The organism is Actinokineospora diospyrosa (genome assembly GCF_024171925.1).
Lineage (GTDB): Bacteria > Actinomycetota > Actinomycetes > Mycobacteriales > Pseudonocardiaceae > Actinokineospora > Actinokineospora diospyrosa.
In genome coordinates this window covers 173014-230684 of the sequence record NZ_JAMTCO010000006.1, presented here as the reverse complement: position 1 = coordinate 230684, position 57671 = coordinate 173014, and the positions used below count along the sequence as shown (strand labels likewise).

Annotated in this window: 35 protein-coding genes and 2 pseudogenes (2 of these 37 only partly in view); 8 read left to right on the top strand and 29 right to left on the bottom strand. The window is 70.9% G+C overall.

The window, feature by feature from the left end; translation table 11 throughout:
* On the bottom strand, window positions 1-4441 hold the 5' end (the start) of the coding sequence (locus LV75_RS34905; RefSeq protein WP_301319104.1) for a LamG-like jellyroll fold domain-containing protein. 6152 nt of this gene lie to the left of the window's left edge; the window shows 4441 of its 10593 coding nt (coding positions 1-4441); it begins with the start codon at window positions 4439-4441; the stop codon falls past the left edge of the window.
* Window positions 4442-4474: 33 nt separating this feature from the next.
* On the opposite strand from LV75_RS34905, the gene LV75_RS12765 reads away from it, so the two are divergent.
* Window positions 4475-4873, top strand: a complete 399-nt coding sequence (locus LV75_RS12765; RefSeq protein WP_253887082.1) for a hypothetical protein — start codon at window positions 4475-4477, stop codon at window positions 4871-4873.
* A 78-nt stretch (window positions 4874-4951) separates the two neighbouring features.
* Here LV75_RS12765 and LV75_RS12760 read toward each other — a convergent pair whose 3' ends face one another.
* From LV75_RS12760 to LV75_RS12700, 13 genes are all read right to left on the bottom strand, one after another.
* On the bottom strand, window positions 4952-5878 hold the full coding sequence (locus LV75_RS12760; protein ID WP_344800996.1) for a YVTN family beta-propeller repeat protein: 927 nt from the start codon (window positions 5876-5878) through the stop codon (window positions 4952-4954).
* Window positions 5879-6103: 225 nt separating this feature from the next.
* Window positions 6104-7450, bottom strand: coding sequence for a leucyl aminopeptidase (locus LV75_RS12755; protein WP_253887080.1), 1347 nt, complete (start codon window positions 7448-7450; stop codon window positions 6104-6106).
* 38 nt (window positions 7451-7488) lie between these two features.
* Complete coding sequence (locus LV75_RS12750; RefSeq protein ID WP_253887079.1) at window positions 7489-9963, bottom strand: tetratricopeptide repeat protein; 2475 nt, start codon at window positions 9961-9963, stop codon at window positions 7489-7491.
* A gap of 271 nt (window positions 9964-10234) precedes the next feature.
* Window positions 10235-11335 (bottom strand): aminotransferase class V-fold PLP-dependent enzyme, encoded by a 1101-nt coding sequence (locus tag LV75_RS12745; RefSeq protein ID WP_253887078.1) that lies wholly within the window; start codon window positions 11333-11335, stop codon window positions 10235-10237.
* Entirely contained in the window at window positions 11332-12507 is a 1176-nt protein-coding gene (locus tag LV75_RS12740; RefSeq protein WP_253887077.1) for an MFS transporter, read from the bottom strand. The genes LV75_RS12745 and LV75_RS12740 overlap by 4 nt, the downstream gene beginning before the upstream one ends.
* Before the next feature lie 63 nt (window positions 12508-12570).
* Entirely contained in the window at window positions 12571-13731 is a 1161-nt protein-coding gene (locus LV75_RS12735) for an MFS transporter (RefSeq protein ID WP_253887076.1), read from the bottom strand.
* Window positions 13728-14237: a GNAT family N-acetyltransferase gene (locus tag LV75_RS12730; RefSeq protein WP_253887289.1), complete on the bottom strand. Its 510-nt coding sequence runs from the start codon at window positions 14235-14237 to the stop codon at window positions 13728-13730. Before LV75_RS12730 ends, LV75_RS12735 begins: the two co-directional genes overlap by 4 nt.
* Window positions 14234-15427 (bottom strand): type III PLP-dependent enzyme, encoded by a 1194-nt coding sequence (locus LV75_RS12725; protein ID WP_253887075.1) that lies wholly within the window; start codon window positions 15425-15427, stop codon window positions 14234-14236. The genes LV75_RS12730 and LV75_RS12725 overlap by 4 nt, the downstream gene beginning before the upstream one ends.
* On the bottom strand, window positions 15424-16725 hold the full coding sequence (locus LV75_RS12720; RefSeq protein ID WP_253887074.1) for a DUF6271 family protein: 1302 nt from the start codon (window positions 16723-16725) through the stop codon (window positions 15424-15426). Before LV75_RS12720 ends, LV75_RS12725 begins: the two co-directional genes overlap by 4 nt.
* Window positions 16707-17747, bottom strand: a complete 1041-nt coding sequence (locus tag LV75_RS12715; protein WP_253887073.1) for a phytanoyl-CoA dioxygenase family protein — start codon at window positions 17745-17747, stop codon at window positions 16707-16709. Before LV75_RS12715 ends, LV75_RS12720 begins: the two co-directional genes overlap by 19 nt.
* 351 nt (window positions 17748-18098) lie before the next feature.
* On the bottom strand, window positions 18099-18410 hold the full coding sequence (locus LV75_RS12710; RefSeq protein ID WP_253887072.1) for a hypothetical protein: 312 nt from the start codon (window positions 18408-18410) through the stop codon (window positions 18099-18101).
* A gap of 243 nt (window positions 18411-18653) precedes the next feature.
* Window positions 18654-18911, bottom strand: coding sequence for a hypothetical protein (locus LV75_RS12705; RefSeq protein WP_253887071.1), 258 nt, complete (start codon window positions 18909-18911; stop codon window positions 18654-18656).
* Entirely contained in the window at window positions 18898-19122 is a 225-nt protein-coding gene (locus LV75_RS12700; RefSeq protein WP_253887070.1) for a hypothetical protein, read from the bottom strand. Before LV75_RS12700 ends, LV75_RS12705 begins: the two co-directional genes overlap by 14 nt.
* 197 nt (window positions 19123-19319) lie before the next feature.
* On the opposite strand from LV75_RS12700, the gene LV75_RS34900 reads away from it, so the two are divergent.
* Window positions 19320-19988: an arylamine N-acetyltransferase gene (locus LV75_RS34900; RefSeq protein ID WP_308210936.1), complete on the top strand. Its 669-nt coding sequence runs from the start codon at window positions 19320-19322 to the stop codon at window positions 19986-19988.
* 123 nt (window positions 19989-20111) lie between these two features.
* Here LV75_RS34900 and LV75_RS12690 read toward each other — a convergent pair whose 3' ends face one another.
* The 10 genes and pseudogenes from LV75_RS12690 to LV75_RS12640 all read right to left on the bottom strand — a co-directional run bounded on the left by LV75_RS12690 (window position 20112) and on the right by LV75_RS12640 (window position 33929).
* Entirely contained in the window at window positions 20112-21158 is a 1047-nt protein-coding gene (locus LV75_RS12690) for a ParB/RepB/Spo0J family partition protein (RefSeq protein ID WP_253887288.1), read from the bottom strand.
* A 99-nt stretch (window positions 21159-21257) separates the two neighbouring features.
* The gene (locus LV75_RS12685) at window positions 21258-21692 is read right to left on the bottom strand and encodes a P-loop NTPase family protein (RefSeq protein WP_253887068.1); all 435 of its coding nucleotides are present in this window, start codon (window positions 21690-21692) and stop codon (window positions 21258-21260) included.
* Window positions 21693-22441: 749 nt separating this feature from the next.
* A complete protein-coding gene (locus LV75_RS12680; RefSeq protein WP_253887067.1) occupies window positions 22442-22873 on the bottom strand; it encodes a hypothetical protein in 432 nt (143 codons plus the stop codon).
* 155 nt (window positions 22874-23028) lie between these two features.
* A complete protein-coding gene (locus LV75_RS12675) occupies window positions 23029-23247 on the bottom strand; it encodes a hypervirulence associated TUDOR domain-containing protein (RefSeq protein ID WP_253887066.1) in 219 nt (72 codons plus the stop codon).
* Between the two features lie 58 nt (window positions 23248-23305).
* Window positions 23306-23497, bottom strand: a complete 192-nt coding sequence (locus tag LV75_RS12670; RefSeq protein ID WP_253887065.1) for a DUF3072 domain-containing protein — start codon at window positions 23495-23497, stop codon at window positions 23306-23308.
* Window positions 23498-23558: 61 nt separating this feature from the next.
* Complete coding sequence (locus LV75_RS12665) at window positions 23559-26705, bottom strand: S8 family serine peptidase (protein WP_253887064.1); 3147 nt, start codon at window positions 26703-26705, stop codon at window positions 23559-23561.
* Between the two features lie 21 nt (window positions 26706-26726).
* A pseudogene (locus tag LV75_RS12660) lies at window positions 26727-30566 on the bottom strand (type I polyketide synthase); the annotation flags it as partial.
* Window positions 30567-30586: 20 nt separating this feature from the next.
* The gene (locus LV75_RS12655) at window positions 30587-31222 is read right to left on the bottom strand and encodes a sulfotransferase family protein (RefSeq protein WP_253887062.1); all 636 of its coding nucleotides are present in this window, start codon (window positions 31220-31222) and stop codon (window positions 30587-30589) included.
* Window positions 31219-32493: an adenylyl-sulfate kinase gene (gene cysC, locus LV75_RS35490; protein WP_308210935.1), complete on the bottom strand. Its 1275-nt coding sequence runs from the start codon at window positions 32491-32493 to the stop codon at window positions 31219-31221. Before cysC ends, LV75_RS12655 begins: the two co-directional genes overlap by 4 nt.
* Window positions 32490-33929: an arylsulfotransferase family protein gene (locus tag LV75_RS12640; protein WP_253887061.1), complete on the bottom strand. Its 1440-nt coding sequence runs from the start codon at window positions 33927-33929 to the stop codon at window positions 32490-32492. Before LV75_RS12640 ends, cysC begins: the two co-directional genes overlap by 4 nt.
* A gap of 281 nt (window positions 33930-34210) precedes the next feature.
* Here LV75_RS12640 and LV75_RS12635 point away from each other — a divergent pair.
* The 4 genes and pseudogenes from LV75_RS12635 to LV75_RS12620 all read left to right on the top strand — a co-directional run.
* Window positions 34211-38722 (top strand): annotated as a pseudogene (locus LV75_RS12635) (SDR family NAD(P)-dependent oxidoreductase); the annotation flags it as partial.
* Window positions 38719-39720, top strand: a complete 1002-nt coding sequence (locus LV75_RS12630) for an ATP-binding cassette domain-containing protein (RefSeq protein WP_253887059.1) — start codon at window positions 38719-38721, stop codon at window positions 39718-39720. The pseudogene LV75_RS12635 and the gene LV75_RS12630, both read left to right, overlap by 4 nt.
* Window positions 39717-40535, top strand: coding sequence for an ABC transporter permease (locus LV75_RS12625; protein WP_372504169.1), 819 nt, complete (start codon window positions 39717-39719; stop codon window positions 40533-40535). The genes LV75_RS12630 and LV75_RS12625 overlap by 4 nt, the downstream gene beginning before the upstream one ends.
* 12 nt (window positions 40536-40547) lie before the next feature.
* A complete protein-coding gene (locus LV75_RS12620; RefSeq protein WP_253887058.1) occupies window positions 40548-42350 on the top strand; it encodes an AfsR/SARP family transcriptional regulator in 1803 nt (600 codons plus the stop codon).
* A gap of 161 nt (window positions 42351-42511) precedes the next feature.
* Here the strand turns inward: LV75_RS12620 and LV75_RS12615 are convergent, their stop codons facing one another.
* From LV75_RS12615 to LV75_RS12595, 5 genes are all read right to left on the bottom strand, one after another.
* Window positions 42512-44143 carry a glycosyltransferase gene (locus LV75_RS12615; RefSeq protein WP_253887057.1) on the bottom strand — a complete coding sequence of 544 codons (1632 nt, stop codon included), beginning with the start codon at window positions 44141-44143 and terminating at the stop codon, window positions 42512-42514.
* Window positions 44144-44372: 229 nt separating this feature from the next.
* On the bottom strand, window positions 44373-45194 hold the full coding sequence (locus tag LV75_RS12610; protein WP_253887056.1) for an alpha/beta fold hydrolase: 822 nt from the start codon (window positions 45192-45194) through the stop codon (window positions 44373-44375).
* A 1-nt stretch (window position 45195) separates the two neighbouring features.
* Entirely contained in the window at window positions 45196-45507 is a 312-nt protein-coding gene (locus LV75_RS12605; protein WP_253887055.1) for a phosphopantetheine-binding protein, read from the bottom strand.
* On the bottom strand, window positions 45500-50047 hold the full coding sequence (locus tag LV75_RS12600; RefSeq protein WP_253887053.1) for a type I polyketide synthase: 4548 nt from the start codon (window positions 50045-50047) through the stop codon (window positions 45500-45502). The genes LV75_RS12605 and LV75_RS12600 overlap by 8 nt, the downstream gene beginning before the upstream one ends.
* A gap of 5 nt (window positions 50048-50052) precedes the next feature.
* A complete protein-coding gene (locus LV75_RS12595) occupies window positions 50053-56547 on the bottom strand; it encodes a type I polyketide synthase (RefSeq protein ID WP_253887052.1) in 6495 nt (2164 codons plus the stop codon).
* A 276-nt stretch (window positions 56548-56823) separates the two neighbouring features.
* On the opposite strand from LV75_RS12595, the gene LV75_RS12590 reads away from it, so the two are divergent.
* Window positions 56824-57648 carry an SDR family oxidoreductase gene (locus LV75_RS12590; RefSeq protein WP_253887051.1) on the top strand — a complete coding sequence of 275 codons (825 nt, stop codon included), beginning with the start codon at window positions 56824-56826 and terminating at the stop codon, window positions 57646-57648.
* A gap of 3 nt (window positions 57649-57651) precedes the next feature.
* Window positions 57652-57671 carry the start of an aldo/keto reductase gene (locus LV75_RS12585; RefSeq protein WP_253887050.1) on the top strand. The gene runs 985 nt beyond the window's last position, so 20 of the gene's 1005 nt are visible here — the first part of the coding sequence; the start codon lies at window positions 57652-57654; its stop codon lies off the right edge, out of view.

Below are 57671 nucleotides of genomic sequence, written 5' to 3'. Positions count from 1 at the left end.
CGTCGAGGTACATGGCCTGGCCCGCGCCGTCCGCGGTCAGCACCAGGTGGTGCCATTGGCCGTCGTTGACCGCGTTCGGCGTGACGATCCCCGCTACCTGGCCGTTGTTGAAGTGCCCGTAGAGCTTCCCGTCGGACCCGACGTAGATGAGCGGCGTGTCGTCATCGCGCAGGCCGCCCTCGGGGATCGAGGTGTACTCGCCGAGGAGTACGCCACCGGTGGTCGTGGACGTGCGGAACCACATCTCGACCGTCGCGGTGCTAGCACCTGCCACCTCGCTGGCGGTGCTGAACGCCGCGCCGTGGTTGAGCCCGTCGAACCGGAGCCCCAGGTCACCCATCGGCCCCGTGACCGTGGTCTGGACAGGCCCACCGATGTGCAACAGTCTGCCCGGCCACGCCTCGCCGCGCGCACCTTCCCCCGCCGACTGGAACCAGCCCGAGTCCACGGCCAACTGGCTGATCTCGTAACCGTTGGAATCCGGTTTGCCCCAAGGGTCCCACTCGTACATGCCATTGCCCAACGGCGAACTCAGCTGCCACGTACCACCGTTCCGGTCAACGACCCTGGCCGCCTTGCCGGTGCCATCCACGTAGTAGACCTGCGCGAGCCGGTGCCCCGTCCCGTCGAGGATCGAGCGGAGGCGGGTGGTCGACCCGTAGCCGAAGTTCGTCCCCACCTCCGACCAGCTCACGTCCCGGTTCGTGGACAGGTGGGCGAGCGAACCGGAGAAGTGCGCCCACGGGTCGACCGGCTTGGCGGGCCAAGAGCCGCTGATCGGTCCGGCCCCGACGAACACCGTTGCCGTGGCAGCGCCCGCCGGGAGCGCACCTGTGGTCGTCCCGATCTTCACCCCGTCCACGTACACCGCGTTGTTCGCGGACTTGTTGAGGCCCAGGGTGAGCAGGTGCCACTTCCCGTCGGTCACGACCGGACCGGTGATCAGCGATCCACTGCCCGCGGGCGTGACGTAGAGCTTCCCGTCCGTTCCGACATAGGTGGTCTGGAACGCCGATGTGGCGCCAGCGGCGCCGTGCGCGCTGGTCGACCCGCCGATCAGCACACCGCCTGCGGACCCCGTCGCCTTGAACCACAACTCGAACCGGTGGGTGGTGGTGGCCGGGTCGTCGAAGCGCACGGCCTGGCTCGGCACGGTGAGCACCGACGTGGTCCCGTTGAACGAGGCGGAGTTGACTCCCGCGAGTCCGAACGGGTTGTCGGAGGCGGCGGTCACGTTCGCCGCGGCGGCCGCCGATCCGCCGGGGATCTCGTTGACCGCCGAGCTACCCCCGGCGTCGGCCAACGTCCAGTACCCGCCCTTGTACACGGTCTTGATCACACGGTCGTAGTACTCCGGGCCCGGGTTGTTCTCGTAGGTCGTGCAGACCGCGGTGGGGTCGCACACCTTGGTGAGGGCGTCGCCGTCGTAGGTGTAGGTCCACACCAGACCGGTGCCGCCGGAGGTGACGGGGTCGGTGGTGATGGTGGCGATGTGGTTGCCGGTCCAGGTGAAGCGGAGTGCGCGGCCGCCCGCGGAGTTGGTGACCGTGGTGAGCTTGTTCGACCCGTCGTAGGTCAGGGTGATCGAGCGGGCGTGGCCGTCGGTGATGGTGGCGAGCTTGCCCGCGGCGGTGAAGGTGTAGACGAGGTTCGCCTTGTCGATCAGGCGCCAACCGCCGCCGGACACCGGGGTCATGGTGGCGAAGCGCCCGGGCGGTGGGGCGAACGTGCCGTCGCTGTTGCGGCCGAACCGCACCTGCTGCCCGTCCGGGTAGTAGACGACCAGATTCCCGCTGCCGTCGCTGTCGGGCAGCACGGCGGAGTCGAACCTGGACGCCCAGCCCTTGCCGAAGGCGAGGTTGCGCGAGTCCAGGCTGTTGTAGGTGCGCACCACCGAGAGGTCGGGTCCGACCGACTTGACGGCGGCGTCGGTGGCAACGGTCGTGTAGTTGCGCGTCAACGGGTCGAAACCCTTGTCGGACTCGAGAGTGGCCGCGCCGCCGCGGTACAGCACGGCGGGCTGCGGGACCGCCGTGGTGAAGGTGTAGCCGCCGACCATGGGGCCGTTGTTGCCCCAGCTGCCGATGCTGGCCGACCAGCGGTAGACCTGGCTCCACTTCAACACCCCTGCGGGCACCGTCCAGTTGACGGTCCCGCTGAAGCCCGAGTTGGTGCCGTCCCCCACCCAGCCGGAGTCGGCGACGGTGGTACCGGCGAGGTCGGAGATCACGAACCGGCCAGCCGTGCCCAGGCTCGGGTAGTTGTCCGGGTCGTAGCCCTTGAGGGTGAGCGTCGGGGTCAGCGTGCCGAGGGACGAGTAGTGCTCCGGGGACAGGCCGGTGATGATCGGGTACTGGTCGCCGATGGTGAGGGCGACGGTGCCGGAGGTCGGCACGCCCTGCCAGGCGAACATGGTGGTGCCGTAGAGGTCCATGTCGAACTGGATGGTCCAGTTGCCGGGGGCCAGCTTCTTGATCGGCATCTGGATGGTGGCCGACTGTCCATAGCCGACGTTGTGCGGCACGGCGACGTGGTAGGTCATGCTCTGCGGCTGCTCGACGCCGCTGGAGTTGTACAGGTGGTAGGTCAGCTGGTAGTTGTTGCCCGGCGTCCAGACGTCGCGACCCCAGTTGGTGACCGTGATCGGCATCACGCCGTCCTGAGTGGACGACACCGGCACCGACATCGACTGCGGCACCTGGTAAGTCGCCCAGTACGGGCTGTAGGTCACCGCGAGCTTCGGCGGGTTGGCGCTGTTGCGGCTGGCGAACTTCTTCCAGGCGTAGCTGTCGGTCTCCGAGGAGCGCACGGTCAGGCCGTAGTTGGCCGCGCCGTGGGTCCAGGAGTTCACCAGGTCGCGGCCCGTCTGGTTGAGCGGGATCGGCACCCAGGCGGTGTTCGGGCAGGCGCTGCCGGCGCCGCTGTAGGCGTAGGCGAAGTTCGCGCTGCCGACCTGCGCGCCGTAGCCGGGGCCGGGGAAGCCCGCGATCTGGTTGGCCGACCACGGCTGCGTCACCTGGTGCACCCGCACGTCGCGGGGGCTGCACGAGAACGAGTGGATGTTGGCCAGCCACAGCTCGGCGCCCACCACGTACTGGCCAGCGAGCTGGGAGGAGACGCTGCCGAAGTTCAGGTAGGTCGCGGCCTTGTTCGAACCGCCGTCCCACGTGCCCGTGCGCACCTCGGCCATGGTGTGGTGCGGGGTGGTGAAGCCGGTCTGCACGAACGTCGAGGCGTCCGCCTGGACGTCGACCACGCTGGGGTCGACGCGGATCGGGAACACCCGAGCCGGGTCGGTGACCCACGCCTTGTCGACGCTGACCCGCAGGACGGTCTTGCCGCCTTGGCTGTCCAGCGCGTAGGTGACCTTGTCGGAGTTCACACCGGTACCCGCTTGCGGGAACGCGGAGTCCTCCATGAAGCCGCGCGGGATGGTCGCGCGCACCGCACCGGCGCCGTCGACCAGGCTGACCGAACCGTTGTCCAGCCGGGCGGTCAAGCCGCGCAGGTCGAGGGGGAACACCCACTCGGTCGGCGCGTCGGCTCCCTTGAGGACGATCGTCTCTTTGATACCGGTCGCGGTCGACTGGAACTCCAGGTCGGCGGCCTGCCGCACGTCCGGGTAGGTGACCTGGTCGGCGTCCTTGGTGCCCGAGCTGGGTTTGGCGCCCGTGACACCGAAGCCGACCGACACGGTGTCGCTGATCCGGTACTCGGCGAGCGCGGCGGCGTCGGCCCGCTTGGCGAACCGGTGCCCGACCGCACCCGCCTTGTTGCGCAGGACAGCCCCGTCCTCGACCAGGTTGCCGTCGATCGGCTGCCAACTGCCGTTCGAGGCCTTGTAGAACTCCGGCAGGGTGCTGACCTGGGCCGTGCGGGTGCCGTCCGGGTTGGCGTACACCCGGGTCCGCGCGTCGCGCAGGTTCTCCAGCTCCCGGCTGAACCGGGGGTCGAACGACTTCGTCCCGGTCGTCGGCTTGGCGCCCGCCCTGACCTGGGTCTTCGGCTGCTCGACCGCGGGCTGCGGGGGGAGCTCGTCGGAGTCGACGGGTAATTGCCCCACGCCGGTGCCAATGGCCTTCTTCGTCCCCGTCACCGCCGCCTTGGTCGCCTCAGACGGCGCGCTGGTCGGCTTGCCGTCGGCGGACCCCTGGGCCTGCACCGGTAACCGCCCGGTGGGCTTTCCGGCGGGGGCGGCAGCGGCCGCGCTCGCCACCGGGACGGGCACCCAGGGTAGCGACTGGGCCGTCAGCGCGATGGCAGTGATCGAGACGACCGCGAGCCCGCGCGCGTTGACGCGCGCCGACAACCGACCGGACAATGCGGCCCCCCAGTAGCGACAATCCGACATGAGCACTGTTCGTGGCATATCGAACGTTATGGACGCCGCCCTGGTCAAGCGGCCGAACGGGCGCACGAACCAGCCCGGGTCGGCAGGCATGATGTGACCACTCGAACCGACCTGAGGACGGACATGCGTCGCACCTTGACAGCCGTGATCGCGGGGGCACTGCTGGTGACGGGCTGCTCCACGCCGGAGCAGCCCCCCGCACCGCCCGAGCTACCCTCACCGCAGGTAGCCGTCCCGCTCACCCCGACCGGACCCGCGACCCCGGACCCGCGCGTGGTCACGACGCTGAACCTGGTCCACCCCTCGGGTCAGCAGACCCCGACGCGGCACACGATCAAGCTCGGTACCGTCGTCGACCTCACCATCGCCTCGACCGCGGACGGCCAAGCAGCGATCAAGAGCTTGGACCTCGTCGCCGACGTCACCGGTGGGAGCGGGCGGATCCAGTTCACCGCGCTCGTTCCCGGTGACCACGTGGTCATCTTCGGAACGCGGGAACTCGCCGTGCTGACGGTGTCCTGACGTCCGATGTGGACATAGAGTGGTGGCCCCTCGTGGTACCTGGCATCGACCACGCTCGCGGAACCCGCGTGGGCGGGGTCAGTTCGGCGCGGTGGCTATCGAGCCGGGGCCGGTGCCGACGGGGATGGTGGTGGTGACGGTGTTAGTCGCGGTGTCGATGACTGAGAGGGAGCTTTCGTTGGAGTTGGAGACGTAGGCCTTGGTCCCGGTGGGGTCTACGAGGACGTCGGATGGGGTGTCGCCGACGCGGATGAGGGTGGCGATGGTGGTGATGACGGTGTTGGTGGCGGTGTCGATGACCACGGCGGTGGCGTGGGTTTGGTTCGCCACGTACAGGTGAGCGCCGTCGGGGGTAAGCGAGAGTGCCACGGGGCCGCCCACGACCGGGATGAGCGCGGTCAGGGTGTTGGTGGCCGTGTCGATGACGGAGACGTTGTCGCTGAAGAAGTTCGTGGTGTACGCCCGGGTGCCGTCGGGTGAGATTGTGATGCTGTGGGGCATGCTGATCGCGGGGTCTGAGATGGTGGCGATGACGGTGTTGGTGGCTGTGTCGATCACCGAGACGTCGTTGCCCGCGAAACTCGCCACGTAGATGCGGGAGCCGTCCGGGGTGACCGCGATGTCGTCGGGCCCTTTGGCGACCGGGACGGTCGCGATCACGGTGCCGGTGGCCGTGTCCACCACGTCCACGCCATCGGCGCTCCAGCCCACCCAACGGCCGACGTACGCCTTGGAGCCGTCCGGCGAGAGCGCGACCGTGCGCGGCATGTCCCCCACGGGAATCGTGCTGGTCACCGTGTTGCTGTTGGTGTCGATCACCGAAAGGGTGTCACCGCTGTTGTTCGCGACATACGCACGGTTGCCATCCGGTGAAACCGCCACCGAGAACGGGAATGACCCGACGGGAATCGTCGCCACCACCGCGCCGGTGGTGGGGTTGTAGGCCGAAACCGAGTTCCCCAACATGTTCGCGACATACACCAGCCGGACCGCTGGCGCCGCCACTGCCGGGCCAGCGGGCACCACTGCTACTGACGCGCAAAGGGAAACTGCCACCGCGACCGCACCCCTGATGAAGATTCGTCTCAAGACCTTGCTCCCCCTGGAGATCGACACCGTCTCGCACAGCGTATCCAGCCACGGGTGATCAACAATCGACAAGCCGGGTGACAGGACGACCGAGCCCCCCGACACGGAGATCACCCGCGCTAAGCCGGTAACACCGTGCTGTCACACCGAAGGAGCAACGGGGGCCGCGACGAGGTACTCCAGGAGTGCGCGCACGGCGACACCCGTTGGGCCAGCGGGGTGTTCGGCGTAGGGGTGGTCGGCCAAGGCGGTGCCCTGGATGTCGAGGTGGGCCCAGGGTGTGGTGGGCGGGACGAAGTGGTTGAGGAAGAGGGCCGCCAGCAGAGCCGTGCCGTGGCGGAGGCCGGTGGTGTAGTTGACCAGATCGGCGGTGGTGGAGGCCAGGAGGGCGCGGTAGCGGGCGGGCAACGGGAGAGGCCAGAACGGTTCGCCCGCCCGGGTTGCGGCGGCTAGGAGGACATCGGACAGGGGTGGGTCGTTGGTGATGACGGGGGTGATCTGGCGGCCGAGGGCGATGGCGGCGGCGTCGGTGAGGGTGGCGACGTCGATGATCGCGGTGGGGTGGGTCTCGGCGGCCAGGACCAGGGCGTCGGCGAGGATGAGGCGGCCCTCGGCGTCGGCGTTGCGGATCTCGACGGTGGTGCCGTTGCGGATGCGGAGGATGTCGCCGATGCGGATGGGGTCGGCGGTGGGCATGTTCTCGGTGAGGGGGAGCCAGGCGTCGACGGGGCGTGGGCACCCGAGGGCGGACAAGGCGGACATGACGCCGAGAACGGTGGCGGCGCCTGCCATGTCGGCTTTCATGTCGATCATCTGCGGTGTTGGTTTGAGGGAGAGTCCGCCCGCGTCGAACGTGACGCCCTTGCCGACCAAGGCGGTGGGGGCTCCGGAGCCCGGCAGGTACCTGAGGTGGACCAGACGGGGCGGGTTGCGCGAGCCGCGGGCCACGCCGAGCAGCCCGCCCAGGCGCTCGGTGGCGATGCGCTTCTCGTCCCAGACCTCGCACTCGAGTCCGGCGGCGCTGGCGACTTCCACCGCACGATCGGCAAAAGCGATGGGCGTCAGGACGTCACCGGGCTCGGCGACGAGATCGCGGGCCAGGACCACCGCCTCGGCCACCACCAGCGCGGCACGCAGGTGCGCGGGATCGTCGGACGTGATCAGGTCGACGCGGTCGACACCTGCGATGTCGGGGTCGCTCTGGTAGCGGGTGAACCGGTGGCCGCCCAACACGAAACCCTCGACGAACGGCCGCGAGTACCCATCGGGAACGGTGATCGCGAGGTGCCGGTGTCCGCGCACCGACCGCGCCAACTCCCCCGCCGCACGTCGAACCGCGTCCGCATCCAGGTCCCCTACCACACCAAGTCCATAGAGGACTGATCCCGGGATCTGCACCACCTGACCAACTCCGCCGACAAACCCAACAGCGGCGAGGAACTCAGCCGGAATCCCGTCAACAGGCCGGTCCGAGAACGCAGGAGCCACCGAAGTACCTGCGGTGGGCGGGCCAATCACCCACTCGGTCATCGAGCCCGGCGCGCAGCGCCCCACGCCTCCAGGTCGCGGGCGTACTCCCCGGCCACCGCAGCCAACGTCCCCGTCGCCACCCGTGCCCACCCCCTGGCGGCCGACACGGCATGCGGGTCCACCCGCAGCGCCTGGACGAAGCAATCCTCTGCTAGCAAAGGCACTCCCGCCCGGTCGAAGCATTCCCCCGCCAACGCGTACCCCCGGGCGGTCCCGATGGGCCCAAGCCGAGCCGTACGCAGGTACGACTCGCCTGCCTCCCGTTCGCGCCCTTCGGCAAGCAGCACCTCGGCCAACTCCATGTGCGTCTTCGGCTCGTACGGATCGATCGCCAGCACTTCCTCGACCAACCGCCTACCCCGCTCGTGCTCGCCGAACCCGAACGCTTCTTTCGACCGGCTCTCCAGGCAGGCCCGCAGGTTCTCCCGCGCCAGGAACTCCTCGTACGGGCTCTGGAACGGTACCGCTCGGGCCAGCTCCTCCGCCCGGTCCATCTCCCGCTCGAGCTGCGCCCGGTCCCGCCGCAGGAACGGCACGTACGTGACGCTCCGGTAGAACCGGCTCTCCATCATCGCCTTCTCGAACGGCGAGTAGGAATCCCCTGTCAACAACAAGTCCAGGCTCTCCTGCGCCTTCGACCGCCACAGCTCCGCGGCTTCCAACGACTTGGTCTCCCGGGCGTGGTACACCACCGCGAACACCGAGATCACGAACCGCAGGTGTGTCGGGCACGCCGGGTGGTCGGCGATCTCGAACGACGCCGTCGGCTCAGCCACCGAGGGTGAACCGATCGAACCGACGTAGCGCACCACGTCTCGCCAGTGCCACAACCGCAGTTCGGCGACCGTCATCGACTGGTCGATCGGGCGCGCGGGCAGCAGGTCCAGTACCAGGGCGCCGAAACCCAGCCGGAACAACACCACCGCGGTCAGGTACTGCCGCTCGGCGTCAGCGTGCGGGAACTCGTCGATCCACGCGCACAACCGGTCCCACGCGGGTGTCCGCAGCGATGCGGGGAGATCGGCCGGGTGGCGGACCGCGAACTCCACCAACCCGGACTCGCGCACCAGGTTCGCCCGGAACGCGGGCGGCATCAAGCGCTGCCAGTTGACTTCCGGCGGCGCACCAGCGTCAGCGAACTCGAACGCCCAGGTGGGCAACGAGGCATACAGGCACGGCGACTGGGACACGCCCAAGTTGAAGTACGCCCCGTACATCCGGTAGTGCCAATTGTGCTCGAACCCGCGTTCCACAGGCTGGCGCACCATGTCCGCGAGTGCCGGGTCGGACAGCTCCGCCAAGGCTTCCCGAGTGCGCGCTGACCGAGGCGCCGTGCGGTGCGCACGTTCGGCCAGCACGCGCGCGAACTCGTCATGACCGAGCGCCGACGCACAGCGAACGGCGGCGAGGAGCGCGAACGCCGTCCCGAATGGACCCAGGCGGGCCGTCTCCAGGTATCCCGCCAGCGCGGTCTCGGTGTCCCCACGCCGTTCAACCGCTTGCGCCGCTTGCATCCGGGCCTTCACGTCATACGGGTCGAGCGCCAATGCCTCAGCGATCCAGATGTCCTCCGCCGCCGTATCCCCACGGCGCACCGCGATGTCCACCCGCCGGTCCGCGATCCGGCGGCGCATCTCGATGGCCAGCGCCTCCTCGTCGGCGTTGGTCGGCGACTGCGCGAGATCGGCCGCTTCGTCGAGCAGGCGCCAGGCGTGGTCGAATGCCTCTTGCCGCTCCGCGTGCATCACCTGGCGCAGCAGGAGCCGGGCACGCAGCAGGCTGTGGTCGAAGTCGGGGAGTTCGAGTCCTTTGAGGATCTCCTCGGCGCGCGCGAAGTGCGCGGGCGCGACGGAATCGTCGGCAGCGTGGCGGGTGACGAGGTAGCCCCACGCGGCGCACGCCTGCGCGTGGGCCACCGTCGAGGCCGGATTCTCCACCAATGGCGAATACGCGGCGCGCGTTCGGTCCGACAGGCCTTCTACAGCGAATAGCGCACTGGCCCGGGTCCATTGTCCGACAGCGCGAACCGGGTCAGCGCACTCCTCTTCCGAGAGGTCCGCGGGCACCACATCCAGAACAGCCCGGGGCAGGCACGTCGCCAACAGCCATTGCGCCAAGCCCGCGCGGTCCACGTCGTCCAGGCCGGACCGCTCGGCGAACGCCGAGGACATCCGCAGCCAGGTGGGCGAGGCGAGCGCCGGGTCGAGGCCGGTCGGGTCGACCACCCGGTACGGGACCAGCCGGGACTCCTCGTCGAGCAGCGACCGGTAGCTGCCCGGCATGGTCATGCCGAAGCGCGGCGCGGTGGGGTCGCGCTGCTCGAACCGGCGGGCGGCGAGCAGGGATCCCCTGGCGTGCACCGTGGTCAACGGCGAATCGGCGCCGTCGAGGTAGGGCCGGTGGACCTCGAAGGTGAGCCAGCTCGGCGCGTTCGCCCCGGTGCGGCCGTGCGCCAACTCCCAGCGGTCCATCGACTCAGGGCTCCTGTCAGCGGTGGCGGGCGAACCCCGCGGCGGATGTGCCCGCGGGGCCGCCGGAACGGATCAGGCGTCGACCAGGCACACCCAGCAGTCCGCCGCGCCGGTGCTGATCTCGACCTCGTCCGCGAGTGATTCCCAGGTCTCGTAGGCCATTTCGCTGCTCCTTCGTTCGGGGGTCCGGTGGATCGGAACATAGCAAGCGGTTTCGGGCCGAACAAGAGCCGGGCAACCCCACCGTAATGAGCACGCAACACCTTTTCTGTCAACGAATACGAAGCGTGATCGCCCGCAGGAAGGCGTCCACCTCAGCCTCGTCGGTCCAGTGGTGCGGGGCCACCCGGACCAGCCCGTCCGGGTGCGACACGTGGTAGCCCGCGGCGACCAGTTCCTGCGCGAACGGGACGGATTCCCTTGTCGGGTGCGTGAAACCGACGATCCCGGACCAGTCGTCGCCACCGGTGCTCGCGGAAATGGCGCAGCCCGCGCTGCGCAGTCCGTCGCAGAGCCGCTGTGTCAAATGGCGCACCCGCTCGGCGATCGCCGGGATGCCCACTTCGGACAGTTCGGCCAGGGTCTCGGCCAAACCGACCATGCCGAGCACGTTGTACATGCCCCCCTCGGCGCGCGCGGCCGTCGGCAGCGGTGACAGGTCGTAGCGGAAGTGGCCCGCGCCCTTGGTGAGCATGTCGTTGGCGCCCTCGAACCCGAACCACCCGCCGGGTAAGCGCAGGTGGGGCAGGTGCTCGCGGCGGCTGAAGAAGATACCGGTGCCGACCGGACCGCAGAGCCACTTGTGCGCCCCGGCGGCGAGGAAGTCGACCGGGGTGTCGGCCACCGACAGCGGCAGCACCCCGAGGCTCTGCACGGCGTCGACGCTCACCAGGGCGCCGACCCGGTGCGCGAGCGCGCACACCGCGTCGAGGTCGACGCGGAACCCGGTCGCGAAGTTGACGTGGCTGACCGCGACCAACCGGGTGGCGGGGCTGATCGCCGCCTCGACGTCCTCCATCCGGTACCCGCCGTCGCGCATCGGTACCCACACCAACCGGACGTCGTGCATCCGCCACGGGTGGACGTTGGCCGGGAAGTCCCGGTCGAACACGACGACCTCGTCGCCCGCGCGCCAGTCGAGGCCGTCGGCGACCAGGTGCAGGCCGGTGGAGGTGTTGGTGACGAAGGCGATCTCGTCGGTCGAGCAGTCGAGCAACCCGGCGGCCAGCGCGCGGGCGCGGCGACGGGCGGGGAAGATCCGACCGACCTCGGCGCTACCGTGCGGCAAGACGTCCACCAGCGCCTCTTGCATCGCGGCCACGGCCCGGGGGCGCAGCTTGCCCATGCCCGCGTAGTCCAGGTACGCGGTCACCGGGCACGCACCCGGGCGATCGCCGCGACCGCGACCAGCATCGGCACGCCGTGCAGGATCAGCACCCACTCGGGCACGAAGTCGGGGGTGAGCAGGAAGCTGGTGGCGACGAGCCCGGCCATGAAACCGCTGTTCACCACGATCTGCGATAGGCCGAACGCCTGCCCCCGCTGCTGGTCGGGCAAGCGCTGCACGGCCTGTTTGAACGCGACCTCGCTGAACGCGTCCCCGATCCCGGCGAGCGCGGCGCCTGCCAGCCGCAACGGCCACTCGTCGAACCAGAAGATGCCGATGAAGCCGAGCGACATGAGGACCGTGGCCAGGCAGAACACCACGCCCGGGGCGCGGGCGATGACCTTGGTCGCCAGCGGGCGGAACACGAACCCGGCGGCGAGCAGACCGGCCGCCCAGACCCCCCAGATGACGCCCGCGGCCTCGGTGGGCGTGTCGGGGCTCAGCTCGCTGCCCAGAACCGGGATGCCGACGTGCTGCGACGAACTGCCGAACGCGTCCAGGCACCGGACCACGAACAGCGGCACCAACCCGGCGGCGACGACCAGCGGCCAGAGGAGCTTCTTGCTGTCAGCGGGTGTGGCGGGCTCGCTGTCGCGGAACGGGATCCGGATGGCCAACAGCACCAGAGCGGACAGCGCGTAGCTGGCGGCGTCGAGGGCGAACACCCCTTGGAAGCCGATCACCGGCACAGCGACCGCGGACAGGCTCATGCCCGCCATGAACCCGATGCCCTTGATGCCCGCCAGCACGCTGTTGACGAACTGCGCCCGCTCCCCCGCCAACACCGGCGTCGCCGCGCTGAGCGTCCCCTCGAACACCGACCGCCCGATCCCGACCAGGAACACCGCGACGTAGAGCTGCGGTTGCCCGGGGAGCACGGCCAGGGTCAGCAGGGCCGCCATCCGCACCAGGTCGGCGACGACCATCACCGACCGGCGGTCCCACCGGGCCCCGTACGCGTGCCCGAGCCTGCCGCCGAGGATCTGCCCCGCGTACAGCGCCACGCTCACCAACCCGGTCGCCAACGTCGACCGGGTGGACTCCCACACGAAGATCGACAGGCACACGAAGTCCAACGCGTACCCGATGTCCGACACGGCCTTGGCGCCCAGCAGCAGCCCCAGCTGCCCGCGCACCGCTCCCTTGGTCTCCGCCACCGCCCCATCCAACCGCCACCGTCAACCGGGCAACGCCCGAGACTGCGGCACCCCGGGAGCGGGCTACTCGACCGGTGCGACAGCCCGGGTGGGCCAGTGGATCCGCAGGGCGCACACCGCGACCACCAGCGCCGACACCGCGACCACGGCCATGCCCCAAGCCAGGTTGCCCGCACCCGCCACGAACCCGATGATCGGCGGCCCGCCCAGCAGGCCGGTCACGCCCATCGCCGCCACCAAAGTCAACGCGTCCGATCCCTGACGGGCGGCGGCCACGTAGACACAGGGGGTAACCGCGGCGATGCCGAGGCCCACGCAGGCGAAGCCGATGAGCGCCGGGACGACACCGCCGATCAGCAGGGCCGCGGCCAAGCCGATCCCCGCCAGGGTGGCGCCCACGCGGACCACGGCGCCGTCGCCGAAGCGGGTGCGCCAGCCGTCAGCGAAGAGGCGGGCCACCAGCATCATGGCGGACACGACCGCGATACCCAAAGGGGCCAGGGATGCTGGGGCCTGGGCGATGTCCTCAAGGTACAGTGCCGACCAGTCGTTCATCGCACCTTCGGTGATGGTGCCGAACACCATCGCCGCCCCGAGCCACAGCGTGGCCGCCGCGGGCAGGGCGAACCGGCCGCGGCGCGGCTTCTCCTCCGGCTCGATGTCCGAGGTCAGCAACGCGGGTCGGGCGAGGGCGAGCAACGCCAGCACGACGACCAGCGCGATCCCGAAGTGCACCCACAGGTCCTCGGTCACCGAGGTCACCGCGGACGCCACGAGCGCGGCGACCAGGGAGCCACCGCTGAAGGTCGCGTGCAACCGGGCCATCGCGTTGCGCCCGTGCCGGACCTCCAGCGCCGCGCCCTGGGCGTTCATCGCCACGTTGAGGCAGGCCACGACCACCCCGTCGAAGGCCATGACCACCAGTGCCACGGCGAAGCTCGGCGTCGCGCTGAGCGCGATCAGCACCCCGCCGAGCAACAAACCCGACAGGCACGCCAGGTCGCGCGAGCCCAGCCGCCGCATCAGGTACCGCACAAGGGGGAACGACCCCGCCGCGCCAACACCCGTTGCCAGCAAGAGCAAGCCGACCTCGCGCGGGTCGAGGTCCATCCGATCGGCCAGCGCGGGAATCCGCGAGGCCCAGGTGGAGTACTGGAAACCGAGCAGGCTGAACAGCGCCGCGATCGCGAGCAACTGTCGGGGGAACCCCACCGGACCCGTCACTGTGACCTCCGTGTTCCACCGGCGGACTCGACCCGCCGGGTGATCGGCCTGGACATGTACACCGCGCCGGGACCGTAGCCCGGCGTCGCCACCGCCGGGAGCGCCCGGAACCCGCGCGCGGTCCAGAACGCCCCAGTCCCCTCGAGCGCGACCAGGGACACCCGTTCAGCGCCCACCGCGGCCTCGATCACCCGGTCCACCAGCAGCGCGCCGAACCCGTGACCCCGCGACGCCGGTGCGATCACCAGGTCGTGCAGGTGCAGGTTCGCCCGCCCGTGGACGGTGAACTCCGGCTCGGACAGGTCCGGGAACCGGTGGTCCGGGTACGGCAACGACAGCACGTAACCCGCGATCCGCTCCCCGGCGTCGAGGACGAAACACGTCTCCGGGGAGGCGACCGCCCGCGACTGCAACACGGTGCGCCCCTCCGACAAGGCACCGTAAGTGGCGGCCTCCAGCGCCGCGATCGCCGCCCAGTCCTCGGCGACCAGGTGCCGGATCCTCATGCTGGGCACGGCGCCTGCTCGCGGTCGTGCGCTTGGACGATCTCGTAAGGCAGCGGCCCGAACCCGTTGAACCCGCGCGTCATGTAGCTGATCGAGTACGCACCGCACGCCATGATCCAGACCGGGTCGCCGGAGCGCAGGTCGCGAGGAACCCGAACCGGACCGCCGTCGCCGCCGAAGGCGTCGTCGCTGTCGCAGGTGGGTCCGGCGATCATCGCGGGCACGAAGTCGGCGGCCGGACTGGCGGGGAACACCAGCCTGTAGCGCAGTTGGTCGGTCTCGTACAGGCCGTTGAACTTGCCGCAGCTCAGGTAGAGCCACCGCTCTTGGCCGCCGTCGAGCAGCTGCCGGGAGGTCAGCCGGGCCACGTGCGCCCGGATGGCGCCGTGGTCGGCGACGAGGTGCCTGCCCGGTTCCACCAGGAACCGCAACGGTACCGGCGACACGCCCCGCAGGTGGCCGATGCCGGACCGGATCGCCTCGAAGATCCCCGACAGGGGCGGCCGCAGCGGCTCGCCGCGTCGGTCGAGGTAGGTCAGCGCGGGGAGACCGCCACCGAGGTTCACGTGGTCGAGGGCGATGCCCCGCCCGCGCAGCGCGACGATGGCGTCCGCGAGCCTGTCGAACGCGGCACGCCAAGCGGTGGTCGACATCTGCTGCGAACCAATGTGGACGGACAATCCGGACGGTTTCAGACCGAGCTGTCGCGCGCGGTCCAGCACGCGCACAGCGTCCGGTACCGAGCACCCGCACTTGCGGCTCAATGGCCACAGGGCCCCTGCGCCGTCCGTCGCGAGGCGGCAGAACACCCGGGAACCGGGGGCGTGCCGGGCGATCGCGGTGACGTCCTCAAGGCTGTCGGTGGCGAAGTCCCGAACGCCGAGGCGATAGGCGGCCACGATGTCCTGGTCCGATTTCACCGTGTTTCCGAAGTGGACATCGCTGACCGCCACGCCCGCCGAGAGCGCTTGCGCGATCTCCCCCGGGCTCGCCGCGTCGACACCGGCGCCGCGGGCGGCCAACCCGGCGATCACCTCGTCCACCGGGCACGCTTTCATCGCGAACTTGACCTCGACGCCCGGCAGTTCATCGGTCAGGTTCCGGTAAGTCGCGCGGATCCCGTCGAGGTCGAACAGGACGCGGTCCGTCGACGCCGCGGCGAGCGCCGCCATGAGGTCGGTCCCGCTCATCGGCGCCGCGCTCCCAAGCCGATGCGCGCGGCCGCGCCGACCAGCGGGGCCCAGGCGTCGATCAGCACCGCGAAGTCCGCCATGTCCGCGCGCGCCTCGTCCAGGAGCTGGTCGCGCCGGTCGATGAGCGTGTCGGCGAGACGGGCGTACTTGCCGCCCAGCCGCCGGTACGCCGCATCGAGGACTTCCAAGCGCCGCACGTTGTCCGCGACGTCCAGCCGGGTGCTCCGCCGCACCAGCTCGGCGACGGCGCCGGGCCGGACCCGGTTCCCCTCGTCGAGCAGGGTCTCCCCCGCCGCGGCCATCCCGTCGTATACGGCACGCAGGTACAGCATCGACAGGAAGAACTTGGCCAGGCGCAGGTGGTAGTCGGCGAACCCGGCGTCGGTCTTGCGCTCCGGGGTGTGGAAGTTGACTATGTGCCGGTTGTGCAGCACGCCGGGCAGCGCCGCGGTGCGGATCAGGTGCAGCAGGAAGTAGTCGCTGCCGATCGTGTCGGTCGCGGGCGGCAGCGGCACGAGTTCCTGCACGTCGTGGAACGCGATGTTGCACATGTCCACCCGCATCGGGTCGACAATCGTGAGGATCGAGCGGTCGCCGGTGAACGGTTCTGTTCCCGCGCCGGTGAACGACTCCGCGACCAGCTCCCGTTTCTCCCCCTCGGTCGCGTCGGCGGGTGCCCACAGGCCCACGATGTCCTCGTACGCCTCGGGATCGAGCTCACGGATCTCCGCGATGTCCACCGACAGGTCACCGATGAAGGAGGCGCCGACCAACACCACGGGTTTGTTCGCGTGCACGGGATCCAGCGCGACCTCGCTCACGCGCGTCGCTTCGCCCGCGCGCAGACCGATCGAGGTGAGCTCGTGGTGGATCGGGAACACCGGTGCGCCATCGAACTCCTGGTAGCGGCTGTCGGAATCGCGGCGGTGGAAGGACACGCAGCCGAGGGCGGAGGCGATGAGGAACGCGCGGTTGGTGCACGCGCCGTAGGACACGCCCGTGGGCAGCATCAGGTCGAGCACGTGCCCCGGTTGCCGCACACCGGATTCCGCAATGGCCTCGCGCAGGAACTCCCGTTGGCGTGCTTCGTCCAGGTGGTGGACCGTGACGCCAGGGATTGTGGTGGCGGCGGCGGCCGCGTGCGCGGCGAACTCGCGCTCACCACAGGAATCCAGGATCAGCAGGTCTACCTGGACGTCGAAGTTCTCGACGGCGTAGGCGGCTTCCGCCAGCATCGCGCCGATGGTGGCGACACAGTCGCGGTTGGTCGGCAGGGTCAGGCAGATCGGGTGCATTCGACCTCTCCAGCGTGCCACGGTGTCAGCCCGAGCAGCTTCTCCCCCAGCTCGGACAGCTCGGCAGTGCCGTAGCGGAGGGCCTCGGGGCGCCGGGCATCGCCGAGGAGGGTGGGGTTCCAGGTGGGTGTGTCCAAGGTGCGCCAGGACTCGACCCGCGAGCGGCGCAACTCCTCGTGCGCCTCGAGGGCGGGCATCATCGCCAGGTATTGCGCCGCTCGGACACCGTCGGTGGAGGTGTTGGGGGCGACGCCGTGCGCCACCAAGCCGTTCCAGATCAGGAGGTCACCGGCGCGCAACACCGGCCGCACGAGCGGGAACTCGGCGCGGTCGATCCGCGGCCGCAGCGGGTCGCGGTCCCCGGGTTGGGTGGCCTTCCACTCGTCGAAGCGGTGGAACAGCTCGGGGCAGCACTGGAACCCGCCCAGCTCCGGCCGGGTGTCCTCGAGCGCGATGATGCCCTGAACCCGCTGCGGCGGGCGGGCCGCGGTGGTGTCCACGTCCCAGTGCAGGTCCATGTCGAAGCCGCGGCCCGTCGGCGCGATCAGCGCGCGGTCGCGGTTGCCGACGTTCGGCGGGTTCAGGTTGAGCCGGTCGAGGGTCACCCAGAGTTCAGCGCAGTCCCACACGTCCACGAACGCGTCGTAGACCCGCTGCGTCTGCCTGCTGTCCCAGAGGAGCTGGTGGTGGTACGCCTCCACGAACCCGTAGACGTGCAGGTCGCGGTCGAGCTCGGAGCGGTACTCGCGCTCGGGGTACCAGGTCTCGGGCCGCGCCGGGTCCAGACCTTGGAACTCCCAGGCGAAGTCGAGCAATCGAAGTGCTGACTCGCGCGCGATGGCCTCGCGTACGACGACGTACCCGTAGGCCTGCCAGGACGCGAAGTCCTCTTGGGATAGCACTCGAAGTGGCAGCTCTTTCTCCAGATCTCGTAGCTGCACGGGAGCTTGGTAGGTGTCCGCGTCAGCACTGCGGTAGGCAATGCTCGACGCGGCGGGGAACAAGGACTGCTCAACAGACATGGGTTCACCTCGCGGTGCGATCTCGGGTCCTGAAAGGATCTACCGACGGACCGGCACTGGTCCTGGTACGCGCGATCGCGCGGTCGAAACGCCGACCCGAACGCGCCCGGGTGGTGTGAGCCCCACGGCGCGCCGGTACTTCCAGGTTCCCAGTTGATCGAATTCCGCGCACCGTGGCGCCTACCACACTGTCCTTTGTGGATCTCAACAAGCACGCCAGCCCCGACAACACGTCCTGGACGGCGCCCAGGTCCGTGACGAGGTACGCCTCGGTGCCCGTTATGAACGGATTGGGCCATCGCGGGCAGGAGCCAGCTGATGGCCGAGCCTGAGGCGAACGAACTCACGTGATCACGCCCGCCTCGGTCGCGCACGGCGGTCATGGGTTCGCCCCGCCACCACATGCGCGACGGGAGATCTCCCCTTGCAGCCGTGTTCGCGGTCGTAGGGGACGCACCTGGTACACAAGTCGATGGTGCGGTATGCGATCCCCATGCTCACCGCGGCCGCGGCGCCCGTCTGGTCGAGCTCGTCGTTGCACAGCAACGCGGACACGTCGTTGACCACGACCCACGACACCCCCGGCCGCGCCGCGCGCAGCTCCACCCCCGGCCACCAGTCGGTCCGCTCGGCGCCGAACAGCGGGGCCGCGCCGAGGGACACCACGCACCGCGGTGGCACCGCCGACGCGATCAGCCGCCTCGGTCAACCAGGCGACGATCCGCCTGCGCACCTCGGCGCCGGGCAGGCCGCGGTTGATGATCGCGGAACGGCGCTCGAGTCTGGTGATGTCGCCCCTGGTCAGCACGCCGGAGCGGAACCAGGTGCCATCGAGGTCGAAGACCAGGACCGGCGCGGCGCTCGGCCAGGCCAACCCGGCCGAGAAATCACCGGCCAGCGGCCCCGTCAACGCTCCGCGCCCGCCTCGTCGTCCAGCAGCACCCCGCCAGGGGTCAGGAACGCGCGGGCCGCCAGCGTGTCCGCCCCGGTCTCTTCGGCGGTCGGCAGGACAATGACATCACCCGGACTCACGATCGCACCCCCATCGACGCAACCCGTGTCTTTCGACCGAGGAAACGTACCACCGGCGTTCAGATAATCGACCGCTCGCCAGTTGAACGAAATCACGCCGAGAAACGGCGTGGCCGACTCACCACCAGTCACGAGGAGCACCCCCGCTCAGCCGACCGGACAGCAGCTCGGCCGCGGCCACCGAGTTGGCCAAACCCGCGCCACGGGTCTTCAACACCATCGTCCCCGGCGCGGCGGACGCGTCCAGGTAGCCCCTGTCGACCGCGCCGAGCGCGAAGGTGCCCGGGTAGTTGCTGCCGCGGTGAGCGCGTGAACCTGCTCGTCGAGTGGCCGAGATCGGCACCGAACGGCACGATGCCCGCCAGCCCTTGGTCCAACTCCCGCTTTCACCCGTCACCGGGGTCCGCGCCGCCGTAAGCGGGCAGCAAGCACGAGTTGACCAGAAAATCCAGTGAATCCTGCGACACGGTATCCCCCGCGTTCATCTCGCCGTTCAGCCGCCGGACTTCCGCGGTTGAACACACCCGGCGTTCCGCGGCGGTGGAAATTGGAATCATTCGGGGCCCGATTCGCCCGATTCCCCGATCGCATCGACTCGGAACGGTCGAATCCCCCGAACCGCGCACCCGTGAGCGCTGTGGACATCACGGGCTACCTCGTAGGACTGTCGCCGACCTCGGCCAACCTGCGGCGACTGCGCCGGGCCCATTCGAGACCCTGGCGATGCGGACCGGCAGCCTGCCCGGTATCGATCCCGCGGCGTCGGTCGAGCGGATCGCGCGGCTCGGCCGAGGCGGCTACTGCTTCCACCTCAACGGCGCGTTCGGCCTGCTGCTCGGCGAGTTGGGATACCGGGTCACCGCGCACCGGGCGTGGGTCTGGAAGCGCGGCCACCTCGCGCTGTCGGTGGCGGGCCTGCCCACCGAGCAGTGCCCAGACGAGCGGTGGCCGGTGGAGGTCGCCCCGCACGAGCCGATCCCCCTGGAGCCCGGGTCGACTCGGCAGGACCGTTCGGCTACGAGGTCGGCGCGTCACCGGTCGAGCCGAGCGGGTGGCGGATCAACCACGTCCCCGCTGCCGGTTTCGCGGACGCGGACATCTCCGCGCGACCGCGAGCACCGCCGACTTCGTTCGGGTGCGGCGGCGGGACGCGACGGGGGCCGACCTGCTGCTCAGCCGGATCACGAGCGCGGGGTGCCAGCGAATTAACGGCCCGACAGGGCTGGTTCGACACCCTCTTCGGCCTCGCCTTCGGCGGCCCCACCCCTCGAGAACGGGTGGGTCGAGCGGCCCGGTGGCGGCGGCAGGTCCGACCGCCACCACCGGGGCTCCTCAGGCCGAGGCGCGGTGACGCCGCTCCAACTGTTCGGCGAACTCCCGCCAGGACTCACTGCACTGGCGGGCGAGGTCGGCGACCGTGCCAGCGCAGTGCGCAGGCACCTCGTCCATGAGGCCCTGCCACTCGCGCGAGTCGATGGACCGGGTGCTCAGCCACCGCAGCAAGACCCGGCCCGCGTCGGTGAACCGCAGCGCGGGGTCGGCGGTCAGGATCCGCAGGGCCATCGCGGAATCCCGCCGGGCGATCAAGTTGGCCACCGAGGCGCCGTCGGGACCGGCACCCTCGGGTGCCACCGGTTCCCGGGCAGCCGCCACCTTCTCATCGCGTCCCGCCGTGTCGCCAGGGCGAGAAGTGCCGCCGCGCACCGGGTCCTCACCGCGCATCACCCGGTGCCGCACGTCAGCGGCGGTGCCCAGGGAGATGCCCGCCCGCTGTGCAACCTGGCGCAGCGGCATCGCGGGGTTCGCCTTCACCAGCTCCCCCGCGGAGCGGCGACCCGCGGCGGCGCTGAGCGGGCGGGTGCGACCGTCGCGACCGATCCGGGTCGGCGTCGAGGCGGGAGCACCGCCCTTCTCCCGGCGGATGCCGCGCACCGTCTTCGCGTCCAGCCCGGCCGTTCCCGCGATCGCGCGGTCGGACCAGTGCGGGTGCGACACCAGGATGCGGGCGGCGGCGGCGCGGCGGTCGGCCATCGCCAACGGCAGGCCGTGCTGGACGTTGAGCCGGACCGCGAGCAGGAACAGGTCCTCCTCGGGCAGGTCCACGAAGCGCACCTCAATCTGCTCGGCCCCGCGCAGCAGGGCGGCCCGGATGCGGTGCATCCCGTCGATCACGCGCCTGGTGGACCGGTGCACCAGGATCGGCGGCAACCCGCCCTCGGTCTGCGCCAGCACGCGCACGTGGTCCGGGTCCTCGGCCTGGGTGCGCGGCGAGTCGGCCGACCGCAGCGACGCGATCGGCACCACCTCGGTGTCGGCCGCGCCGAGGACGTGTTGGTCCACATCGGACAGGACAGCGACCACGTGCTCCCGATCTGTCATCTCCACTGCACTCTCCCCTTGTGCGGTAATGATTCCCACCAGCGGACCCACCCCAGGGCCGGTACCTTGTCCCACGACCGGGCGCTGACGGCACACCGATCAGCGGCACACACGGGCTTGGCGGCCGAATAACTCGGCGACCCGCCCCCGGTCCAGCACGACGATGATGTCGGCCGCGCCCACGGCGGAGTACCGGTGCGACACCAACAGCGCGTGCTCGACGGTGGCGTTCAACGCGGACGCGGGTTCGTCGGCCACCAGCAGCAACTGCTCGTCCCGCACAAGCGCGCGGGCGACCGACTGCCACTGGCCGCCGGACAGCTCCGCCCCGTAGCCCAGACCACCGGGCACCTCGAAGGCACTTCGGCTGTCCACCAGCAGATCAAGGACCTCTTGACGTTCAAGGGAGCGCGGCGGTGCCCAGGCGAGGGCGGTCTCCGTCGCGCCGCGGCGGGCGAGGTTCCCCGCGATCACGTGCCGGAACGGGTCGAGCGCCTGCTGCCCGGCACCCGCGGCCCGGGCCAGTCGCCCCATCCCGCCCCAGCGCCGTCCCCGGTCCCGAAATGGGGCCGAAAACCGCTGAACGCGTTCAACCACCACTCAGTCCCCCCAGATGAGTCATTGGTTGAACCAATACCAGCGCCACCGGGGGCGGTCAAGCCGAGCACACCGGAGTGCGGAATCGGCGCGCGTGCCGGGAGTCCGCACAATGCGGCATGCCCTCGCGATATAGCCGCCCCGGAGCAAGATGGTGATCTTGCGCACCAGAGCGGAACCGCCAGACGCGGTATCGAGAACGACGCACCGGCCGCGCACACCAACTCAGTCGACAACCACTCAGGGCGTTGATACTCTCGATAGAGGCCCGGTTTGCCAGTCGCATTCCGCACTTCCCGTGCAGGGCGTGCTCGTCAGCAGCGGGCAGCATCCAGGACGATTCCGGTGACGACGTCTAGGGCTTGCGCCGCGTCGGCCCCATCGAGGTCCATCCAGCCCCAATAGAGCAACGTACTTGCTTTGACCCATCCCGGTCACATTCCCCACAGGTCACGGAAGGAGAGCAAATCGCGCGCGACACCACAGTCCGCAAGAGCGGGATCCGGGAATCCACTCAAACGCGTGCATTGCGCGACAGGTCCCGGACCGTCGCGACGGTCCGGGACCTGTTCTCCGGTGTTGCATCGTTGGGAACGCACAGCACTGAATCGGACAGCATCCGCAACCGCGGGGAAACGCGGTCCCAGACGCTCAGTTCCGGCTTGGCGGGGCGATCACGGCAGGTGTCAGCAGGTTGGCCATTCGCCGACGGGGAAGGTGCGGCCGGTTGTGCCGCCGTAGCCGGATAGGCGGAGGGTGAGGCGGCTCTTGTTGGTCAGGGAGTAGCCGTGCGGTTCCAGGACCACGCGGGTGCCCGCGGGGATGGCGGCGGGGTTGGTGAGGGTGACCAGGTGGGGGTTGACCGGCGTGTCGTCGATGAGGCCTGGGTAAGAGGCGACGTGGTACTCGGCCGGGATTGTGCTAGCGGCGGCCCACGACGAGGTCCATTGGCTGCCCGCCGGGATGTCGCCTCCGGTGGCGGTCACGGTGAACGCGTACCAGCCCTGGTGGCACGTACTGCCGAGCACGGCGTTGTCGGCGGCTGCGGCGGGTGCGGTCACGCAGAGCAGCGCGGCACACGCGGCCAGGGTCATCGCGGTTCTTCTACCAGTGGTCACTTTCGTCCTCCCCGACGTGGTTTCCCCGAGCCTAAGCAGGGAACCGGAGGACGCGAATCTGCTGACGGGGTGAAGCCCGGCTTCCCTTGGCCACCAAGGAAAGCCGGGCGCCAGCCAGCGCCGACCGAACAGCGGAGCCTACTGGTTCCTCTGTCTCACTTCTTCGGGGTTCGCAGCGCGGAAGGCTTGTGCACCGCGTCCTTGCCCGTTTTGTCGCTGCGCACCCGGTATTGCGGGTCGTCCTCCGACGCGCGCACCTGACGCGTAGCGGCTCGGGTGTCCTCGGTGATCTTCTCCACCACCTCACCGTGGACGGTCTGGCCGTGGCTGGACCAGGTGACCTCTTCGCCCTTGCGCAGCTTCTTCTCAGCCATCCACCCAGTCTCGGCCGCGGCCGGGGACCCCGCCGGATGACCACGTGATACGACCACGTCACACGCCGCGGCCCGTCCGCTCCTGGAGCTCGTCGATGAGCCTCGACGCGTCGGCCTTGGTCAGGTCGGGTGGAACCTCGACATCGACTTCCTGGGCAAGGGTGTGCAGGTAGGACTCCTGGGGACCGGTCATCGGCTCGTCACCGGTGCTCCAGTCGGCGGGGTCCTTCTCGGGGGTACGGTCGGTCATCTGGTCTCCTTTCTCGAACACCTGTGCCCGTACCCGCTGTGGCGCGGTCGCAAACCCCTCACTAGCGCAGTTTGTAGGCGTCGATGATGGTCAGTTCGACGACCTGGCCGGAGCGGCTGGTCGACTTGGCGCGCAGTGACACCGTGCTGGCGGTGTTCGGGTGGCACAGGATCGCGGCGCCGCTGATGAGTGGGGCCTTCTGCCAGGTCTTCCCGCTGTCATAGGACACCTCGACCGGGCCCGACAGGGGGCGGCTCTCCACACTCCCTTGCGCCTGCAGCGAGACCGGTACCACGAACAACCGCCCCTTGGGGGTTGAGTTGTTCTCGTCGAGCCGAGGCGTGAAGCGGATGGTCGAGACCGGGATCGCCTGCGCGGCCTCCGTGTGCCCCGACTGGAACGTCCACGAGGCCACGACTCGTGTCGACAGGGAGACCCCGGGAACCCGGGTAGCGTCGGAGACGAGCTGATAGGTCCCCGTCTCCGCGGGCACCGGGAAGGCGGCAGGCCCGGTGAGATCGGTCGACTCGCCGACCTTGGCGCCATCGCGGTAAAGGGTGGTGGTGCGGCTTGCCAGAGTCACATCACCCGCGTTCCCGCCACCGTCGCCGTATAGGGACATGGCGGCCCGGATGGAGTCCTTGGCACGGCTCACGAATGACTGGTTCTTGGGCAGCGGTGGGAACACCGGCCCGAACACGCCGCGGTTATAGGTTTCGGTGTAGTCGCGGCCTGGGCGGTAGTGGCGGAGCGGGCTCAGCGATGTGGCCTCCAGCACGCCCGTCGGACTGAGTTGGGCCAGCAGCAAACTCCACAATGCACCGTCGGACTCGGTGGTGTAGTACTCGTCGCGGACCCGGGGTAGGGCGGCGACGTCGTAGCCGGGGCTGGAGTCCAGGACGTCGCCGACCGCTGGGTACGGTGACGCGGCCCGAGCTCCGATGCTGCCCTGGTTCGTCGTGTTGAGACCAGCCCGCACGTGGGCGAGGTCGCGTTTGGACGGACGTTTGACGAGGCCGTCCGGTAGGCCGCCGTGACCGAAGTAGGCCAAGCCGTAGAAGTCGCCGTTCTCGGCGAGCCATTGGGTGTGGACCTTGGTGGTCAGCGCGTCCCCCGGTACCCGGGGTCCTGCCGTGCCGGTCGTGGTGCGCGTGATGTCGGTGCCCGCGATACCGGTCGCGTAGTCGCCGTAGGTCAGCGCGACGTCGGCGAAGCGGCTGGTGGCCCGGACCGGTGGGGTGATGCTCAGCGGCTTGGTCAAGCGGTAGTCGACGACGACCTCAGAATCGCCAGCGACCGTGAACGACGGTTGGAACAGCCAGTTCAGGTTGTCCCCGACCAGCAGCGCGTCGACCGAGTACTCCCCCTTCGGCAACCGCAGCCTGCCGGTCGCGGGCACCTGGTATTGGCGCGCACCCGCCGCCTTGGACACGATCCGCGCATAGCCCGCGATGGCGGGGAACCCATCCAGGCCGAGCTGGCGCACCTTCACCTCATACGTCTGCTCCGAGCGGATGAACACGATCGGCGTGCGCATCGCTCCCGCGAGGACCACGCCCGCATAGATCCCTTGCGGTGCATCGGCGGGCGGTGTGATCGTGTAGGTCGCGGTGGCCGTGCCACCCGCCGGAACCGTGAGTCGCGCGGGCGTGACGGTGATCAGGTTGACCGGCTTGCCGTCCGGTCCGATCAGCACCGACCTCAGGTCCAGGACCGACTCGGCCGTTCCAGTGTTGCGGTAGGTGACGGTCCGCGAATAGATCTTCCCGCTGGTGTCGGGAACCCGTTGGACGCCCAGGTGCACCGACGCGGGTTCGGTCGAGAGCGTCTGCCCGATGGCGGCAGCGACGTCGACGCGGCCGGTGCCTTCCTGGAAGATCGTCTGCCCCGCGCCGGGCTTGGCGCTGGCCATGAGCACGTCCTTGATCCGCTCCCCCGACCAGTCCGGGTGCTGCTGGGCGAGCACCGCCGCGGCACCCGAGACGTGCGCGGTCGCCATTGACGTGCCGAAGTCCGCGACGTAGGGCCCGTCGCCGGGCGAGGCAGAGGAGCGGGCGGCGACGATCGCCATGCCGGGGGCGGTGATGTCCGGTTTCACGGCCCCGTCACCGACGCGGGGGCCGCGGCCGGAGAACGCCAGGATCTTGTCCGTGCGGTCCACGGCGCCGACGGTGAGCGCCGCGTCCGCGCTGCCCGGCGAGCCGACCGTGCCGCCGGTCGGGCCGTCGTTGCCCGCGGAGACGACGAACAGCGTGCCGTGCTGGGCCGACAAGGAGTTGACGGCCTCCTCGAGCGGATCCGAGTCGGGCACGTCGGGCTGGGCCAGGCTCAGGTTCACGATCTTCGCCCCGGATTCGGCGGCCCACTGCATGCCCGCGATGATCCACGAGTCGCGCGCGGATCCGTTGTCGTCGAAGACCTTCCCGTCCAGCAGCCGCGCCCCCGAGGCGATACCCCGGTACTTCGCGCCGGTTCCCGCGATGATCGACGCCACGTGGGTGCCGTGGCCGATCCGGTCGAGCCCGTCCGGCGCGTCGGAGAAGATCCGCGCTTCCGCCACGCGAGTGGCCAGGTCCGGGTGGGTCTTGTCGATGCCGCTGTCGAGGACGGCCACAGTGACGCCCGCGCCGGTGTACCCGGCCTGCCACGCGATGGGCGCGCCGATCTGGGCGGCGCTCTTGTCCAATTGCGGCTTGCGCACGCTGTCGAGCCAGATCTTGCGCACGCCGGGGCTGTCCAAGCTCCGCCACACGGCGCCGTCAAGTCGAGCCGGGGCCGCGAAACCGTTGACAGCGGGCAGACTCACCGAGCCTGCGATCTGGGCAGGGGCCAGTCCCGGCCGAGAGGTGACGATCACCGGCAGACCAGCGCCGTCGTACCCCGCCGCGAGAAGGGCATCGATGTCAAAGAGGCGTTCGTCGAGTCGATCGTCAGCCAATGGCCGCAGCGCGTCGACCGGGACGACGAAATGGTGCCCGTCTCTTTCGTAGTAAGAGAAGGCGGCCTTGTCCCGATTCGGTCCAGGATGGATTGTTCGGTGCCCCAAGGCATCAACCTCCACCCGGTCACCGGTCAGCAAGGTCACCGAGCGAGACCCGATCAGCACGGGTTCAGCGGCAGCCGCCTGAGTGAGGTGGGTGCCGCTAAGCACCACACCGGCCACGAGCGCGGCGACGGCGGCCAGCCGGGGCCACCTGGTTGTACGCATGGTTCCTCCGAGCCTTTTGAACTAAGCGAGTTCCGCGCGGAGGCACTCGGCCACGGCAGCGGGAGTGGGATGGTCGAACACGAGCGTTGGCGGCAGCGCGACACCGGTCGCGACGCTGAGGCGGTTGCGCAGTTCCACCGCGGTCAGGGAGTCGAAGCCGAGGTCCCGCAGTGGCGTGCCCGCGGGGACGGGATCGCGGCGTCCCAGGACGGCCGCGACGTGCCCGAGTACCAGGTCGAGCAGGTTCTCCGCGCGCACCTCGACCGCCTCGCGCGGGACCAGGTGGCGCAGCGGGACCGGGACCGTCGGCCAGACCCGCAACGCGGCGGTGTCCAACTCGATGGCGACTTGGACCGGTTCCGGGACGCGCAGCGCCGCGATCACCAGCGCTTGTCGGTCTTCACTGGACAATCGCGTCACGCCGAGATGACCGTCGTCGTCGGGCCCCCACGCCAACGACAGCGCAGGAAGTCCTCGGGTGGCGCGGCGGCGGGCCAAGGCATCGAACGCGGCAGCGGGAACCGCGCCGGGTCCACCGAGGACACCGGTCGCTGAGCTCGAGAGCACGAACACGGCGACATCGCCCGCGAGCTCGTGCAGCGCCTCCGCCTCGTCATAGCGGTCACCGGCGTAGACGATGCCCGTCAGGGGGTGGGCCTCGGCGACCGCGCTCGGGATGTCCAGGTCAGCGAACTGGACCGACGGCACGCTGACCAGATCCGCGAGCGGTTCACCCAAGACGAGGACGACTTTGGCACCGAGCTCGACCATGGCGCGGGCGAACACCGTGCGAACCTCGTCGCCACCGCCCACGATCAGGACTGTGCCCTCCCCCAGACTCGGTCTTGGCCCCGTTCCCCCGACCGGAACCAACCGTGGCTCATATACCCCATCCTGGCGGACCTGCAGTTGGTATCCCGTGCCCGCGACGGTCTCGACCCGGTCCCGCGAGCCGAGGTGGATCAAGCGGATCCGGTCCGGGTGCGCTAGTTGGGCCGAGCGGACGTAACCCCACACGGCGGCGCACGCGGCCTCGTCGGGTGAGTCACCTCGGGTGACGATCACGGGGTGGGCGTTCGACCAACCAGGATCGGTCCGCCACCGTGCCAGGAAGTCCGACACCTCGCGCAGTGCCGAGGCGGTCTCGTAGGATGAGACTTCCAGGGCAAGCAAGCCCTTTGGCTTCGCGCTTACCAGGTCCTGCAGCCAAGTGACATCCGCCGGAGACGGCGTGACCTTGTGCCACTGTGGACTCAACAGCGAGCCTCGGGCTTGCCGTTCGGCGGGAATCCAGTACCGGGTGCGGGCGAACGGGTAGCCGGGTAGTGGGGCGGGTTCGTCAGACAGTGGCGCGAGTAGCACGGACCAGTCAACACCGACGCCATGGACGTGTGCTGAGGCTACGTTCGCGAGCAGCCGCGAAGGCGAGCCGTCGTCGCGCTGAATGCTCGGCACCACGGCGGTTCGCCCAACTGCGGCCGTGTGCAGGTTGTGGTGCAGTGCCGAGGTGAGGATCGGGTGCGGGCTGCACTCGACGAACGTGCTGTGGCCGCGATCGAGCAGAGCGGACACGGCACGGTCGAGCCGGACCGGGGCGCGGAGGTTGCGGTACCAGTACGCCGAGTCGAGGACGTCCACTTCCTGCCCGGTGACGGTGGAGACCATGGGGATCCGGTGTGGCTGTGGGGTGATGTCGCGTAGGGCGTTCATCAGTTCGTCCTCGACGACTTCCACATACGGGCTGTGTGATGCGTAGCCGATGGGAGTCCGGCCCGCGCGCACACCGTGCAAGTCACAGTGGACCAACAGTTCCTCGATGACCGCTGGCGCACCGGATACGACCACCGACTCGGGTGCATTGACCGCCGCGAGCCACAGGCCAGCCTCAGCGCAACCATCTGGCGCGCAGTCCCGCTCGTGGACCGAGGCGTGCACCCAAGCCCACGGCGCATGCACCCACGCCATGGCGCCACCGGAGAGTCCCGCGACCAGACGCGACCGCGCCACCACGACCCGCGCCGCGTCCGCCAAGGACAACGCTCCCGCCACACAAGCGGCGGCCACCTCACCCTGTGACTGCCCGGCAACCGCATCCACTCGCACCCCGCATGCCTGCCACAACGCGGCCAGCGAGACCATCACGGCGAACAGCGTCGGTTGCACGACATCCACTCGACGCAAGGCGGCGGGATCCGACAGCACGTCGCGAACGTCCCAGTCGACCAGGTGTGACAGTTCCTCAGCGCACTCGGCCATCCGGTCGGCGAACACCCGGGAAGCGCCGAGCAGCTCCTCCCCCATGCCGACCCACTCCGAGCCTTGGCCGCCGAACACCAACACGGCCCCGGCGCCGCTGCGACCCACATCCCCAGGCCCTAGTACCACGCCCGGACCAGCCAACGACTGCAGTCCGTCCACAGCGGACCCCGTCGAGTCCGCGAGTACGACCGCGCGATGGCCCAGCGTCACCCCGCGCGCCAACGAGACCGCACAACCGCCAACGCTGGACAAGCTTTCCGCGAGCTGTCCGGCACGCTCGCGCAAGGAGGCAGCGGACGCCGCGGACACCAACAGTGGAACCGTCGACCCCACCAACCCCAACCCGGGATCCGCTGAGGCCGCGCGTGATCCGGGCGGTGGCGCCTGCTCCAACAGAACATGCGCGTTGGTCCCGCTGATCCCGAACGCCGACACACCGATGCGACGCGGACGTCCGGTGTCGGGCCAGGCCAGCGACTGCCGCAGCACCGCAACCGGCCCCCACTCCACCCCGTCGCACAGGTCGTCGACGTGCAGGGTGCGTGGCAGCACGCCCCGACGCAGTGCGGTGACCGCCTTGATCACGCCAGCGACTCCCGCCGCGGCCTGGGTGTGACCGATGTTCGACTTCACCGAGCCCAGCCACAACGGCCGGTCCCGGTCCGCGCCGTAGGCGGCGACCAACGCTCGCGCTTCCACCGGGTCGCCCAACTTGGTCCCGGTGCCATGCGCCTCCACAGCATCCACATCGGACGGTACGAGGCCCGCGTCGGCCAGCGCGGAAGTGATCACCGCGGTCTGCGCGGCGGTGTCGGGAGCGGTGAGCCAGCCAGAGGCCCCGTCGGAGTTGACCGCACTGCCGCGCACGAGCGCGTACACGCGGTGTCCGAGGCGTCTGGCTCTGGATAACCGCTCCAGCACCAGCACACCCGCCCCCTCCGACGGGCCGAAGCCGTCTGCCCCTGCACCGAAGGCACGGCACCGACCGTCGGCCGACAGTGCGCCCAAGCGGGCGAACTCGGTGAACGTCGTCGGCGTCGACATCACGGTCACCCCGCCCGCCAACGCCAACTCCGACTCCCCGTCCCGCAGCGACCGCACGGCCAGGTGCAGCGCCACCAGCGACGACGAGCACGCCGTGTCGATGGTCAGCGCGGGTCCGGTGAGCCCGAAGGTGTGCGCGATCCGGCCGGACAGCACGCTGGTGGCGCTGCCCAGCCCCAGGTGCCCGGCGATCTCGGGTGGCACCTCGCGCAGCCGGGTCGCGTGGTCGTGGTGGGCCACGCCGACGAACACCCCGACCCGCCCACCGGGGGCGATCCCGGCGTCCTCGAACGCCGACCAGCACACCTCCAGCAGCACCCGCTGCTGCGGGTCCATGCCCAGCGCGGCTCGCGGGCTCACCCCGAACAGCCCGGCGTCGAAGTCCAGCGCGTGCCGCAGGAACCCGCCGCCGCCGGTGACCCCGGTGAGGTCCCAGCCGCGATCGGTCGGCGGCCCGGTGACCAGGTCGGCGCCCGCGGCGACGACCTCCCACAGCTGTTCGGCCGAGGCGACGCCACCGGCGAACCGGCAGCCGACACCCACGACCGCGATCGGGTCTTGCACGGTGCCTCCCCTGATCAGGCCGTGAGCATCCGCTCGACCATGGACTGGAACGAGGCGGTGTCGTTGAGGTGCGGGAACGGCTCGTCCGGCACCGGGACGCCGAGGAACCCGCACAGCGGCTCCCAGCCCTGGCCGACCGCGTAGACGAGCAACCGGTCGGCCGGGACGCCCGCGCGCACGGCGGCGTTGTGCGCCTCGAACGCGGCGAGCATGTGGTCGCGGTCATCGGTCCGGCCCGCGAACGAGTGCTGGGCGATGGCGGTGACCAGGCGGCCGTACCACTCGTAGCCCGCGACCCCGGCCCGCGCCGGGTCCGCCGCGATCCGCCACACCGGCAGCAACGTGCGCGCCATGCTGGCGTACCAGCCGTCCGGGTCGCGCACGGTCAGCACGACCTTGGCGTCGGGGTACTCCTTGATCAGCTCGGGCCAGAACGAGCAGCCCGGCCAGTCCATCGTGGAGCCGAAGCCGGTGAACAACCGCTCCCAGTCCACCGGGTCGCCCGCCAGCGCGGCCAGCCACTGCTCGCCGTGCTCGGGGCGCGCGGTGACCTCGAACATGTGGTAGCACGGGCCGAGGCCCAGCTGTTCCAGGGCGGCCTTCACCGAGGCGGTGCCCGTGCGGCCCAATCCGGCGCCGATGACCTTCATGCCTTCTCCTCTTCGAGAGCGGACACCGCGCGGACGGCGGCGAGGACCCGGTCGGCGTCGTCGGGCCTGCACACCAGCAGGTCCGGCAGCCAGGCGTCCGGGCGCCCGTAGACCAGGGCGGAGCCGTCGAGCCTGCTGGCGTGCAGCCCGGCGGCGGTGGCGACCGCGACCGGGGCGGCGGAGTCCCACTCGTGCTGGCCGCCGCCGTGCACGTAGAGGTCGGTGTCGCCGAGCAGGACCGAGACGATCTTGACGCCCGCGGACCCCATCGGGACCAGGTCCCCGTCCAGCTCGGCCGCCAGTGCCTCGGCGAGCGCAGGTGGCCTGGTGCGGCTGACCGCGATCCGGAACCGGCCAGGTGAGCGGGGTCGGGCTACCGCGTCGCGGGTAGTCAGCAGCAGGTCGCGAGCTGGTAGGGCTACCGCGCCCGCGGCGAGCTTGCCGTCGCGCCATAGCGCTACGTGCACAGCCCAGTCGCTGCGATCGGGCTCGCCGAACTCGCGGGTGCCGTCCAACGGGTCGACGATCCATAGCCGGGAACCGGTGCCATCGCCTGGGGATTCCTCGGAGCGGAGCTGGTCACCTGGGCGGTGTTCGGCGATGCGGTCGGCGAGGAAGGCGTGCGCCTGCTTGTCCCCCGCTTCGCGTAGGTCGTCCGGGGCGTCGAAGCCCTGTTCGGCGCGCAGGTCGAGCAGCCGCTTCCCCGCGGCGGCCGCGAGGTCGCCCGCGAGGATGTGGTCGCTCCCGGTGTCCGCGGATCGCTGCAGCAGCGCGAGGATCCGTGCGGTGGCGGTGTCTGGATCGCACAGGTCGGTGTCGATGACCAGTTCCGGGTGCAGCGGTGGCTCGTAGGGGTCGCTGATGCCAGTGAACCCGCTGATCTCACCCGCGAGCGCCCGCCTATAGAGGCCCTTGGGGTCGCGGTTGATGAGTTCGTCCAGCGGCGCCCGGATGTGGACCTCCAGGAACGGTCCGAGGCTGGCCCGCACCGCGTCGCGCGCTTCCCGGTACGGCGAGATGAGCGCGACGATGACGGTGACGCCGTGCCGGGCGAGCAGCTTGGCCAGGTAGCCGACCCGGCGGACCTGGGTGTCGCGGTCGCGTTTGGCGAAGCCGAGTTCGGTCGACAGGGCGGCGCGGACCTCGTCGCCGTCGAGGACCTCGGTGGGGGTGCCCGCGCGGTCGAGTTCGGCGGCGAGCAGCCGGGCGATGGTCGACTTCCCGGCGCCGGAGAGGCCGGTGAGCCAGATGACGGTCCCGGGGGCGCTCATCCGACACGCACCACGGGTGAGGTCCCGAGGGTCGCGCCGGTCGCCGACAGCGCGCGCACGGCGGCGTACCCGGCGGTGCTCGACGAGCTCAGCACGGTCTCGAACCCGGAGCGCGCCGTCTCGCCGACCACTTTGAGGTGCGCCTTGTCGGGTCCGGCGAGCACCTGCCAGCGGCGGACCTCGGTGGCGCCGTTCCAGCTGGCATAGGCGGTGAGGCCCCCGTCGGGTGCGCGGCGGGCGAAGACGGCGGGGGGTTCGGTGGGGGTGGCGTGCCAGTCGACCCGGTTGGCCACGTAGGTGTCGATGGTGGGGGCGGTGAAGTGCGCGTCGTAGATCATCGCGCCGGTGGCGTCGAACTCGCTGAACCGGCCGCGGTCGCCCCAGCTGACGAAGACGTGCCCGTCGGGCAGGACCTGGTTGCTGCCCTGGGCGCCGGTGCCGAGGCCGTCCGGGGTGCTCAGCGACCGGGTCATGGTCGCGGTGCGGGCGGTGTTGTCCAGGTGCAGGACGATCGCCCGGGACATCGGTCGGGTCGGCGGTGTCGGGGGGAAGGTGGCGCCCTGCTCGTTGTCGAACATGCTGATGTCGCCGTTGGGCAGCGCGCGCACGTTGTGCTGCCAGGCGAACACCGCGTCCGGGGGCATCGCGTAGTCGGAGCGCTTGCCGCCCAGGCGGGACAGGACCCGGCCGGTGCCGCGCTCGAGGGTGTAGACGGTGTGGGTGTTGCGGCCGCTGACCACGATGTTGCCCGCGGTGTCCAGGTCGACGGCGTTGATGTGCAGGTAGTCCCAGGCGACGATGTCGTTGGAGCGCAGGTAGGACTCCGACACCGGGATGTGCTCGAGGCTCGACCAGGTCATCAGGACCGCGCCGGTGGCGATGTCGATCTCGCGCAGCACGTTCTCCACCACCGGTCGCATGGTGACCTGCCCGGGGACCGCGGTGGTGGTGCGGTAGGTGACGACGATCATGGTGTTCTGCGGGGTGATCCGGATGGCGTGCAGGTCCACGCCGCGGTCGGCGCCGACCTGGGCGACGGTGCGGTAGTTCTGGTCGACGATGGTCGCGCTGCCCTGCCCCCAGCCCAGCGGGACGAACGAGCCCTCCCACCAGACCAGCACCGGTTTGCCCCGGTAGGTCTGCGCTTGCGCGTTCATCACCAGCCGCGTCTTGTCACCGCGCGGGGCGAACCAGATGGGGCTGCCGGTGTCGTCGACCAGCAACGGGCCCATCTGCTCGTCGACGGCGTTCTTGGGGGTCAGCAGGATGGCGCCGGGCGCGGTGGGCGCGGCGGCGGTGGTCACGGTGATCGCGGGGGGCACCAGGTCGGGGCGCGACAGGTAGCGCGTCACCGCCTGCGCGGCCGCGGGGGCCGCGTCGGCGGCTGGCATACCCGAGAAAGCGACGACGATAACGGCGAAAATGCCGCCCGCCACTCGGGAGAACCGTGAACACGAGGGGACGTTTGTGAATTCTCTCAACTGGGGCATTCCGACATCCATACGGCCGGGGGTGGCCGCCGGGGGCGCCACCGTTGACACGGAATCCCAGCCAGGATGGCACATTCGCCGGTCGAGACCAAGGTTGGGACATTACCGGAATACATTAACAGCAGACGTTATAGCTATTTCTTATAACGTCATGGCGGGTATGGGGGTGGCCATTTGTCGCGAGGGCGGCTTATGGTCGGCTGGTGGACACCGAAACCCCGCACGTCGACCCGGTCGCGGTGATCGGCGTCGGCTGCCGCTACCCCGGCGGCGCCACCTCGGCGACCCGCCTGTGGTCGCTGGTGGTCTCCGGCGGCGACGGCATCGGCCCATTCCCCCGCGACCGCGGCTGGGACCTCGCCGGGCTGCACGACCCGCGTCCCCGCCGCGTGGGCCGCACCTACACCAGCGAGGCCGGGTTCCTCTACGACCTGCCGCTGTTCGACGCCGACCGGTTCGACATCAGCCCGCGCGAGGCGTTGGCGATGGAACCGCAGCAGCGGCTCCTGCTGGAGGTCACCTGGTCGGCGCTGAGGCACGCGGGCATCGCTCCCCGGTCGCTGCACGGCAGCGAGACCGGCGTGTTCACCGGCGTCGCCTACCAGGACTACGGGATGCCGCTGCACCTGAGCCCGGAATCGGTGCGGGGCAAGCGGATCACCGGCAGCGTGAGCAGCGTGCTGTCCGGGCGCGTCGCCTACACCCTCGGCCTGACCGGCCCCGCGTTGACCGTGGACACCGCGTGTTCGTCGTCGCTGGTCGCGCTGCACCTGGCGTGCCAGTCGCTGCGCGCGGGCGAGTCGGACCTGGCCCTGGCCGGTGGGGTGAGCGCGATGTGCACGCCGGGCGCGATCGTCGATTTCGCGCAGCTGCGCGGTTTGGCCCCGGACAGCCGGTGCAAGGCGTTCGACAGCCGCGCCGACGGCACGGTGTGGGCTGAGGGCGCGGGCGTGTTGGTGCTCCGGCGGTTGACCGATGCTCGGCGCAACGGCGACCGGGTGCTGGCCATCGTGCGGGGTAGCGCGGTGAACTCCGACGGCGCGACCGAGGGGCTGCGCACGCCGAGCGGTCCGGCCCAGGTACGCGTCATCCGCCGCGCCCTGGCCCAGGCCCGGCTCGCACCCGACGAGGTCGACCTGGTCGAGGCGCACGGCACCGGGACGCCGGTGGGTGACCAGATCGAGGGTCGGGCGGTGGTGGCCGCGTACGGGCGTGACCGGACGGGGCCGCTGTGGCTGGGGTCGGTGAAGTCCAACATCGGCCACTCCGGGGCCGCCGCGGGGGCCGCCGGGATGATCAAGGTGATCGCCGCGATGGCGCACGGCGTGCTGCCGCGGTCCTTGCACGTGCGGGACGTGTGCGACGAGGTGGACTGGGCGGCGGGCCGTGTGGAGGTGTTGCGCGACAACGTGCCCTGGCCCGACCGCGGGCGGCCGCGCCGGGCAGGCGTTTCGGCGTTCGGGATCAGCGGTACCAATGCGCATGTCGTGCTGGAGCAGGGCGACGCGGCGTGGCCAGCGGAGCCGCCGGAGGAGAACGGCACTCGTACTCGTTACTGGCTGCCCGACCACGCCCCGCTCGCGGCTCGCGGCCATCCGCTGCTGGGCGTCGCGACGGAGGGTGCGACCGGGGAGGTCGTGTTCACCGCGTCGTTGTGGGCGCACCCGTGGCTGGCTGAGCACCAGGTGGCGGGCGCGCCGATCTTGCCAGCCGCCGCGGTGTTGGAGTGTGCGCTGCACGTGGGGCGGCACACAGGGCATCCGGTCGTCGCCGAGCTGATCTTGCGCGAACCGATCCCCGCGGACTGGGAGATCCGGCTGACCAGCGGCCCGCTGTCCGCTGACTCCCGGGAGTTGCGCGTCGAGGCTCGTGGAGATGGGTCACAGTGGACACTTCGGGCCACTGGGGTCCTCTCCGCCGACTCGCCCGTGGAGGCTCCTTGGGTTGTGGAGTGGCCGCCGCGTGGGCGTCCTATAGATCTCGATCGGCTCTATCGGGGTCTCGACGATCGCGGCTATCACTACGGTCCGGCATGGCGTGCGCTGCGTCGTGCTTGGCATGGCGCTGACGGGTTCCTCTATGCCGAGACTTCTGTAGGTGAGAAGGACTTCGGCGTGCACCCGGCGTTGCTTGACGCCGCGCTGCACGTGCTCGGGGACACCGATCTGGCTGACGGGTTGCCGCACACCTTCACGCGGGTGCGGTGTCCGCAGCCGGGGGCGCGTGAGCTGCGGGTGCGGATCGCGGTAAGCGCGGGGGTAGAGGTCGTGGCGGCCGACAGCGAGGGTAGGACCGCACTGGTCATTGAGTCGTTAAGTTTGCGTGGGTCGCCGTTGACGCTGCCGCGCGACTCTGGGCTGTTCCGTCTTGAGTGGGCACCTAGTTCGCCGTTGGCGCTACCGGGCAGGGTGGCGGCCATTGGTGATTCGCCGTGGGTCGGTGATCCGAGTGTGCTGTTCCCTGATCTGGCGGCGCTAGCGGCTGCCAGCGGTCCGGCGCCTGATCTTGTCTTGGTCGAACGCGGTGGGTCGACTGCTGCTGAGGCTGTTGCGTGGGCGCTGGAGATGGCTCGTGCTTGGCTCGCTGACTCACGATGGCAGCGGAGCACCTTGGTCGTGGTGACCCGAGGAGCGGAGGCAGACCTACCGAGCGCTGCGGTGTGGGGGCTGATTCGGTCCGCACGCGCCGAGCATCCCGGTCGGTTCGCTTTGGTGGAACGCGCGGGGCCACTCGATGTGTCAGCAGTGGCTGCCGCAGCCGTGGGTGAGTCGGTATCGCGCGGGGACACCGTTGAGGTTGCCGAGTTGCAGCCACACGTGCGGCGCGGGTTCGCCCTGCCGAGAGGTCCGTGGCGGTTGGTTCCGGGCGTGTTGGGGTCGGTCGACGACGTGTCGCCGTGGTCCGTCGAGGAGCTCGAGCCGGGGCCGGGTCAGGTGGAGATCGAGGTGCGCGCGGCCGGGGTCAACTTCCGGGACGTGCTGCTCGCGCTGGGCAGCTATCCCGAGCCGGGTCTGCTCGGCGCCGAGGCCGCGGGTGTGGTCCGTCGAGTTGGGCCCGGGGTGAGCGGGTTGGCGGCGGGTGATCGGGTGTTCGGGTTGGTGCCCGGGGCGTTCGGACCGCGCGCGGTGACCGATCGGCGGTTCTTGGCGCCGATCCCCCGCGGCTGGTCGTTCGCCACGGCGGCGTCGGTCCCGGTCGCGTACTTGACCGCGTGGCACGGGCTGTTCGACCTGGGCGGCTTGCGCGCTGGGGAGACAGTGGTGGTGCACGCGGCCGCTGGCGGGGTCGGTCAGGCCGCGGTGCGGCTTGCTCTCCAGGCCGGTGCTCGGGTGCTGGCGACCGCGTCCCCGGACAAGCAGGCGCTTGTGCTGTCCTTGGGTGTGGAGGCGGTCGCCTCTTCGCGCGATAGAGGTTTCGTCGAGCAGTTCGGCAGCGCCGACCTGGTGCTCAACTGCCTGACCGGACCGCTACTAGATGCCTCGATAGAGCTGCTCTCCCCCGGCGGCAGGCTCATCGACCTCGGCAAACTCGACATGCGCGACCCCACTCAAGTAGCCCGCTCGTCTGGCGTCACCTATAGGGCGTTCGACCTCGTCGAGTCAGCCGGGCCGGATCGGATCGCGGAGTTGCTCGCGGATGCTGGGCGGTTTGAGCCACCCGCGCCTGGGGTGTGGGACATCCGCGACGTTGCTGTGCCGTTGCGGTGGATGCGCGCAGGTACGCACACCGGCAAGCTCGTTCTCACCGTGCCTGCGGACCGGCGGGGCACGGTGCTGATCACCGGCGGAACGGGTGCGTTGGGTGGGCTCTTGGCCCGGCACCTGGTCCGCGAGCACGGGGTGCGGGATCTGGTCCTGCTGAGCCGTCACGCCCGCGCGGACGACCCGCTGGTCGAGGAACTACGTGCTCTTGGTGCCGACGTCGTGGTGCGCGCTTGCGATGTCGCCGACCGTGCTGCGCTCTCCGCCGTGATCGACGAGATCGGTGATGCGCTCACGGGTGTTGTGCACGCGGCGGGCGAGCGCGACGACGGCACCGTGGCGTCTCTTACGGCGGAACAGGTGGAGCGAGTGCTTCGGCCGAAGGTGGTCGGGGCGTGGAACCTGCACGAGCTGACCGCTAAAGCCGATCTCGACCTGTTCGTGCTGTTCTCCTCCGCTGCCGGGGTGCTGGGAGCGGCAGGCCAGGGCAACTACGCCGCAGCCAATGCCTACCTCGACGCACTGGCTCGCCACCGGCGGGCTCTTGGACTACCGGCGACATCCCTGGCGTGGGGCGTATGGGCACACCGAGGCGCCATGACCGCAGACCTCGACTCGGCGGACATTGCCCGGATCGCCCGCTCCGGGGTCGCACCTCTGTCCACTGCGGATGCTCTAGCGCTGTTCGACGAGGCGTTAGGCGACCCCGAGCCCGTACTAGTGCCGCTGCGACGAGTCGTAGCACCGCCGCCTGAACCCGTCGTAGAAGGAGTGCTCGCGCTGGTGCGACGGGAAGTGGCCACGGTTCTTGGACACCGCGACGCCTACGCCGTCGACCTCACCCGGCCGTTCCGCGACCTGGGGTTCGACTCGCTGTCAGCGGTGGAGTTGCGCAACCGGCTCAGCGCGGCGACCGGCCGCCCCTTGCCACCCACGCTCGTCTTCGACCACGACAGCCCGGCCGCGCTCGCCCGCTACCTCGACACGGCGCCCGCGCCCGCGGACGTCACCAGCGGATGGGACTACCCCGTCCCGTGACCGACCAGGACCAGAGGGGCGGACGCACCGAGCGGACCACGACGACGCGGTCCCGCGTGGAGGTCGTCGACCTCGGCAAGAGCTACGGCGAGGTCACCGCGCTCACCGGGGTGAACCTGCGCGTGGCCGCCGGGACCGTGGTGGCCGTGCTCGGGCACAACGGGGCGGGCAAGACCACGCTGGTCGACATCCTCGCGACGCGGATCACGCCGTCCACCGGGACCGCGACCGTGTGCGGGTTCGACGTGCGGAAGTCCGGTCACGAGGTCCGCAGGCGCATCGCCCTCACCGGTCAGACCGCCGCCGTCGACCAGACCCTCTCCGGCCGCGGCAACCTCGTCCTCGTCGCCCGCCTGCTCGGCGCCCCAGCCCGCGCGGCCCGAGCCCGAGCCGACGAACTCATCGATGTCTTCGACCTCGCCGACGCCGCCGACCGCCTGGCCCTGACCTACTCCGGCGGCATGCGACGCCGCCTGGACCTCGCCGCCTGCCTGGTCGGCGCGCCACAGGTCCTGTTCCTCGACGAGCCGACCACCGGGCTCGACCCGGTCAGCCGCACCGGCCTCTGGGCCACCGTCCGCCACTTGGCCCGCGAAGGAACCACTGTCGTGCTGACCACCCAGTACCTGGAGGAAGCCGACCAGTTGGCCGACCGGATCGTCGTCCTCGCGGGTGGCGCGGTCGTCGCGCAGGGAACCCCACCAGAGCTGAAGGCCCACGTCGGTGCCCGCACAGCCACCGTCACCTTCCCGGACACCTTCTCAGCCCAGTGGGCAGTGGACGAGTTCCGTCGCCTAGGCCTCACGCCGACCCTGGTAGCCCGAACCGTTCGCGCGCCCGTGCCCACCGCCGCCTTGGTCGTGTCGCTGGTCCGCGCCCTGGACCGCTACGGCCTCGCGATCCTCGACCTCACCATCACCGAACCGACCCTGGACGAGGTCTACCTAGCCCTCCACAACACAGGCTGGGCCGCCTGGGGCACCGGAGCCACACCATGAGCCGCCACCAGCACGACCCCCAAGACCGCACCCAGTGGTCCGGCACCACCGCACCGATGCAGGTCTGGGTACTGACCACCCGCTCGCTGCGAGCCGCGTTCGGCAACTACCGCCTGGTCTTCTTCGGCCTCCTCCAACCCGTCGTCCTCCTCTTGCTGTTCAGCCAGGTCTTCGCGGGGGTCACCGCGCTCCCCGGCATGGCCGGGTACGCCGGTTACATCAACTACCTCATGCCCGCGACCCTGGTGAACATCGCGATGATCACCGCCATGGGCGCGGGCGCCGGGCTGGTCGCCGAGACCTACACCGGGGTCATCGGGCGGCTGCGCACCCTGCCGATCAGCCCCGTGTCGGTGTTGGTGGCGCGTACCCTCGCCGACACGGCCCGGTTGGCCGTGCAGCTCGTCGCGATCGTCGTGGCCGCGGTGCTGGTGCTGGGCTTCGACCCCGATGGCGGGGTGCTCGGGCTGGCCGCGGCCGTGCTGTTGACCCTGGTGGTGGGCTGGGGGTTGAGCTGGGTGTTCGTGGCCATCGCCACCTGGCAGCGCAACATCGAGGTGATGCAGGCGGTGTCCTTCATCGCCGTGTACCCGCTGATGTTCTCCAGCAGCGCCTACCTGCCGCTGGAGAACATGCCCCTGTGGGTGCGCGCGGTGGCCACGGCCAACCCGCTCACCTACGCGATCGACGCCACCCGCGCGCTCGCGCTGGGCAGGTCACCGGGCTGGGCGCTGCCGTGGGCGGTGCTGCTGGCCGCGGTCGCCGCGCTCGGCGGGGCCGCCGTCGCCACCCGGAACTTCCGCCGGTCGGCATGAACGAGGATCACCATGACCATCCGGATAGAGATCGTCGGCGCGTTGCGCGCCAGCTTGCACGGCACGCCCGTCACCCCGTCGCAACCCAAGTTGCGCGGGCTGCTGGCGCTGCTGGCGGCCAACCCGGGCGCCGTGGTGCGGCACGAGACGATCACCGACGAGCTGTGGTCGGAACCGCAGTCGACCAAGCGCGCGCGGATCGTGCAGACCTACGTGTCCCAGCTGCGCAAGCTGCTCGGCGCCGCGGAGGTGTGCGCGCACACGCCGAAGGTGGGCTACCGGCTCGACCTGGGCGCGGCGGACTACCTCGACGCCGAACACCTGCTGCGGCTGCGCGACACCGCCGAGGCGCACCTGCGCGTCGGGGACCGGGCCTCGGCGGCGGACGTGCTCGGGCTTGCGGTGGACCTGTGCCGGGGTGAGGTGCTCTCCGACGTGTCGCTGGGTCCGGTGCTGCGGCTGGCGAAGGCGCGGCTGGACCTGGTGCGGGTGGGGGTGCTGGAGCGGTACCTGCGGGTCCAACTCGACCTGGGCCGCCCGGACGCGGTGCTCGCGCAGGTCGACCGCGTGGTGCGGGAGGATCCCCGGCACGAGCAGCTCTATGCCTCGCTGCTGCTGGGTTTCGCCGTCGTGGGACAACGCGCCCGGGCGACGGACCTGTTCCACGACGTGCGCGAGCGGTTGGCCAGAAGGTCCGGGTTGGAGCCGGGGCAGGCGTTGCAGTCGGCGTTCGAGCGGGCGCTGCGCGATGAGCCGCCGCGATCGGTCGCCGCTGTGCGGCAGTTGCACGGACCCCGCCATGACCGACCCGAGCAGGTCTTGCCGGTTGGCGATGTCGTCGGCCATAGCGCGCAGGTGGAATTCGCCAAGGCAGAGCTAACTGGGGCATCACCGACCGTGCTGGCGGTAGTCGGATCGCCCGGGGTGGGGACGACGACGTTCTGTGCGCGGGTAGCTGAAGAGACCCGCTCGGCGTTTCCCGACGGGCGGCTGCTGGGGGACTTGGGTTCGCACAGCGCTGCCGACGTGCTAGGTGGTTTCCTGCGCGCGTTGCGTCCGGGGGCTGCTGTGCCCGAGGGTTTGGCGGCACGGTCTCGGTTGTTCCACCGCTATACGAGGGATACCAGGCTGCTAGTGGTGTTGGACAACGTAAGCGAGTTGGACCTACCTGCGTTGACACCTGCCTCCGCGGGGAGCGCTGTCTTGCTGGGGTGTGCGTCACGGCACCTGACGCCGGTGGCGGTAGAGCTGCCTCGGCTGACAACAGAGGACCTAGTGGCCTTGTTCGCCTCTCGGGTTGGCCGCCCTAGAGTCGACCGCGAACCCGCAGCCGCGGAGGCTTTGGTGAGTCGTTGCGGTGGACTGCCTTTGGTCGCTGCGATTTTGGGCGAGGTTGTCCGGTTCCGTCCGCACTGGTCTCTTGCGCGCCTGGCGCAGCGGATGGGCTCGGACCTACCTGTCACCGCAGGACGGTTGGACCTAACAGCGAGTGTGTCTCGTGCGGTGGCGGGCGTGGATCGGCTGCGGTGGGCGCCTTTGGTTCGATTGGCGCACCGGGAAGACCGGCCGGACATGATCACGGCGGAGTGGGTGAGCCGGGCCCTCTCGCTGCCGCTCGCGGACGCGGTGGCACTACTGGAGCAGCTCACCCGGGTTCGACTGGCCGACCAAATGGCACGCTCCCGACCCGACGCACCGGTCAGGTATCGCGTAGAACCGCTATACCTGCGTGCCGTGCGGACCTTGGCAGCCCGGTCCACATGCGGCGATTCGCTCGGCTGGCGCACGGAGCCCCGACGAGCCGCGTCGACGTGATCTCCTTCGCCTAGCGGAGGATCGGCCACCCGTCAAACGGCTATCCCCACGCCATCGTGTTAGTGACAGGGTCCTCCGACCTGCCTACCGTGGAAGGTGAAGGCAAACCCACGGGCCGGAGGAAACCGTTATGCACCAGCACTATCACGCCGCGAACCGACTCACCATCGACTCGTCGGACGCACCACTTCGGCACCGGACGCCAGTTCTTCGAGGTGCGCGACCACCGCGCGGGCACCACCAGCGCGCTCGAAGGACCCCCGCACCCGGCGAGCCGCCATCGCGAAGACAGGTTCGGTGACGACCGCGCGCACCGCGGCAGCGATATCAGCCGCCCGCGCGTGATCGAACCGCAGCCGCACACCCGCCCCCGCCGCAACCACCTGATCAGCAAGCACAGGCTGGTCGTCACGAATCGGCGCGACCACCAGCGGCACCCCATGGGCCAGCGCCTCGCACACAGTGTTGTGACCACCATGGCACACCACCACGGCCGCGTACGGAAGGAGATCAAGAACCGGTGCCGAAGCAACCACAACAACATCCCCTCCGGCGGAGAGGCACCCACCGGGATCCACCACAACACCCTGCAGATCGGGGAACCCAGCCACCACAGACGAGTCGAGGTCCTCCCCCCGACCAGATCCCTTCGGTCCCCCGACACCCCCCGGTGAGTTGGGGCCCTTCTGTGGGCTCAAGCGCTCGGGCAAGCCAGCGTCCTGCACCGGACCACGATCCTGGATCTCGCCGAAGTCCGTCGACAAGCCTGAATGTCTCCATGGGCTCGAGCCCACCGGCGGGCTGGAATCACCCGTCAGACCAGAGTCCTTGAACGCGCCGGTATCCATCGAGAGACCGGAAAACTTGGGCGGACTGAAGTCCACCGGTGAGCTGATGTACCCAGGCGACCTGGAGCCCTTCAGCGCGCCAGCGACCTTGAGTCCTCCAGAGGCCGTCGACAAGTCGGAGTGCCTCGGTTCAGCGGAGTTCTCCGACAGGTCAGAGTTCTTCCAAGCACTGGAGTTCTTCGGCTGGTCGGAGTGTACTACCAGGTCGGGGCCCTTCGACAGGGTGGAGAGCGCCAGCGCGCACTCGGCGAGAAATCGGCCGCCCGCCTCGGAGTTGGTGGTGCCCAGGGTCACCAACACGAGCTGGGCGTTCGGCCGCAGCCGCGCCCACGGGAACTCCACTGGTCGGCGCGCGGCCAGTGAGGGGCCCACGAAGTGCGGGTCGGCCACCGCGACCGCGGGCTCGCCCGCGAGTTCCACGGTGCTGAACACCACAACCGAATACGGCGAGAACCTCAGGTCGTCATCACCCTCGACGCCGTGGCGCATCCGCAGTCCGCGTTGCTGCTCGCGCACCCACTCGGCGACGCGGGGCAGGCCTGCCAGCGGGTCGGCCAACTCGGCCGAGGTGCTGGCCGAGGTCACCCACGGCAGCCCGACCTCCTGCGCCACCAGCGCACCGGCGAAGGCCTGCTGATCGACCACGAGAACATCGGGGTCGAAGTCCGCCACCGCCGCTCGCACGCCGGGAACCATCGCGTCGGCGAGCGGCACCAAGAACTCCGCCCACAGGAACCGCAACGCCGCGTACGCCCGCAACCCGGGTGGGCGGCGCTCCACATAGGACCCGGCCGGGTAAACCCGCCCGCCGACCAGGTCCCGCACCACCGGGCAGGGACCGACCCAGGCGACCTCGTGTCCGCGCTCCACCGCCGCCGCGGCCACTCCGGCCAGGGGGTTCACGTGGCCTGCCAACGGTGGCACCACGAACAGCAACCGACTCATCCGCCCGCTCTCCTCATCTCTCCGCCGCCCACTGCATCTCTCCACCGCCCACTGCAATCCGGCCATCCGATTCACCCCGAGCGAGGAACCATGTCCACCACCAGCCCACCGACCCGATTCCCGCTGCCTGTACCCCACCCACCCCCGCGGTATCCACCCGTGCCCCTGCTCACGGGACACCGCACGTCCGGCGGGCCAGCAGGCGTCGGCGCTGAGCGGGTGAGTGCGGTCAAGGCGACACGGGCTGGTCGGGTGCCGCGGCGTGCTTGCGAATCCAATCGACGAGGAGGCCGCGGACCGCCCGGTGGCGTTCGACCAGGACGGAATGGCCCTGGTCGTCGAACACGAACACCTCGGCGCGCGGCATCAGCGCGGTCACCACGTCCAGGTCGTCGGACTGGTAGCCGTGGCGGCCCAGGATCGACAGGACCGGGCAGGTGATCGCGGCGACGTCGGCTGCCGTCATCATGGCGCCGGTGGCGACCTCGTCGGCCATGGTGGTCGAGGTGAAGCGGGTGCCCGCGAGGCGGGCCAGGCGGCGGTGGTGGGCACCGAAGGTGGCCTCGATCCACTCGTAGTTCTCCTCGACCTCCAGCAGTTGGGTGGTGGCGGCCAGGATCCCCGCCATCTTCCGCGCCCAGCTGTCGGTGGGGGGTTCGGACTCGATGGACACCACGCTGCGCACTCGGTTCGGGTGCGCGGCCGCGTAGCTGTAGGCGATGGTGCCGCCGAAGCTGTTGCCCACCAGGTGCACCGGGTGGGTCGCGGCGAGGGCGTGCAGCAGCTCGTCGAGATCGGCGACGAAGTCGGGCAGGGTGTAGCCGCTGACCGGGCGTTCTGAGCGGCCGTGGCCGCGCAGGTCGTAGCTGATCACGTCGATGCCCGCGGCGGCGACCGGTGGGGCCAGGGTCAGGTAGAAGCTGGCGAGGCTGTCGGTGCCCATGCCGTGGATGAACACCACGGTCTCGTTCGCCAGCCACGGATCCGCCCCGGCGGTGCCGGGCAGCAGTTGGTAGTTCGTGCGCAGCCCGTTGACCTTCAGTTCCGGCATCTCAGCCCGCCGCCAAGCGGTCGGTGACGTAGTCGGCGATCTGGCCGACGGTCAGGCCGATCACGTCGTCGAGGTCGAACTCGGCCAGGTGCTCGGCCAGGTTGACCCGTGGGCCGAACCGCTGGGCGAGCAAGACACCCAGGGTGACCAGGTCGACGCTCTCCAATCCCAAGTCCTCGTGAAAGGCGGTGTCCGCACGCACCTCAACCCCCAGGATGTCCAGGTCGTCGCCGACCAGGCCGCCGATGAGCTCGACGACGCCGTCGAACACCGCGACCGGGTCGACGGTGGGCGGGGTGGTCGTGTCAGGCATCTGCGGTGGTCCTCTCCACTCGGGCGGACACCGCGGCGGTGCCACTGGGTACGAGCACCACGCGCAGCTCCGGCAGGGTCCGGCCGTGGTGCCCGCGCACCGAGGGTCGGTCGCCGTCCCCGGTGACCAGGACCTCGGCCGGGAACAACGGCGCGGCGCCGCGCTCGGTCAGCCAGCCGCGCACGGCGTCCTTGGCGGCGATCCGGCCGAGCAGCCAGGTCCGCTGCTCGCGGGGCGGCACGACGGCGTACTCGGCGCGTTCGTGGGCGTTCAGGTAGACGCCCGCGAAGACCTCGCGCGCCGCCAGGCTGCGCCAGCGGTCCTCGGCGAGCCACCAGCCGTCGGCCAGCGGCCGGGACATGGGGTTGTCCCGGGGGAAGGCGTAGACCGCGTGGTCGGCGTGGTCGCAATCGAGGCGGATGTCCTGCCAGCCGGTGATCCGGGCCCACACGCGGTCACCGTGCCGGACCTCGGCGTCCATCTCGAGCGCGGTGTCGTCGGGAATGCGAGCGTCGATGACGCAGTCGACCTCGGCACCCAAAGGCGCGGGCGGGCCGTGGAAGGTGATCTCGGTGATGCGCACCGGGAACGCGAGAACGCCGCGGTCAGCACGGGTCTGCAGCCAACAGGCGACCGCCTGGCCGACGTTGTCCAGCACAAACCCGGGCGCGGGCCGGACGGTGATCCGGCTGGACACGCGGTCGGCCGCGTGCGCGGCGACCTCGGTCAGGCCCTGGAACTGGGGCCCGTGGAACATCTGCCTGGCACCGTAGATCTCCAGCGGGGTCAGTACCTGCCCCACCGGTGGGCCGGGATCGGCTGCCCGCTCGCTGGCAGGCGGGTAAGCAGCAGCCAGCTCGACGCTCATCGCGGCGCACTCGCCGATATGAACAGCCACGGTGGCCGCCGAGCGCTCGAGCCGGATCTCCAACTCCTGCGCGGGTGCGGCGATCATCCACCGAGAAAACCGAACATCCCGCACGACGACAGCCAACTCGCCCGGCCACTCCCGCTCCACCGCACGGCAAGCCCACTCCACCAACGTGGTGGCAGGAACAACCGGACGATAATCAGCCTCGTCCGGCCAGTCCGCGCGCTGCCGGAAGAACCGGTGGCCACGCAGGTAGGGCATCCGCTCAACCGACACCAACACCCTGCTCGTCCGCACAGCACTCCCCCGCGCGGCAACCCCTGGGACATCGCCCATGCCCGCATTACCCGCTGCTCGGCCATCGCCTGATCGCACGACGCCCAGTTGCGCAGCGCCCGGGTGAGCACCATTCGGTGGGATATCGCTCGGGCGCGCAGCGCTCTCTTGCGCGGTTCCCGGTTCACCTGGCCGCGTGGCGCCCGTCCGCGCACCACTCTCGCGCGCCGCACCCCTCCACGTATCGCCCGGTCGCGCATCGCCCGGTTCGCCCGGTCGCGCAATGCCAGCTCGCTTGTCACTCACCTGCCCGGTTCTCGGGTCTTCATTGCCCGCTCGCGCGGTGCCTGTCCTTGCATCGCCGACTCGCACTTCGCTTGCTCGCGCAGCACTCGGGTCGACGTCGGCCGGTCGTGCGCTGCTCGATTGCGCGATGCTCGTGACCGTGGTGCCCGGTCGCCTGTCGCTTGCTTGGGCAGGGATCGGGTCGGCGTCGTTCGAGTGCGTGGAGTCTGTGGTGTTCGTCGGCGCACTGGTGGCTTGTGCGGTACTCGGGGGCGCATCATCCAGTCGCGCATCTCTCGCTTGGGTTGTGCTTGGTCGCGCAGTCGAAGCTGGGGTGGCGGTGGCATTGGGGAGGCGGGGGGTGGCTAGGGCGGCGGTGACGGTGCGGATGGCTTGGTTGGTTTCGGTGATCAGGGCTGATAGTTCGGCGGCGACGGTGGCTGGTAGTCCTTGGGGGAGTTCGCGGGTGCCGCGGTCTAGTAGGCCGTGGGCGGATTCTCCGACGGTCAGTTTGGGGGCGATGACTCCGACCTCCACCCCTAGGCGGGGCTTTGTGGTGGGGGTCAGCGCGGCCAGGTCGGGGTTGCCGCCGTTTACCCAGAGGGCGGTGGCCAGTCTGCGTAGCTGTGCCACGCCCGGGCGGATGGTGGAGGCCGCGTTCACGACCAGGTGCGGCTTGCCCGCGAGGGTGTCGGCGATGAAGGAGCCGACCTGGCCGGGGCCCATGTGGACGAAGACGCGGTAGCCGTCGGTGTGCATTCGGTCTACCAGTTCGCGGAAGCGGACCGGGCGGAGCAGGAAGTCGACCGAGAGGGCGAACAGGGCGGTGGGGTCTTCGGGGTAGCGGTCGGCGGTGGTGGCCGACCAGACCGGCACCGTGGTGGGGTGGGTCTTGGCGGCGGCGAACGCGGCGAGGTAGGGGGCCAGGTGCGGGCGCATCATCGGGGTGTGGAAGCCGGTGGCGAACGGTAGTGGGCGGGCGATGACCCCGGCCGCGCGGAAGCGGGCGGCGAGGCGGTCGATCGCGGCGCGGGGGCCGCAGACCACGGTTTGGCGGGGCGCGTTGTCGTGCGAGACCACCACCTCGGGTTCGTCGGCGATGCCTGCGGCGGCGTCGGTAACCGAGCAGCCGAGGGCGAGGTAGTCCACGTCCGACATGGGGAGGCCGATCGCGGGGCGCACGCCGGTGGACATCCCGATGGCCGCCGTGGCGGTCCACTCGCCGACGCTGTGACCGGCGACGCCGTCCGGGCGTACCCGCATCGCGGCGAGCGCCCGGTGCAGCAGCATCCCGACCTCAGCCACCCCGGCGGCGTGCGCCGGGACGGAGTCGGTCCCGAGGATCGGGGGCTTCTCGCCGAGCAGGGCCGCGACGTCGTCGATCCTGGGGGCGAACTCGGCTTCCAGGCCCGGGAACACGAACGCCGTCTTGCTCCCCGGCTCGCGCAACAGCGGAGCGCTCGTGAACCACACGTCGCCCGAGGCCCAGGACCATCCCGGTTCGTGTGCGCGGTCCAGCACCCGGCGGGCGATGGCCAGGCGGCGTTCGGTCGGCCCCACGATCCCGAGCCGGAACCGGCCACGGGCCACGGGAACCTCACTTGGGGCTCGATCCAGCAGCCGCCCCAGTTCGTCGGGTTCGTCGGCGGCCAACCACAGCACCCGCTCCGCCTCATCAACCCGAGCGGGGCGAGCCGTGACCTTGGCGGCGGTGTCCTGTTCGACGACCACGTGGGCGTTGATGCCGCCGAAACCGAAGGCGTTGACCGCCGCGCGGCGCGGGCCGACGCCCTCCCAGGGTTTCGCCGCGTCGAGGGTGCGGAAGCGGGTGCGTTCCAGCAGCGGGTTCGGGTCGGCGCAGTGCAGGGTCGGGAGCAGGACGCCGTGGTAGACCGCCAATACGGACTTGACCAGGCCCGCGATGCCCGCCGCGGGCATGGTGTGGCCGATCATCGACTTGACCGACCCGATCACCGCCGAGGCGCCGGGTGGCGCGCCGAACACCTCGGCGAGGGCGGTCAACTCGGCAGCGTCTCCGACTGGAGTGCCGGTGCTGTGGGCCTCGACCATGCCGACGGCGTCCGGCGCGGCGGGGTCGATGCCTGCCGCCCCCCAAGCGCGGAGCAGGGCGGCACGCTGCCCAGCCGTGTCGGGGTTGAACAGGCTCTGGGTGCGACCGTCGCTGGCCGAACCGGTGCCGCGGATCACGGCGTAGACGCGGTTGCCGTCGCGGTGGGCGTCGGCGAGTCGGCGCAGGGCGATGATGCCCGCGCCCTCACCGATGAGGAGCCCGTCGGCGTCGGCGGACAGCGGCCGGATCTGTTGGGTGGGCGAGAGGGCCCGAAGTTGGCTGAACACCGACCAGAAGGTGTCGTCGTGGCCGTGGTAGACGCCGCCGGTCAGGACCGTGTCGCAGCGGTGGGCGGACAGTTCGCCCACCGCCTGGTCCACGGCGAGCAGGGAGGACGCGCAGGCGGCGTCGATGGTGTACGCGGGACCGCGCAGGTCGAGCCGGTTGGCCACCCGGGACGCGGTCAGGTTCGGCACCAGGTTGATCGTCGACTCCGGCTGCATCGGCCCCAGCGGGTCCAGCAGCGCCGCCCGCACCTCGGCCAACCCCTCCGCGCCCAGACCGGGGCTCAGCTCGGCGAGCACGCGCAGAACCGTGCGCACGGTCCGGACCCGCTGTTCGAAACCCACCATGCGCGGCCCGGCGTATCCCCCGCGCCCCAGGATGACGCCGATCCGGCTGGGGTCACCGAGACTCGGCAATCCACCCGCGTCCGCTATCGCTTCAGCGGCCACGCGCAAGGTGAGCAACTGCTCTGGCTCTACCGTGCTGACCGCGTTGGGCATGATCCCCATCCCGGCAGCGTCAACGGTGAACGGTGCGAGAAACCCGCCGCGGTGGCAATAAGTGCGGTCTGGCGGGACAGGCAGGTTGGGGTCAGCCACACCCGCGTGGAACTCGGGGTCGCGGCGGTAGGGCGGGAACTCGGTGATGGCGTCAAAGCCGGTGCGCAGGTTGTGCCAGTAGGTGTCGAGGTCAGGGGCGCCGGGCAGCATCACCGCCATCCCGACGACCGCGATCGGTTCTCGCGCGCTCATCGCGGTCACACCCACGCCGTGTAGACGACCGCGCGGGAGTCCTGGCCGCCGTCGGCCAGCTCGCGCACCAGGCTTTCGGCGCCCGCGTCCGGGTCGATCAGGCCGATGCCGCGCCGGTCGAGGTCGCGGGCCAGGTCGTCGGAGACCATGCCCGCGTGCTCACCGACCGGCGCCCACGGTCCCCAGTGGACGGTCACCACCCGGCACCCGGTGCTGGCCGCGAAGGCCGTGCCCAGCGTCTCCAGCGCGTCGTTGCCCGCGGCGTAGTCGACCTGTCCCCGGTTGCCGAAGACACCGGACACACTGCCGAACAACACGGTGACCCCAGGCCGAACACCCGCCTCGGCGAGGCCGTCGAGCAGTGCCCGAGCGCCGTCGACCTTCGTCGAGAACACCCGGTGGAACGACGCGTCGTCCTTCTGCAACATGAGCCGGTCGTCGAGCACCCCGGCGGCGTAGACGACACCGTCGAGCCTGCCGTGGCGGGCGTGCACGTCCTTGACGAGTTGCCGCACCGCCGCGCCGTCGCGCACGTCCACCGACCGGTAGTCGACGCGCCCGCCCACCGCGCGGACCTGGGCGACGGTCGCCGAGACCTCGCGCTGGGCCAGGATCAGCCGCACCGCGCGCTCCACCTCGGCGAACGGACGGCCCTCGGCGGCGAGGGCGGCGCGCAGCCCCACCTCGTCGGCGGTGGCCAGTTCCGGCGGCGGTGCGGACTCCGGCGGCCACGGCGTGCGGCCCGCCAGTTCCAGGTGGCAACCCGCGGCCGCGGCCAGCGCGGCAGCGCAGCGCGCGGTGATGCCCCGGGCGCCGCCGATGAGCAGGACCACCGAGTCCCGGTCGAACCCGAGCGCGCTCTCCCCCTCGGCGGGCAACTCGGCCGCGACCACGTCGAAGGCGAGCCGCTGGCCGCCCGCGTGCCGGACCACCGGCAACTCGGCGCGGTCGGCGAACTCGGCGGCGAGCAGGTCGGCCAGCGCCGCTGGTGCGGTGTCCGGGGCGACCTCGACCAGGCGGACCAGCAGGGTCGGGTGTTCCTGGTACACCGAGCGGACCAGGCCGCGCAGCCCGGCGGCGTGCGTGGGCGCCTGCCCGTCCTCGTGTGGGGACACCACCAGGATGGTCGACACCCCGCCCGCCACTGCGTCGCGCACCGCCGCGAACACCCGGGGCGCGACCGGTTCGTCGGCGGGCGTCAGCGGGGTGAGCAGGACAAGGCTGTCCCCCGCGGCGTCGACCTGGGCACCGAGGCGCACCGCCATGGCCCGCACCGCGTCCGCGTGTTCCGCGCCTGCGGGGTCATGCACCACGCTCACGCGCCTGCCCGTGAGGTCAGGGGTCACGGCGAGCGCCACGGTGGGGACCGCGCGCGACCGGAACCGCTTCGGTCGCACGCCCGCGATCCCGGCGACCGGGTGCGGCGCTGCCTCCGCGCCGAGGCCCAGCCGGTCATTGAGCCAGTTGGCCATGGCCTGCGCGCTGCGCCTGCGGTGCAGTTCGTCGTGCACCGACCCCTCGGCGTCAACCCCGAGCTTGGCGATCAACGTGCCTGCGATCTCGGTGCGCTTGATCGAGTCGATGGACAGGTCGGCCTCGAGGTCGAGGTCGCCGTCGATCATCTCCGGCGGGTAGCCGGTGCGGGCGCTGATCACCTCGACCACGGTGGCCAGCACGTCGGCGGGCACCTCGACGGTCAACTCCGGCTCCGGCTCCGGCTCGACCACCACGGGGGCGACCGGGGCCGCGGCGAGCGCGGGCACCAGTGCGGGCGGTGCCATGGCGACGACCGGGCCCGCGGGAGCGGCATAGCCCAGGTAGCCCAGCAGCACGTCGCGCTGCGCGGAGACGATCTCCCGGTTGGTCCGCAGGAAGGAGGCGACGACCTCCTCGCGGGGGTCGCGCGCGACCGCGGGGGTGTCCGGTGACATGGGGGACCTCGTGATTCGTCTGGCGGGGACCAGCGCCCCGCGCGGGATGGTGCCGTCGGCGCGGCGGACCAGCTGGCCGTCGACCGTCCACGGCGCGGACACCGGCCCGCTCGCGCCCCGGCCGCGCACCAGCCAGTCGGTGTCGACCGGCACACCGGCGGCGGCCAGCCGGGCGAGCGCGGTGAGCACCCCGCGCAGCCCGGGAGCGCCGGGGTCGCAGGCGATCGCGGTGTGCGGCTCGTCGGCCAGGATCGCGCCGACCAGGCCGGTGAGCACCGACCCGGGGCCGACCTCGACGAAGGTCCTGGCACCCGCGGCGTGCATGGCGCGCACCTGCTCGACGAAGCGGACCGGGGCCGCCACCTGCGCCGCCAGCTCGGCCCGGATGTCCGAAGTGGACGTGTACACCGCCGCGGTCCGGTTGGCGTACACCGGCAACCCGGGCAGGCGGATCCGCTCACCGGCGAGCGCGGTGGCGAACTCCTCGGCGGCGGGAGCGACGACGGCGCTGTGGAAGGCGCAGGCGACCGGGATCCGCTTGGCCGACAGGCCCGCGGCGCGCAGCCGGTCCACGGCGGCCACGACCCGCTCGGTCGGGCCGGACAGCACAACCTGCTCCGGCGCGTTGTGGTTGGCGATGACCACGTCGCCGTCGAGTCCCCAGTCGCCCAGCAGGGCCTTGACCTCCTCGACGGGCGCCCCGACGGCGGCCATCGTGCCCGGGTCGTCGCGGGCGGCGGACATGATCGCGTCGGCCCGGCGGGCGCTGAGCCGCAGCAGCGTCGCGCGGTCGAAGGCACCGGCGAGCGACAGGGCGACCAGTTCGCCGTAGCTGTGGCCACCCAGCAGGTCCGGGCGCACACCGACGCGCTCGAGCAACGCGGCCACCGCCGTGGCGGCCAGGCCGAGGGCGGGTTGGGCGATCCGGGTGTCGCGCAGCGCGGCGTCCTGGGCCACGACGGCGTCCGGGTCGAACGCCGCGGGTGGGAACGCGGCGGCCGCGACCCGGGAGTCCAGACCCGCGCGCAGGTCGGGGAAGGCGACGAACAGCCCGGCAAGCATGCCGGTGCGTTGACTGCCCTGGCCGGGGATGAGGAAGGCGACCTTGCCGGGATCGGCGTCGGGCTCGGCGGTGACCAGCGCGCGGTGCGACCGGCCGTCGATCGCGGCCCGCAGGGCGTCGGCGAGTTCGACGGTGTCGCGGGCGACGATGGCGTGCCGGACCGGAGACCCGCCCGGCCATGCGGACACCCGGACGGCCAGGTCGGTGAGCGGGTGGTCCGCGGTGAGCGCGAGCAGGTCCCGCGCGGCGTCGGTGGAGCGCAGCAGGAACAGCTCCGCGTCCCAGTCGCGCAGCGCGTGCCGCTCCAGCGGCCCGCCGGGCCCGGTCGTCATGACGACGTGGAAGTTGGTGCCGCCGAAGCCGAACGCGCTGACCCCGGCGACGCGCGCGGCCCGGGGGGTGAGCCACGGCCGGGCGGTGGTGTCGAAGGTGAACGGGCTGCGCTGCCGGTCCCAGCCCGCGATCGGCTCGGACAGGTGCAGCGTCGGCGGGAGGACGCCGTGCCACAGCGACAGCGCCGCCTTGATCACCCCGGCGAGCCCCGCCGCGCACTTGGCGTGCCCGACCTGGCTCTTGACCGACCCGAGCCCGCAGGTCCCCGGTTGGGCGCCCGCCGCGGTGAAGAAGTCGGTGAGGGTGGCCAGTTCCGTGCTGTCGCCGACGACCGTGCCGGTGCCGTGCGCCTCGACGAGCCCGACGGCCGCCGGGGACACGCTCGCGGCCTCGTAGGCCCGTTCGAGCGCGTGCAGTTGCCCCTCGGGTCGGGGCGCGGTGAGCCCCAGCGACCGGCCGTCGCTGGCCGAGCCGACCGACCGGACCACCGCGTAGACCCGGTCGCCGTCGCGTTCGGCGTCGACGAGGCGTTTGAGGACCAGGCAGGCCACGCCCTCACCGAGGGCGATCCCGTCGCTGTCGCGGTCGAACGGCTTGCACCGGCCGGTCGGCGAGAGCGCGCCCGCGGAGGTGAACATGAGGTAGTCGTTGATGCCGTTGTGCAGGTCGACCGCGCCGCACAGCATCATGTCGGCGCCACCGTGCACGAGGTCGCGGCAGGCCAGGTCGAGCGCGGCGAGCGACGAGGCGCAGGCGGCGTCCACGGTGTAGTTGGCGCCGCCGAGGTCGAGCCGGTTGGCGACCCGGCCGGAGATGACGTTGGTGAGCGTGCCGGGGAACGAGTCCTCGGTCAGCGTCGGCAGCAGGTCGTCCAGCTCCTCGGGCAGCTCACCCAGCCAGGACGGCAGGGCCCCGCGGACGACGTTGGCGACGGACAGGTCACCACCCGCCTCAGCGCCGAAGATCACGCCGGTCCGCTCGCGGTTGAAGGGCCGGTCGAGGTAGCCCGCGTCGGCCAGCGCCCGGCGGGAGATCTCCAGCGACAGCAGCTGAGCGGGATCGATGCTGCCCAATGACGCGGGCGGGATGCCGAACGACATCGGGTCGAACGGGACCTGGGGCAGGAAGCCGCCCCACTTCGACGGCGTGGTGCCGGGTTCGCCGCCGCCCTCGCGGAAGAACCGCGTCGCGTCCCACCGCTGCGGCGGTACCTCGGTGACGTCGTCGCGCCCGCGCAGGATGCCGGACCAGAACCCGGCCAGGTCGTCGGAGCCCGGGAACACGCAGGCCATGCCCACGATCGCGACGTCGACCGGCGCGGGCTCGGCCCGGGTCTCGGTGCGCGTCGGGCTCCGCCGGGCCCGCAGCAGGTCGGCGGCACCGTCGGTGACCGCGCGGTGCAGGGACGCGATGTCGGTGCGGTCGCCGCGCAGCACGGCGGCTTGGCCGACCATGTACATGCCGTCGGCGAACTGCCCGTCCTCGTCGACGTCCACCAGGTCGGCGCCGTCGCGGCGCAGGCCCTTGGTCGCGATGCGCAGCCTGCCGACGTTGAGCTCCTCCAACGCCAACCAGCGGTCGCGGACCCCGACGCCGCGCGCGGCCAGGTCCTCGGCGGTGGTCTCGAACTGGGTCACGAACGGTGTGGGCAGGCAGCGGGTCTCGTGCCCGGGAGCGGTGCGGACGGTGACGGTGCGGTCGGCGGCCATGACCTCGCGCTGGTACCGGTCGGTGATGGCGCCGTGGCGCACGGCCTCATCGGTGAACAGGTACGCCGTGCCCATCAGCACACCGACGCCCACGCCGCGGCGGGCCTGCGGAGCCGCCATCGCCGCCACGGCCGCGGCCGAGACGGCGTCGTGCACGCCACCGGCGAACAGGATCTCCACACCTTCGACGTCCGCGCGCGCGGCGAGCACGCTCAACTGGGCCTCCCACAGGGAGAAGCTGCTGCGCGGCCCGATGTGCCCGCCGCACTCGGTGCCCTCGAAGACGAACCGGCGGGCACCTTGGTCGAGGTACTGGCCGAGCAACGTCGGCGACGGGACGTGCACGTAGGTGGCGATGCCGTCGGCCTCCAGCGCGGCCGCCTGCGCGGGTGTGCCGCCCGCGATGAGCACGCTGCGGGGCCGCGCCGCGCGAACGGCGGCGAGTTGGGCGGCGCGCAGGTCATCGGGGACGAACCCGAGGATGCCCGCGCCCCACGGTCGGTCGCCGAGCTCCTCGGCGGTGCGGCGCAGCAGGTCCGCGGTGCGCGGGCCGTCGGCGAGGGCCACCGCGACGTAAGGCATGGCGCCCTGCTCGGCGACCGCGAGCGCGAAACCCGGCTGATCACTGACCCTGGTCATCGGCCCCTGAGCGATCGCGTGCCGGACACCCAGGGTGCGGCACAGCGGCGCGCCCTGGGCACCGGGATCGACCCGCACGCCCGCGCTGTCGATGCCGCGGACCAGGTCGCGCACGAGATCAGCCGCGGACGGGTACCGCGCCGCCAACGCGGTGGCCAGGTGCGCGTCCTCGCCGAGCGGGAGATCGGTCCCCCGCAGCAGCCGCCTGCCCGCGCGCGGTTCGGTCTCCGAGCCGTCGGCCGAGGCCAGGCGGGACCGCAGGTCGGCCGGGAGGTCGCACTCGGGGAAGAGGCCGAGCTGGCTGTCCAGGACGACCCCGGCGGCGCCCGCGGCGACGGCGCCGAGCGCGGTGTGCGGGCCGATGCCGCCGCGCACCCAGACCGGCGCGCCCAGCGGCAGGAGCCGCTGCAGCAGGACGAACGCGGTGAACTCGCCGATCGTGCCCGCGGCCTCGCTGCCCACCGCGATGACGCCCAGCGCGCCCGCGGCCACCGCGGCGCGCGCCTGCTCCGCGTCGGTGACCTCGACCAACACGGGCAGGTGTGCGGCGGTCTCGCGCACCGGCGCGCCCGGGTCGAGCACGACCAGTTCCACGCCGTGCGCGGCCAACTCGGCCGGGCCGAGCGGGCAGTCCGCGCGCACCCGAGCACCGACCCGGTCGGTCACCACCCGGGCGCGGGCCAGGACCTCGGCCGCGTCCGCGCCGAGGTCGAGCACCCCCAGGCCGCCGCCCCGGCTCACCGCGGCGGCCAACCGCGGGTCGGGCAGGTCGAACGGGCCCCGACCCAGCACACGCCACCGGGCACCGACCTGCGCGTCGGACATCGTTCCTCCTGCGATCGTGGACCGGGCGCGACCCGCGCCCCGGCAATTTCCGGGAAAATGTGAACACCCCACCGGCTGCCCAGCCGACAATGCCCGCGCCGCAGCGGCTCCGCCAGTTTCCAAGAATCGTTTTGAGTGCCGCTTGAGCGAGATTTCAGCAACCGGTCCCGCGGCGGGCCGCCGTGTTAGCGTCGAGGGGCCGACGCGAATTCCGCGGATGCATTTCCACCGGCGAGCGGGGCGTCATCGCAGGTGAACGCGCGAAGGGGAGAACTCATGGAGCTGACCGGCCGTGTCGCCGTGCTCACCGGGGCCGGGCACGGGATGGGCGCGGCGATGGCCGCCAGGTTCGCCGCGGCGGGAGCGCGCGGGGTCGTGGTGTCCGATCTCGACGGCGGCGCGGCGGCGGGCGTGGCCGAGGCGATCACCCGCGCGGGCGGTAGAGCCGTTGCGCGCCAAGCGGACGCGGCGTCGCGGGCCGATCTGCGCGCGCTCGTCGACCTGGCGCTGGCGCGGTACGGCCGCCTGGATGTCTTCTGCTCCAACGCGGGCGTGGCGTTCGGCACCGGCGTGCACGCCTCCGACGAGCACTGGCGGCGTTCCTTCGAACTCAACGTGCTGCAACACGTCTACGCCGCGCAGGCTGCGCTGCCCGCGATGCTCGTGGCCCGCGACGGATATCTCGTGATCACCGCGTCCGGCGCGGGTTTGTTGACCCTGCCCGGCGACGCGCCGTACTCGGTCACCAAGCACGCCGCGGTGGCGCTTGCGGAATGGCTGGCGATGACTTACCGGACGCGGGGAATCCGGGTCAGCGCGCTGTGCCCGCTCGGTGTGCGCACCCCGTTCCTGATCGACGGCGTGCGCGCGGACCACCCGGCGGCCAAGGCGGTGATGGCCATGGGTCCCCTGGTCGAACCGGAAGAGGTCGCCGACGCCGTGCTGTCGGCCATGGCGCGCGAGGACCTGTTGATCCTGCCGCACGCGCAGGCGGGCGAGGCTTACGCGCGCAAGGCGGCCGACCCCGACGAGTGGCTGCGCGACACGGTGGCGAACCTGCCGGGCGCACGGTCTTCCGCACCGGCCAACGGGAAGGGCTGACCCGTGCGCTACCGGAACCTGGG

Coding starts and splice junctions, on each gene's coding strand:
- LV75_RS12595 (WP_253887052.1), bottom strand. CDS start 56,547: ATGTCCGACGCGCAGGTCGGTGCCCGGTGGCGTGTGCTGGGTCGGGGC.
- LV75_RS12765 (WP_253887082.1), top strand. CDS start 4,475: ATGCGTCGCACCTTGACAGCCGTGATCGCGGGGGCACTGCTGGTGACG.
- LV75_RS12690 (WP_253887288.1), bottom strand. CDS start 21,158: ATGACAGATCGGGAGCACGTGGTCGCTGTCCTGTCCGATGTGGACCAA.
- LV75_RS12615 (WP_253887057.1), bottom strand. CDS start 44,143: ATGAGTCGGTTGCTGTTCGTGGTGCCACCGTTGGCAGGCCACGTGAAC.
- LV75_RS12685 (WP_253887068.1), bottom strand. CDS start 21,692: ATGGGGCGACTGGCCCGGGCCGCGGGTGCCGGGCAGCAGGCGCTCGAC.
- LV75_RS12605 (WP_253887055.1), bottom strand. CDS start 45,507: ATGCCTGACACGACCACCCCGCCCACCGTCGACCCGGTCGCGGTGTTC.
- LV75_RS12675 (WP_253887066.1), bottom strand. CDS start 23,247: ATGGCTGAGAAGAAGCTGCGCAAGGGCGAAGAGGTCACCTGGTCCAGC.
- LV75_RS12625 (WP_372504169.1), top strand. CDS start 39,717: ATGAGCCGCCACCAGCACGACCCCCAAGACCGCACCCAGTGGTCCGGC.
- LV75_RS12750 (WP_253887079.1), bottom strand. CDS start 9,963: ATGGACCGCTGGGAGTTGGCGCACGGCCGCACCGGGGCGAACGCGCCG.
- cysC (WP_308210935.1), bottom strand. CDS start 32,493: ATGAGCGCCCCCGGGACCGTCATCTGGCTCACCGGCCTCTCCGGCGCC.
- LV75_RS12720 (WP_253887074.1), bottom strand. CDS start 16,725: ATGCACCCGATCTGCCTGACCCTGCCGACCAACCGCGACTGTGTCGCC.
- LV75_RS12715 (WP_253887073.1), bottom strand. CDS start 17,747: ATGTCTGTTGAGCAGTCCTTGTTCCCCGCCGCGTCGAGCATTGCCTAC.
- LV75_RS12620 (WP_253887058.1), top strand. CDS start 40,548: ATGACCATCCGGATAGAGATCGTCGGCGCGTTGCGCGCCAGCTTGCAC.
- LV75_RS12655 (WP_253887062.1), bottom strand. CDS start 31,222: ATGAAGGTCATCGGCGCCGGATTGGGCCGCACGGGCACCGCCTCGGTG.
- LV75_RS12725 (WP_253887075.1), bottom strand. CDS start 15,427: ATGAGCGGGACCGACCTCATGGCGGCGCTCGCCGCGGCGTCGACGGAC.
- LV75_RS12665 (WP_253887064.1), bottom strand. CDS start 26,705: ATGCGTACAACCAGGTGGCCCCGGCTGGCCGCCGTCGCCGCGCTCGTG.
- LV75_RS12600 (WP_253887053.1), bottom strand. CDS start 50,047: ATGAGCGCGCGAGAACCGATCGCGGTCGTCGGGATGGCGGTGATGCTG.
- LV75_RS12590 (WP_253887051.1), top strand. CDS start 56,824: ATGGAGCTGACCGGCCGTGTCGCCGTGCTCACCGGGGCCGGGCACGGG.
- LV75_RS12610 (WP_253887056.1), bottom strand. CDS start 45,194: ATGCCGGAACTGAAGGTCAACGGGCTGCGCACGAACTACCAACTGCTG.
- LV75_RS12670 (WP_253887065.1), bottom strand. CDS start 23,497: ATGACCGACCGTACCCCCGAGAAGGACCCCGCCGACTGGAGCACCGGT.
- LV75_RS12730 (WP_253887289.1), bottom strand. CDS start 14,237: ATGAGGATCCGGCACCTGGTCGCCGAGGACTGGGCGGCGATCGCGGCG.